Here is a 56719-nt window from a genome sequence, read left to right as displayed (position 1 = left end):
GAGGAGGCCCTCCAGGCCCACCGGGCCCCGGGCGTGGATCCGCCCGGTGCTGATGCCCACCTCGGCGCCGAAGCCGTACCGGAACCCGTCGGCGAAGCGCGTGGAGGCGTTGTGGAACACGCCCGCCGCGTCCACCTCCGCCAGGAACCGCGACGCGGCGGCGTGATCCTCGGTGACGATCGCCTCCGTGTGGCCGCTGCCGTGGGCGCGGATGTGGGCCAGGGCCCCGTCGAGATCCTCCACGATCTTCAGGGCCAGGATGGGGGCGCCGTACTCGGTGTCCCAGTCCGCGTCCGTGGCCTCCGCCAGGGCGGGCTCGAGCGCCCGGCAGGCGGCGCAGCCGCGCAGCTCCACGCCGCGGGGCGCCAGGTCCGCCACCAGGGCCGGGAGCAGGCGGGCCGCGGCCCGGCGGTGGATGAGGACGGTCTCCACGGCGTTGCAGGCGGCGGGGTACTGCAGCTTGGCGTCGCGCACCAGGGCCACGGCCATGGCGGTGTCGGCGGCCGCGTCGAGGTACATGTGGCAGATGCCGTCCGCGTGGCCCAGCACAGGGATGCGGGTGGCGGCCTGGAGGCTCAGCACCAGCTCCCGGGAGCCCCGGGGGATCACGAGGTCCACCAGGTCCGGCCGCTGCAGCAGGGCCGCCACGGCCTCGCGATCCGGCAGGCCCTGGACCGCGTCCTCCGGCAGCCCCTCTTCCGCCAGCGCCTGCCGCACCGCGGCCAGCAGCGCGGCATTGGAGCGCGCGGCCTCGCGGCCGCCCTTGAGCAGCACGGCGTTGCCGCTCTTGAGGGCCAGGGCGCTGATCTGGATCAGCGCATCCGGGCGCGCCTCGAACACCACGCAGAGCACGCCCAGGGGGCAGGCCACGCGGGTGAGCTCCAGGCCCTCGTCCAGCTCGCGGTGAAGCTGCACCCGGTGGAGGGGATCCGGCAGGTCCGCCACGGCCCCGACGCCCTGGGCCATGGCCGCCAGCTTGGCGTCGTCCAGCTTGAGCCGCTGGAGGGTGGCGGGGGGCAGGGCACCTCCGGCGGCCACATCTTCCGCATTGGCCGCGAGGAGGGCGGGCGCCTGGGCTTCCAGCAGGCCCGCCAGCCGCCGCAGCACCGCCGAGCGGAGCGCGCCGGACGTGGTGGCCAGGCGCCGGGAGGCCTCCCGGGCCGCCTGGGCCATGGCCTGGATCTGGAGGGGGCTGAGGCTCGCGTCGGTCATGGCCGGGCTCCTCTAGGGCCGGCGAGGAAGAGGGTGCCCACGGGGTCGCCCGCGAGGATCTGGTCGAGGATGCCGATGGCGAGGCCTGAGGCCAGCACCACGGGCACCCCGGCCCGTGCCGCGGCCCGCGCGGCCTCCACTTTGCTGACCATGCCCCCCCGCCCGCGGCCCGAGGTGCCCTCGAACCTGGCCTGAGGATCGGCTCCGAAGGAGACCTCCGCCAGGGGCTCGGCGTCGGCGTGCAGGCCCGGGTTGCGGGTGTGGAGGGCGCTCACGTCCGAGAGGAGCACCAGGAGATCGGCGTCCAGGTGCGTGGCCACCAGAGCGGAGAGGTGGTCGTTGTCGCTGAAGATGGGCCGGCGACCAGGGGACGGCCGCTCCAGCTCCAGGGTGGAGACCGTGTCGTTCTCGTTGAGCACGGGGATGGCCCCCAGCTCCAGCAGGGTGTCCAGGGTGCGCCGGAGGTTGGCGTGGCGGAGGGGATCCGCGAAGTCATCCTCCGTCAGCAGCACCTGGGCGGCGCAGAGCCCCATGCGGGCGAAGCCCTCCTGGTAGATGGACATGAGCTGGCCCTGCCCCGCGGCCGCGCAGGCCTGCTTCTGGGGCAATTCCTTCGGCTTGTGGATGCCGAGCTGGCGGGCTCCCAGCCCGATGGCGCCGGAGGAGACCAGTACGGGCTGGCCGCCCCGGCGGCGGAGACTGGCCACGGTCTCCATCAATCCGTACAGCCGGCTGAGCGCAGGCCTTCCCTCCTCATCCAGCACGACCTGCGTGCCGAGCTTGATGACGATCCTCTTGGCCGTGCCAAGGCTGGCCCGCTGGGCGGTGCTGGCGAGGGAGTGGGTGCTGCGGGTCATGGATAGCTGCCCATAAAGAAAAACCCCCGGGTCGGTGTGCGGCCCGGGGGTGGATGTGAGCGGATCGTCGTGGTGACTAGCTCAAAGCCCTCCAACCGGTCGGCCGGTGATCGGGTGGCTAGGGCGCGGGTTGATGGTCACGACAGGAATCATGCTGTGCCAAGTGTGGCCAGGGGGGCTGGCGAACGCAACGGAAAACGGGAAAAGAAGAACGCGAAGGGCGGATTCGCGCTCCAGTCTTTTCTTCTAGGAGTTGGCCGCGGCCTTCAAGGCCTCCCACAGGGCCTCGACATGGCGGCGCTCGGTGGTCTCGGCGCCGATGCTCACGCGGAGGATCTGCTTGCCCTTGAGCATGGAAGGGGTCAGGTAGGCGGCGCCGCCTTCGTTGATGCGGCGGGCGAGGTCCAGGTTGTGCTGGGCGAGGGCGGCCTCGTCCAGGCCGGGCTTGAGGTGCCGGAGGCAGATGGTCTGGAGGGGCACGGGGGCCAGGCGCTCCCAGTCCAGGGTGGCGTCCACCTGCTCCCTGAACCATTGGGCGTTCGCCAGGTCGCGGCGGATGCGGGCCTGGAGGCCCTCCACGCCCACGTCCATGAGGTAGAACCACAGCTTCAGCGCCCGGAAGCGGCGGCCCAGCTGGATGTGCCAGTCGCGGAAGTTGCTCACCTGGCCGTCCTGGGCCGTGCGCAGGTAGCTGGGGTTGGTGCTCATGACGCGGATGAGGTGCTGGGGGTCGCGCACGTAGTAGGCACTGAGGTCGAAGCCCACGCCCATCCACTTGTGGGGGTTGAACACCAGGCTGTCGGCCCGCTCGATGCCCTCCCACAGGCCGCGGCACTCGGGCAGCACCATGGCCGTGCCCGCCATGGCGGCGTCCACGTGGAGCCACATGCCGTGCTTTTCGGCGAGGTTCGCCAGGGCGGGCAGGGGATCCAGGGCCGTGGTGGCGGTGGTGCCCACGGCGCCGACGAGGGCGCAGGGGCGGAGGCCGATCTCGACATCCTTCTCGATGGCCGCCTGCAGCAGGTCAAGCCGGATGGCGTGGTTCTCATCCGTGGGGATGAGGCGCAGGAAGCTGCGGCCGAAGCCCGCGAGAAGGGCCGCCTTCTCGATGGAGCTGTGGGCCTGGTCCGAAGCGTAGACCACCAGCGGCGCCTCGCCGCTCTGGAGGCCCTCCTCGTTCTGGGCGTAGCCCGAGACCTTCTCCCGGGCGCAGAGCAGGGCGGTGAAGGTGGCGGTGCTGGCGGTGTCGTGGATGACGCCGGTGAAGGCCGTGCTCAGGCCCACCATCTGGCGCAGCCAGTCCATGACCACTTCCTCGACTTCCGTGGCCGCGGGGCTGGTCTGCCAGCTCATGCCCTGGGCGCCCAGGCCCGAGGCGGCAAGGTCGCCGAGGATCGAGCTGTAGCTGGTGTTGCTGGGGAAGTAGGCGAAAAAGGATGGATGGTTCCAGTGGGTGATGCCCGGCAGCACGTCCCGGTCCAGGGCCGCCAGGGCCTGGGCCACGCGGCCCCCGTGCTGGGGCGGATGGTCCGGGAAGGCGGCGCGGATGTCGCCGGGCTGCACCCGGCTCATGACCGGCAGTCGCTCGAGGTTCTCGCGGTAGTCCGCGATCCAATCCACGAGCTGGTAACCGAGGCGGCGGAATTCGTTGGCGTCCATGCCCGATAGTGTGCCGGAACCGGATCGCTGCGCGATCCGGTTATGTGAAGAGCAGGAAGGCGGGGCTCAGGGATCCGGGTCTGGCGCGAACCGGAGGAGGTCTCCCGGCTGGCAATCCAGCTCGCGGCAGAGGGCCTCCAGGGTGGAGAACCGAATGGCCTTGGCCTTGCCAGTCTTGAGGATGGACAGGTTGGGGGGAGTCAGATCCACGCGCTCCGCCAGGTCGCCCAGCTTCATCTTGCGCTGGGCGAGCACCACGTCGAGGGTCACGATGATGGGCATGAGAACGGCTCAGATGACCAGGTCTTGTTCGGTTTTCAAACGGAAGCCTTCTTCCAGCACATAGGCGATCAACAGTACGACGCCGCCGAAGAACAGGTAGTTCAGCGAGGAACTGCTCGCATACCTCCATGGGTGGATCGCCTGGGCGGTGAGGGCTTTGGTGGCGGCCGCCAGACCCCAGAACAACAGAAATCCGATGGGGGCCATGGCGACCTGGACCCAACCCAGGAAGCGCACCAGATGGATGCTCTCCAGAGAGAAGGCCGTACCCTGCTCAAACTGGTGCAGCAGCCGGATCAGGGCGCCCAGAGATAAGACGGCCATCGTGAAGTTGGTGGCAGTCACGGCCCCAACCAGAGTCCTGAGCATCCATCCCGAATGGCTTGCGTTAAAGCGGAATCCATCCACATCCAGCACGCGCAGAAGGTGATTGGCGATATCCAGGGTGAAACCGCGGATGAAGACCATCCCCGGGGAGAGGATCAAGATGATGAGACACAGCCAGAAGACCACCGAGGCATAACGGCGCAAAATCCGGCTGAGGCGTTGCATGCGGTCCATGGCGATTCTCCTTGAAGGAGAAGCTAGGGCAATAAGATCGAAAGTCAATATTTTTTTATTGATAAACAATAAATATTAATCGATGAACGATACCTTATGAATCCGGGAACCAGCGTGATACAGGCTTGCCATTTTCGGGCGAAATCATAAAATGATAGTAAAGGATGAGATCATGTTCAGCACTACGCTTCGCCTCGACGACGACCTCGGGCGCTTCCTTCGGGAGGCGGCGGAGGCCCATGCCATGAGCGTGAACGGCTGGCTGGCGGAGCTGCTGCGGCGCGAGCAGGCGGCGGCCGCCCGGCGCAAGCTGGCAGCAGACTGGGCGGCCTACGGGAAGGATGCGGAGGCCCAGGATGTGGCCTATGCCTTCGAAGCGCAGGCCGAGGTGGCGGCCGAACCGCGGCGGCGCAGCTACCGGGCGAGGAAACCGAAATGACGATGGACCTGCCGCGGTGCAGCCGGGGCGAGATCTGGCTGCTGGACTGGAACCCCCGGCGGGGATCCGGTCAGGGCGGCTTCCGGCCCGGCCTCGTCATCCAGTCCGACCTCGGCAACCATGCGATGGGGGCCCGCACCACGATCGTCGTGCCCCTCACCGCCCAGGGCCGCGCCTACGCCTTCTACGTTCCCATCCCCCGCGGGAAGGAGAATGGGCTGCCCGCTGATTCCTGGGTCAACGCCACCCAGGTGTTCACCGTGGACAAGTCACGTCTCGCGAAGCGCCTGGGGAAGGCCACGCCGGCCCAGATGAGGGCCCTAGCCGCGGCCCTCGCGGGCGTTCTCGATCTCCAGCCGTAGGCGCCCGTGCCCCTTCAGCCCCGCGCCTCCCGCTTCCGCCAGTAGCGCGCCAGGCCGTAGACGCTCATGAAGGCGGGATCGGCGATCTCGTAGTCCTGGATGGCCTGGTCGTCCAGCCCGTACCCGGCCAGCAGGCCGTTCAGGAAGGCCTGGAAGCGGGGGACCATGGCCGCTTCCGTGGTCCCCGCCGCGAGCTGCAGGCGCACCCACTCGGCGATGCGGTGGAGGTTCTCCTCCAGCGAGTCGAAGTGGGCCACACCATCGCGCTTGATGCCGAAGTGGGTCGGATAGATGAAGGCGGGACGGGTGGCGCGCATGCGCTCGATGGAGTCCCGCCAGGCCTCCAGGTCGATGTCCGGCGGCGGGAAGGGCGGGATGGTGGGCCCGTGCCCGATGCGGATGCCGCCCACGTCGCCGGTGAAGAGGCCGTCATCCAGCCGGTAGGTGATGTGGTGGAAGGCGTGGCCCGGTGTGTGGATGGCCTGAATGGCCACGTCGCCGAGGCGCGCCGTCGCGCCATCCTCCATGGGAACGATCCGGTCCGCGTCGATGGGCTCGAGCCGCCCCCACAGGCGGTCCATGGCGTCGCCGTAGATGCGCCGGGCCGAATCCAGCAGCTTGGCCGGATCCTGGAGGTGGCGCGCCCCCTTGGGATGGACGTGGATCTTCGTGCCGTGCCGCGCCAGCCGCCAGGCGGCACCCCCATGGTCCAGGTGGATGTGGGTGATGAAGGCGTGCCGGATGTCCTCCAGCGCGAAGCCCTCCGCCGCCACGGCCTCACGGAGATGGTCGTAGAGGGACTCCGGCCCCGTCTCCACGAGGACGGGCCCTTCGGAGGTGCGGATGAGGAAGGCCCCCACGGTGCCTTCCGCCTGGAACTTCAGGTCCAGCAGCGTCACGGGGCCTTGCACCTCAGCCTGGGTCATGTCGTGCTCCGGGGATCTTCCCCCATGGTCGTGCGTCGCGGAGCCCCTGTCATCCTGCGGTGCGGTGTGTTTCTTCCAGGGGGCTACCAAATAGTCCTATTTGATTATGATAGAATATTGTGGGACCATGGGGTTCTGCGATGAGGAGCCGGGCATGGACATGGTCATCGATTTTCCGGGCGGTGCGCGGGTGGACGCGCACTTCGGGCCCTACACCGTGAAGACGGACCAGCCCGTCCAGGGCGGCGGGGAAGGCTCCGCGCCCAGTCCCTTCGCCCTCTTCCAGGCCTCCCTCGCCACCTGCGCCGGCATCTACGTGCTGAACTTCTGCCGTCAGCGGGAGCTTCCGACCGAGGGCATCCGGCTGGTCCAGCGGACCGTCCCCGATCCCGCCACGGGCATGGTGGGGCGCGTGGAGCTGGAGATCCTGGTGCCGCCCACCTTTCCCGAGAAGTACCACGACGCCCTCGTGCGCACCGCCAGCCAGTGCACCGTGAAGAAGCACATCGAGCACCCCCCGGCGTTCAACGTGAAGACGGTCGTGGAGGGCTGAGGGGAAAGCTGCTTCTAGCCACCGATTTCGCCGATTGCGGTGATTGCGACTCGGAGGATCGTCGCATGGGCCGGCCGGAGGCCGCTTCCGGCTTCGCCGGAAGTCATGGGGGGCGTCAGGGCCGCGGCCTTCCAAGGGGTCGCGACCCTGGCGCCTCCCATGGAGCCCATGCTGGCCTGAAGCGGGGTCCAACGGTTTTCAATCACCGGAATCACTGAAATCGGTGGCAAAAAAATTCGCCCGAGTTGGCAGCGACCTTCATGTCGTTCCGGCCCCCGCGGTGGCCTACTCGTAGCGCAACGCCTCGATGGGGTCCTGCTTCGCGGCCTTCAGGGCGGGCCACAGCCCGAAGATCAGCCCCACGGCCGTGCTGACGCCGAAGCCGAGGACGATGCTCCAGAGGGGCGCGGCGGCGGGGAACTCGAAGGCCAGGCGCACCAGCATGGCGATGCCCAGGCCCACGGCGATGCCGACTGCCCCGCCCACGCCCGTGAGGCTGATGGCCTCCACCAGGAACTGCATGGCGATGTCGCGACGGGTGGCGCCGAGGGCCTTGCGCACGCCGATCTCGCGGGTGCGCTCGGTGACGCTCACCAGCATGATGTTCATGACGCCCACGCCACCCACCAGCAGTGCGATGGCGGCGATGAGGATCATGGCGCCCGCGATGCCGCCGGTGATCTGCTGGAAGGTCTTGAGCTGGGCTTCGCTGGTGAAGATGGCGAAGTCGTTGGGCTGGTTGGCGCGAAGTCCGCGCCGGGCCCGGAGGATGGCCACCTCCTGGTCCATCATGTCGTACATCCGCTTCGGGTCCTTGGGCACGGTGGCGATGTGGATGGTGTCCCCGCCGCCGTTCTTCACCTGGGGGAACATCTCGTCGAAGGTGCTGATGGGGATGAGCAGGATGTTGTCCGCATCGCCGCCCAGGAAGCTTCCCTTCTTCTCCAGCAGCCCGATGACGCTGAAGGCCACGCCGTTCACGAGCACCGTGCGGCCGATGGGATCCCGCTTGCCGAAGAGGGCCTCGGCGGTCATGGGGCCCACCACGCAGGTGCGGGCGGTGTGGGTCACATCCGCGTCCACGAAGAACCGCCCGTCCTGGATGAAGGAGTTGTTGGACGGCGCGTAGTCGGGGTTCGTGCCCACGAATGTGGGGTTGTTCCCCTCCTGGCCTTCGGGGGTCTTGATGCTGAGGTTCGCGGCGTCGTTGCCGAAGAGGTAGCGCTCCTGGGACACGGCCGAGGCGAGCGTGGCCGTCTGCTTGAGGGCCTCGGCGTCCTCGATGGTGAGGTCGCGCCGGCGCTTCTGCTCTTCGGGAATGCGCCCGCCGCCGAAGCGGGGTTCGTACTTCTGGAACTGCACGAGGGTGGTGCCGAAGCTGGAGAAGCTGTCGGTCACCGCGTCGTTGAAGCCCGACACGAAGCTCACCATGGCGATGACCGTGGCCACGCCCGCCACGATGCCCAAGAGCGTGAGGAAGCTCCGCAGCTTCTGCGCCACCATGGCCCGGAAGGCGAACTTGACGTTCTCGCTGCCGATGCCCCTGAATCCGGCTTTGCGGCTGGCCATGGTCACTCCGCCCGGATCGCGTCGATGACGACGAGGTTGGAGGCGCGGTAGGCGGGCAGGAAGCCCGCGGCCAGGCCCACGAGGGTGCTGAGGAGGATGCCCACGAGGACGATGCCCGGCGTGATCTGGGCCGGGAAGTCCGCCACGGCCCGCACGGTGAAGGCCCCGAGGGAGCCCACCAGCACGCCGATGACGCCGCCGGCGGCGGAGAGCAGGGCGGCCTCCAGGAGGAACTGGTACCGGATGTCGCGCTTGCGGGCGCCCAGGGCCATGCGGACGCCGATCTCCTGGGTCCGCTCCACCACGCTCACCAGCATGATGTTCATGATCACGATGCCGCCCACGCCGAGGCTCACGCTGGAGATGAGCATCAGCAGGATGAAGGCGGCGCTGCTGATGGTCTTCCAGAGCTCCTGCAGGCTCTCCTGGGTGAGGAGGCCGAAGGGGTCGGGGCTGCGGAAGCTGGTGTGCCGCATGGCGCGGAACAGGGCCCGCACCTCGTCCATGGAGGCGTCCAGGCCCTCCACCCCGTTCCGGGCCTTGATCTGCAGCTCCAGGCTCTCGTTCGAGGCCATGAAGTTCTTCCGGTAGACCTGGAGGGGGATGTAGATGCGCCCGTCCTGGTTGAAGCCGATGCTCCGGCCCTGCTTGGGCATGAGCCCGATGACGCGGAAGGGGAGGCCGCGGATCAGGATCGTCCGGCCCACGGGATCCAGGTGGGGGAACAGCTCCTCCCGGGTGTTGGCCCCGATGACGGCGACGTTCAGGGCGCCCTGGTCCTCGTTGTCCGTGAAGAACCGCCCGGCCTCGAACTCCAGGTTGAACAGGTCTGCGAAGTTGGAGGTGATGCCGATGACGGCGATGCTGTCCAGGTGGCGGTCGCCGCTCTGCACCGGCATGGAGTTGCCGGCGGCGGCGGAGACCTGGGAGGACTCCTTGAGGATGCCGCTGGAGAGGCGCTGGTACTCCTGCCAGGTGATGGGCGGGCGCTTGAGGGCGTCGATGAACTCCCGTCGGCTCCGGATGATCCCGAACTTCTGGACGACGTAGACGTCCGGGGCCAGGACGATGATCTTCTCCTTCACGTAGGTGTTCAGGCCGGAGATCACGCCCACTACGGCCACGATGGTGGCCACGCCGATGATGACGCCCAGCAGCGTGAGGAAGCTGCGCAGGGTGTGGGCCCGGATCGCCCGGAAGGAGGCGCGGAGGAGTTCAGTGGGGTTCATGGGAGCCTCAGGACTTGGTCTCGTCCTTGTCCTTGTCCTTCTTCTTCGCCTTCTCCACCCGGACCGCCTCGCCGCCCTTGAGGTCGCGGAGCGCCCGGTTGGGGCCGGTGATGAGCGACTCACCGCCCTTGAGGCCGGAGAGCACCTCCACGGAGAGGTCGCCCATGAGGCCGGTCTTCACGGCCACGAACTTGGCCTTGCCCGATTCCATGACGAAGACGCCCTCCTCCTCGCGCGGCGCGCCGGGCTTGTGGGTCTCGCCGGGCTTCAGCTTGATCTCGCGCATGACGAGGGCCTGGAAGGGGATGGCCAGGGCCTGGTCGCGGCTGCCGGTGAAGATGTCCGCCTGGGCGGAGAGGCCGGGCTTGATGGTGATGGGCGGATCCTTGATCCACACCTTCACCTTGAACTTGGTGGCGTCGTTCACGCTGGTCTTCAGGATGGGACTGCCGCCCACTTCCGTGACCTGGCCCTGGAAGACCTGGTTGGGATAGGCGTCGATGCGGATCTGCGCCTCCTGGCCCAGCTTCACGGTGGGGATGGAGGCCTCGTCCACCTCCATCTCGGCCTCCACCTTGCTCATGTCGGAGACGGTGAGGAGCACGGTGCCGGCCTGGTTCTGGAGGCCGGGCACAGCGGTCTCGCCCAGCTCGATGCGGCGGGCGGTGACGACGCCGTCCATGGGCGCGGCGATGGTGGAGAAGCCGAGGCCCACATGGGACTGGCTCAGGTTGGCCTTGGCCTGGTCCGTGCGGCGGCGGGCCGTCTCCTGCGCGGCCTGGGCGGTCTCGAGGGCGGTCTTCGCCCGCTCGAAATCCGCCGCGGAGATGATGCCCGCGTCCCGGTTGGCCTTGGCCCGGTCGAAGTCGGACTTGGCCTGGGCGAGGTTGGCGGTGGCGGAGGTCAGGTCCGACTGGGCCGCGTGCAGGCTGGCCTGCATGGCCTCGGAGTTGGCCCGGGCGCTGCGGGGATCGATCTCCATGAGGAACTGGCCCTTGTGGACCCGGTCGCCCTCCTTGACCGCCAGGCGGGTGACCTGGCCCATGATGCTCGCGGAGATGTCCGCCTTCGTCACCGCCTGGATCTTGCCGTTGGCGCTCACCTTGGCCTGCAGGTTCTCCCGGGCCACGGTGGCCACCTGGATGGCGATGCCCTTGTCCCGCATGCCGGCGATGCTCAGGCCGGCGATCACGAAGATCGCCAGACCTCCGCCGAGGATCCACATCTGCTTCCGCTTCATGTCAAAGGCCTCCCCAACGGGCTGATCGCATCTCAATCTTCGCTCAGGCGGTCCAAGGGTTTAGTGGCCTTGGACGTCATAAATGGAATTGTTTTCTATTGATCATACGCTCCAGTTGGAAAATAATTTCATCTGGAGGACTCGCCTTGTCCCATGCTCCCTTCGGCCCCACCATCCTAGCCCTTCTTGCGGCTGGGCCTGCATTTGCCGCGGCTGCGGGCAGCGGAGCCCTCGCCGGACGGGTGCTGGACGACCAGGGAAGGCCGGTGGCCCAGGCCCAGGTCCGCCTGGAGAACCGGGTCTCCGGATTCCGCCAGACGGTCGTCACGGACGCCTCGGGCACCTACGCCGCCTACAACATCCCCTTCAGCGACTACCACCTGGAGGTGGTGGCGCCGGGGATGCAGGACCTCCACCAGAACATCTCGGTCCGCTCCAACCTGCCCACCCAGCTCGACCTGCGGCTGAAGGCAGCCCAGGCCTCCGCCATGGTGGCGGTGGAGGACACGGTGTCCCTGGTGGAGGCCCATCCCTCGGCCCACATCGACATCGACCGCTCCACCATCGAGAAGATCCCCACTGCCGTGCAGAGCCGGGCCATGGAGAGCATCCTGCTCGCCACGCCGGGCTTCATCCAGGACGAGAACGGCCGCTTCCACTTCCGCGGCAGCCACGGGCAGGTGACCTACGTGGTGGATGGGGTGCCCGTCACCGACCAGGTGCAGTCCACCTTCTCGAACTCCCTGGACCCCTCCCAGGTGGAGAGCATGGAGGTCATCACCGGCGGGGTGAGCGCTGAGTACGGCGGGAAGCCGGCGGCCGTGGTGAACCTCACCAGCAAATCCGGCCTGGGTTCGCCCCGGCCCTTCCAGGGTGAGCTGTCCCTGGGCGCCTCGCGGTTCAGCACCCGCGAGCTGGGCTTCGGGGCCCGCGGCGGGACGGCTTCCTTCGGCTACTTCGTGACCGGCGCCGCCTCCGAGAGCGACCGGTTCCTCGACCCCGTGAACTTCGAGAACCTGCACAACCACGGCACCACGAGCAGGCTCTTCACCCGCTTCGACTGGCTGCTGGGCGCCAGCGACATTCTCCGGTTCTCCGCCAGCGGGGGCAGCACGGACCGGGACGTGGTGAACCTGGCCTCCCAGCAGGCGGCCGGGCAGGACCAGCGGGTCCACACCACGGACGTGAACCTGAACCTGGGCTGGACCCACCTGCTGGGCGCGGACCGCAGCCTGGATGTGGCGGTCTACTACCGCGGCGCCACCGCGCGCCTGGACCCCACCCGCGACCTCCAGCCGGGCTTCGGCGGCGGCGGGCCGGACACGCCCGTGTGGATCCGCTCGGACCGGCGCCTGGACAACCAGGGCGCCCAGGCGGGCTACACCCAGCGGAACGGCGACAACACCTTCAAGGTGGGCCTCCAGGTCGTGCGCTACCCCCTGCACGAGCGCTTCGACATGGCCATCACCGACCAGGCCCAGGCGTCTGGGCCCTCGGATCCACTGTATCCCTACACCCCCGCCGGGGGCGGGAACATCCTCCGCTTCGCGGACGGCTTCGCGCCCTCCCTGGCCTCGGCCTACGTCCAGGACGACCTGAAGGCCGGGCGCTGGACCTTCGCCATGGGCCTCCGCTTCGACAGCTACCAGGGGCGGGACTTCACCCAGAACGAGCTCCAGCCGAGGCTGGGCGTCACCTACGCGCTGCCCGGGATCGGCACCCTGGTGCGGGTGGTCTACGACCGGCTGCTCATCACGCCGGAGAACGAGAACCTGGCCTTCTCCACCTCCCAGACCGCCTGGAACCTGGTCACCCAGTCCGCCACGCCCGTGCCCCGGCTCCGGGCCGAGACCCAGGACAGCTACCTGGTGGGCCTGGAGCAGCAGCTGGGGCAGGTGGCCCGCGTCAGCCTCGACTACTGGTGGAAGGACAGCCGGAACTCCGCCGACAACAGCCAGTTCATGAACACGGGCATCCTCTTCCCCATCAGCGCGTGGAAGGGGCGCTTCCACGGCCTGGACCTGCGCGTGGACACGGTCCCCATCCGGGGCTGGTCCGCCTACCTGAGCGCGGGCACCGTCCGGACGCTCTACTACAGCCCGACCCTCGGGGGCCTGGACTCCGCCGATCCCACGGTGAACGGGCCCGCCGGAACGCCGTACCTCATCGACCACGACCAGAAGCTCACCGCCCAGCTGGGCGTGCGGTACGAGCAGGGCGGCTTCTTCGCCCAGGCCTCGGGCCGGTACGACTCGGGCCTGGAGGCGGGCGACCCCGCCACCGTCGCCGGGAATCCGGACTACGCCTTCGGCATCCCCTACGTCCGGACGGAGACCGACAGCCTGGTGGGCCTCAACCACCGCATCAAGTCCCGCACCATCCTGAACCTCAACGCCGGGCAGGCGTGGACGCTCAAGAACGGGCAGAAGCTGTCGGTGGGCCTGGACCTGCTGAACGCCACGGACGAGAAGGGCCTCTACAACTTCCTCAGCGCCTTCGGCGGCACCCACGTCATCCCGCCACGAACCTTGGCGGCGCGGGTGAAGTGGACGTTCTAGCCCTACTCGCTTCTCAGAACGGGTGCTCGAAGCTCAGGTAGAGGAAGATGGCCTTCTCGCCCCGGCTTGCGCCCACGCCGATGGGCACGGCGATGCCGGGGACGATCTGGAGCCCGCTGGGGAAGTTGTAGGCCCAGCGGATGCCGGGGGAGATGTAGGACGTGCTCTGCCGATCGGTCTGGCCGGGGCCCGTCACGGTCTCGCCGCTGGTGTAGACGTATTCCAGCATCACGTTGAAGCGCGGGGCCGCCAGCCAGATGAAGCTCTGGCCCAGGTTGTAGTCCTGGGTGAAGCCCCGGTCGCCGTCCGGGCTGAGGGCACGGGGCGTATGGGTGGCGCCGGCGTTGAAGTGGCCCACGAAGGCGCGGCCCAGGGTGAAGCTCACGGGCAGGTTCACCTGGAAGCCCGTGCCGCCCTTGCCGTAGCCGGTCTTCTCGTCGCCCGTGGGCAGCAGCACGCTGAACCGCGGGGCGATGGCCACCGGGGCATCGCCGTCGCCCAGCAGCTGGTAGCGGTAGTTCAGGGCCACGTCCCCGAAGGCCTGCCTGCCGTCCAGCGAGGCGCCCAGCCGCTGCCAGGGCAGGGTGAAGCTGAACTGGTGCTTCAGCCCGCCCACGGGCCACTCCTGGGTGAAGGTATAGATCCAGTCCCGGCTCTCCCGGTAGCGGGTGAAGGTGCTGATGTGCTGCACCACGCCCGGTTCCTGGTTGTAGGCCTCCTCCACGAGGAAGGAGTTGTCCTGGATGGGGCCTTCCTTCGTCTCCTGGGCCGCCAGGGACGTGGCGAGCAGGAGGCCAGGGAGGAGGCGCGGGAGGAGGCGGATGGGCGTCGTCATAATTGTGATATTGAGTCTCAAAAAATTATAATTCAAGACCTCGGGGTTAAGAAGTGATGGCTGTCACCAGGCTGAAGATCCGCTGCGGGTCCCAGTCTAGCCAGGCTGGCCAGATCCCGGGTCCCGAGCCGGATGGCAGGCGGATCCAAGGATACGTAGTGATACGATGGTTATCCCCCCTAAGTGGAGCCTCCATGTCGTTCCGAGCCCGACGCCTGACCTTCCCCCTGCTCGTCCTCGCCCTGGCCTCCGGGTCGGCGAAGGCCGAGGAGGGCATGTGGACCTTCGACAACCTGCCGACGAAGAAGATCCAGGCGGCCTACGGCTGGGCGCCGGACCAGGCCTGGCTGGACCATGTGCGCCTGTCGGCCCTGCGCTTCCCGGGCGGCTCCGGCTCCTTCGTGAGCGCGGACGGCCTGGTGCTCACCAACCATCATGTGGGCCGGGGCTGGATCCAGCGGGTCAGCGACAAGGACCACGACTACGTGAAGAACGGCTTCGCCGCCCAGGACCGCGAGCATGAGATCAAGGTCCCGGGGCTCGAGCTGCTGACGCTCATGGCCATGGACAACATCACCGATCGGCTGGCCAAGGCCGTGAAGGCCGGCACGCCGGAGTCCGAGGCCCACAAGCTCCGCGGGGCGGAGATCGAGCGGATCAAGAAGGAGATGCAGGAGAAGAGCGGCCTCACCTGCGAGCACGTGACCCTCTACCAGGGCGGCGAGCACTGGATCTACAGCTACAAGAAGCACACCGACGTCCGCCTGGTCTTCGCGCCCGAGATGCAGATCGCCTTCTTCGGCGGAGACCACGACAACTTCACCTACCCCCGGCACAACCTCGACTTCTCCATCTTCCGGGTCTACGAGAACGGGAAGCCCTACCACCCGAAGGAGTTCCTGCACTGGACGCGGACGGGCCTGAAGGCGGGCGACCTGACCTTCGTGACCGGCCATCCCGGCCGCACCAGCCGCCAGGACACCCTGGCCCAGATGATCTACTCCCGGGACGTGGCCATTCCCATGCGCCTCAAGGGCCTGGAGCGGCGGAAGGAAGCCCTGGTCGAGTACGGGAAGTCCTCCCCGGAGGCCGCCCGCCAGGTCAACACCCAGATCTTCGGCGTCGAGAACGGCCTGAAGGCCGTCAACGGCTACTGGTCCGGCCTCAAGAACCCCGAGGCCATGGCCCGGATCGCCGCGGCCGAGAAGGACCTTCGCGCCAAGGTGGCCGCGGATCCCCGGCTCGCGGCGGAGGTCGGGGACGCCTGGGGACGCATCGAGGCGGCGCTCAAGGTCTCCGAGCAGCTGGCCCGGGAGAACCAGATCGTCGGCACCGCGGATTCCAGCCTCCTGGGCTACGCCCTCGCCCTGGTGCGCATCACCGATGAGGAACACCTCCCCAGCGACAAGCGCCTGCCCGAATACAGCGACGCGAACCTGAAGGCCGCCAAGGCCCGCCTCTGCGTCCACGCGCCCTTCTACGCCGAGCAGGAGATCTTCCTGTTCACTCAGGGGCTGGAGCACGCCGCGAAGGAGCTCGGCGGCTCCCATCCCTACGTCCAGGCCATGCTGGGCGGCAAGCCGGCGGCCGAGGTCGCCCGGGCGGCCGTGTCCGGCTCCAAGCTCGCGGATCCCGAGTTCCGCAAGGCGCTCCTGGCCGGCGGCAAGAAGGCCGTGGCCGAGTGCCAGGACCCCATGATCCTCCTGGCCCGGAAGCTGGATCCCCTGTCCCGCGAGATGCGCCGGAAGCAGGTGGATCAGGTGCAGAGCGTGCTCACCGAGTGCGGCATGCGCATCGCCAAGGCCCGCTTCGCGGCCTACGGCAAGGGCACCTACCCGGACGCCACCTTCACCCTGCGCCTGACCTACGGGCCCGTCGCCGAGTACCCGGCCAACGGCACGCTCATCCAGCCCTTCACCACCTTCGGCGGCCTCTTCGACCGCTACGACGGGTGGGGCGGCAACGCCGCCGCGGCCCACGACGGGGCCTGGACCCTGCCCCAGCGCTGGATCGACAAGCGCGGCGCCCTCGATCCCGCCATGCCCTTCAACTTCGTCCACAAGGTCGACATCATCGGCGGCAACTCCGGCTCGCCCGTGGTGGACCGCAAGGGCGAGCTGGTGGGCCTCATCTTCGATGGCGACATCGACATGCTGCCCGGCAACTACTTCTACGACGACAAGGCCAACCGCGGCGTCTCCGTGGATGCCCGCGGCCTCCTGCATGCCCTGGACAAGGTCTACGGCGCCTCCGCGCTCGTGGCCGAGCTGACCGGCAAGTAGACCCACTCAGGAGCCCCCATGCGACACCTTTCCGTTCTCGCCCTCGCCCTCGTCTCCACGCTCGCCCTGCCGGCCCTCCGGGCCGAGGAGGGCATGTGGACCTTCGACAACCTGCCCCTGAAGCAGCTCAAGGAGAAGTACGCCTTCGAGCCCGGCCAGGCCTGGATCGACCACGTGCGCCTCTCCACGCTCACCCTGGGCGGCTGCACGGGCTCCTTCGTGAGCGCGGACGGCCTGGTGGTCACCAACCACCACTGCACCCGGGGCTCGCTGTCCCGCCTGTCCACCAAGGACCGCGACCTGGTGAAGGACGGCTTCGTGGCCATGAGCCGCGACCAGGAGCTCAAGCTCCCCGGCCTGACCTACCGCACCCTCATGGCCATGGAGAACGTGACCGGGCGCGTGGCCAAGGCCGTGAAGCCCGGGCTCACCGAGAAGCAGGCCGGCGAGGCCCGCGCCAAGGAGCTGGACGCCATCAAGGCCGAGCTGGAGAAGCAGACCGGCCTCACCTACGACGTGGTGAACCTCTACCAGGGCGGCGAGACCTGGATGTACGGCTTCAAGGTCTTCAAGGACATCCGCCTCGTGGCCGCCCCCGAGATCGCCGTGGCGGCCTTCGGCGGCGACTACGACAACTTCACCTACCCCCGCCACGACCTGGACTTCTCCATGGTCCGCGTCTACGAGAACGACAAGCCCTACCATCCGGCCCACCACCTCACCTGGAGCACCGAGGGCCTGAAGGCCGGCGACCTCACCTTCGTGGTGGGCCACCCGGGCCGCACCAGCCGCCTCCAGACCTTCGCCCAGATGAAGTACGACCGCGACTTCGGCATCCCCACCTACCTGAAGAACGCGGACCGCACCCGCGCCCTCCTCGAGGAGTACGGCAAGCAGGACGCCGAGCACGCCCGCCAGGTCCAGACGATGATCCTGGGCGTGAACAACGGCGCCAAGGCCAACGAGGGCTCCCTGGCCGGACTGAAGGACGCCGAGGCCATGAAGCGCATCGAGGCCACCGAGAAGGCCCTGAAGGCCGCCGTGGCCAAGGATCCCAAGCTGGCCGCCACCACCGGCAAGAGCTGGGCCCGCGTCGAGCAGGCCATGCAGCTCCAGAAGGCCAACCTCAAGGAATCGCTCTATGTGGGTGCGGCCCGCTCCGCCACCCTGGGCCAGGCCCTCGGCCTGGTGCGCCTCGCCGCCCAGCAGGAGCTCCCCGTGGAGAAGCGCCTCACGGAGTACCGCTCCGAGGCCGGCCTGAAGGTCCTGAAGACCCGCCTCTCCGGCCCCGCCATGGGCATGATGGGGCAGGGCGCCAACCCCGAGCTGGAGACCCTCCTCTTCACCCGAAGCCTGGAGGACGCCCGGCGCGAGCTGGGCCCGCAGCACCCCTACATCGTCGCCGTCCTGGGCGGCAAGACGCCCGCCGAGGTGGCCAAGGCCGCCGTGGAGGGCACGAAGCTGAACGACCAGGCCGTGCGCAAGGATCTGATCGACGGCGGCCAGAAGGCCGTGGCCGGGAGCGCCGATCCCATGATCGTGCTGGCCCGCAAGCTCGAGCCCATCCTCCTGGCCCAGCGGAAGAAGCAGGACGACGTGAAGGCCATCCTGGAGGAGCACGGCGCCCGCATCGCCAAGGCCCGCTTCGCGGTCTACGGCAAGACCCTGCCGCCGGACGCCACGGGCACGCTGCGCATCACCTACGGCGCCGTGGCCACCTATCCCGCCAACGGCACCCTCCAGCAGCCCTTCACCACCTGGGCCGGCCTCTACGACCGCCACTTCGGCTGGGGCGGCAACGAGGCGAAGGACTACACCGACTGGCACCTGCCCCAGCGCTGGCTGGACCGCATGGGCAAGCTGGACCTGAAGACGCATCTCAACTTCTCCCACGCCGTGGACACCACCGGCGGCAACTCCGGCAGCCCCGTGGTGAACCGCAAGGGCGAGCTGGTGGGCCTGCTCTTCGATGGCAACATCGAGGGCAACGCCGGCCGCTACTTCTACGACGAGAAGGTGAACCGCAGCGTCTCCGTGGACGCCCAGGCCATCCTGGAGGCGCTCGTGAAGGTCTACGACGCGCCCCACTTGGCAGCCGAGCTCACCGGCAAGTGAACCTGAACGACTGAACGCCAGGGGCCCTCCGGGGCCCCTTTTCGGAGCTTCCATGCGCCTTACCGCCCTCGCCCTCCTGCTCGCCGTCCTGCCCGCCCTGCGCGCGGACGAGGGCATGTGGACCTTCGACAACATCCCCGTGAAGCAGATCAAGGCCAAGTACGGTGTGGACCTCGATGCCACCTGGCTGAGGAACCTGCAGCTCGCCACGGTGCGCTTCCCCGGCGGCACGGGGGCCTTCGTGAGCCGGGACGGTCTGGTGGTGACCAACCACCACGTGGGCCGGGGCGCCATCGCCCAGGTGTCCACGGCCCAGGCCGACCTGGTGAAGAACGGCTTCACGGCGGCCCGGCGGAGCCAAGAGATCAAGGTGCCGGGCCTGGAGCTGATGATGCTCGTCTCCATGAAGGACGTGACGGCGCGGGTGAACGATGCCGTGAAGCCCGGCATGACGGACCAGGAGGCCCTGGCGGCGCGGCTCAACGCCTTGGCGGATCTCCGCCGGACGGAGGAGGCCAGGACCGGCCTCACCTGCGAGCCCGTCACCCTCTACCAGGGCGGCGAGTACTGGCTCTACCGCTACAAGAAGTTCAGTGACGTGCGGCTGGTGGCGGCCCCGGAGCTCCAGGTGGCGGCCTTCGGCGGCGACCCGGACAACTACACCTACCCGCGCCACAACCTGGATTTCTCCCTGTTCCGCGTCTACGAGGACGGGAAGCCCTACCGGCCCGAGGCCCTCCTGCCCTTCAGCGCCAAGGGCGTGGCCATGGGCGAGCTGACCTTCATCTCGGGGCATCCGGGCGTCACCTACCGCCAGCAGACCCACGCGCAGATGGCCTATGCCCGCGACATCGGCATCCCCTTCCAGCTCCACACCCTGGAGCGCCAGAAGCAGGCCCTCCTGGCGTATTCGGCCACCTCGCCCGAGGCGCACCGCCTCGCCGCCGAGCCCATCTACGGCATCGAGAACGGCCACAAGCGGCTCAGTGGCCAGCTCCTGGGCCTCGCCAAGCCGGAGAACCTGAAGAAGGTGGCCGAGGCCGAGGCCGCCCTGAAGGCCGCCGTGGCCAAGGATCCCGCCCTGCAGGCCCGCGTGGGCGGGAGCTGGGACCGGGTGGCCCAGGCCGTGGAGCGGCAGAAGGCGCTGCTGAAGGAAGCCACCTACCTCGATGCCGGCCGCGGAACTCTGGTGGGCCGGGTGGCCAGCCTGCGCCACGCCCTCACGCTGGTGCGGCTCGCGGACGAGCTGGCCAAGCCCTCGGCCGAGCGGCTCAGCGAGTTCAGCGACGGCAACCTCAAGGCCACCAAGGCGCAGATTCTCTCGCCCCGGCCCGTGCAGAAGCCCATCGACGCCACGCTGCTGGCGGCGGGGCTGCAGGAGGCGAAGGACGAGCTGGGCGCGGAGCATCCCTTCGTGAAGGCCCTGCTGGGCGGCCAGACGCCCGAGGCCGTGGCTCAGGCCGCGGTGGCGGGTACGAAGCTGGACGATCCCGCCGTGCGGAAGGCGCTGGCCGAAGGCGGCAAGGCCGCCATCGACGCCAGCACGGATCCCATGATCCTCTTGGCGCGGAAGGTCGATCCCTTCGGCCGTGCCATCCACACGCGGATGGAGGCCGAGGTCACGGGCGTCTTCAACGAGCACGGCGGGCGCATCGCCGAGGCCCGCTTCAAGGCCTTCGGTCGGGCCGTCTATCCGGACGCCACCTTCACCCTGCGGCTGGGCTACGGCCCCGTCGCCACCTACGCCAACGGCACGGGCACCCTGGCCCAGCCCTTCACGACGTTCATGGGGATGTACGACCGCCACCTGGGCTGGGGCGGCAATGCCGCCGCCGCGGAGCACGGGGCCTGGACCCTGCCGGAGCGCTGGCTCAAACGGCAGTCGAAGCTGGACCTGGCCACGCCCTTCAACTTCATCTACGCGTGCGACACCGTGGGCGGCAACAGCGGCAGCCCCGTGGTGAACGTGAAGGGCGAGTTCGTGGGCATCAACTTCGACAGCGTGTTCGAAGGGCAGGGCGGCTACTACGTCTACGACCCCGACACCAAGCGCGCCGTGGCCACCGACGCCCGCGCCATCCTCGAGGCCCTGCGGAAGGTGATGGACGGCGGCTACCTCGCGGACGAGCTCCTGGGCCGCTGAGGCCCGGGGAATCCAAACAGCAAAAGACGGAACGCGAAGGGTGCGAAGGAAGGACGGAAGCACACGAAGGGATGACCTGGGGTCCGGGCAGCCTCCGCCTGGAAGGCCTGAACCGCGAATGACGCGAATCGCCCTTCGGGCGCGCGAATGGTGAACGATCTTGCTTCCGCCTCCACGCGCGGGGCGGGCCTGGCGGCCTTCAAGAGCCGACATGCCCGCCCCGCGCGTGGCCAGCCGCGCATCACGCGGCTGGGGGCCGGAGGCCCAGGCGGCCCATCTCCGCCGCGATTCGCGCCCATTCGCGTCATTCGCGGTTGTTCGCTTTTCCAGCTTCCTTCGCGCCCTTCGCTCCTTGCTTGGCGTCCTTCGCGTTCGTCCTTTCCTCTCAGACATTCCCCCGGTGCCCGGGGCTGTGTGACTCTGGGGATCACTTTTCTTTCATGAGGCATCAGGTGGATCTGTATCTTTCGTGTTCCCTCACCGGCGGACGCCAGGACCAGCCCGTGGTGGCGGCGCTGGTGGCCCGCATGGAGGCCCTGGGCCACCGCGTGCTGACGGCGCACCTGGCCGCCGAATCGGCCGTGGCGGCGGACGGCGGCCTGGCGCCCGAAGAGGTCTACCAGCGGGACACGGCCTGGCTCCGCGCCAGCGAGGCGGTCATTGCCGAGGTCAGCACGCCCTCCCACGGCGTGGGCTTCGAGATCGCCTACGCGCTGGAGCGCGGCAAGCCCGTGCTCTGCCTGGCCCGCGAAGGCGTCCGCGTCAGCAAGATGCTCACAGGCATCCGGCAGGACGGCGTGGCCTTCCAGACCTACGGGGCCGTTGATGAAGCCCTGGCGCACCTGGAGACCTTCCTGGGGCGATAATGATGACCAGATCCTGAATCCCACGGAGGACGCCATGTCCGAGGCCGGCACCACCCGACGCGACCTGTTCAAGCTGGGAGCCGCCGCGGCGGCGGGCCTTGTGGCCACGCGCCTCGCGGCAGTGGAACCGGTGCTGGGCTTGGAGCCCGTGGCCCTCCATCCCGCGCCCCATCCGCCCTTCAACCCCGCCACCGCCGCGGCCATGCCCACGCGCAACCTGGGGCGCACGGGGCACAAGGTGGGGATCTTCAGCCTGGGCGGCCAAGCCTCCATCGAGAAGCCCCACAACGAGAAGGTGGCCATCCCCCTCATCGAGCGGGCCCTGGACCTGGGCGTGAACTACTGCGACACCTCCGCCCGCTACGGCGGCGAGGCCCGCTGGAGCGAGCAGTACTTCGGGCAGGTGATGAAGCGGCGGCGGGCCGAGGCCTTCCTCGCCACCAAGACCCACGACCGCACGGCGGACGGCTCGCTGCGGCTGCTGGAGACCTCCCTCAAGCTGCTCCAGACCGACCACGTGGACCTCTGGCAGCTCCACGCCATGAGCACCATGGACGATGTGGAACGCATTTGTGCCAAGGGCGGCGCCCTGGAGGCCTTCCAGAAGGCGCGGGACCAGAAGCTGGTGCGCTTCCTGGGCCTCAGCGGCCATACCGATCCCGATGTGCTGGCCGAGGCCATCCGCCGCTTCCCCTTCGACACGGTGCTCATGGCCTTCAACGCCGCCGACACCTGGCACCTGCCCTTCAAGAAGACCCTGCTGCCCCTGGCCGTGGAGAAGGAGATGGGCATCATCGGCATGAAGATCCCCGCCCGAGGCCGTCTTCTGGCCGGCGTCCAGCCGCCACCGCCCGAGAAGCAGCGCGGCACCGCCAAGCATGACCGCCCCGGCACCCTCACCATCAAGGAGGCCATGCGCTACGCCCTGAGCCACCCCGTGAGCACCGTCATCATCGGCGTGGACAACATCGCCCAGCTCGAAGAGAACGTCCGCATCGCGGGCGAGTTCCTGCCACTGAATGCCTCACAGCTGGAAGCGTTGGAGCAGAAGGTGAAGCCCGTCTATGGGCAGGCGCAGTGGTACAAACGGGATGCGCCGGCGAATCCTGGGAAATGAAAAAAGAAGGATTTAGCCACTGATGAACACAGATGAACACCGATAAAAGCGAATGAATATTGGTGAAGGATGAAGGGTGGACAGCCCGTCTGTTCGGATTGAAGATGCTTGTCAAGAAACCCCTGACGGACCGTTGACCACCTTTGCATTACAGCGATTCGTCTAATTCAAAGTTAGGCATTTCCTCTATGACTCTACCAAGCCATGTTTTTTTAGACACGAGTGTGCTGGCTGGTCAGCAGTACAACTTTGGTTCGGCAACCCTCACGTCATTTTCAGATGTCGCCAAGGAAAAGGGGCTCCGGCTAGTTCTACCTGCCCCAACCTCAAGCGAGATAGAACGACAAATCAAATTCCGTTCTGATGAAGCATTGAAGGCCCTCGATGAGGCGCGAAGGAAGGCTCCGTTCTTGAAAAAGTGGAAACACTGGCCTGAAAAGCCCACCAACATATTTCAAGAATGGGAAGTCAAGCGCATAGCGATTCAAGAATGGAAGGATTTTCTCGCTCAGTTCAAGGTCGTAAAGCTAAATTATGACGATGTCAAAATTGATAAAATTATGAGTTGGTATGACTCTGTTAGAGCTCCATTTCGTGAAGGAAAAAAACGGAAAGAGTTCCCAGATGCATTTGCCGTTGAATCTCTTGCTCAATACGCATTAAAGCAGCAAATCTATATCGCAGTTGTTTCAGAAGACCAGGATTTCAAGGCGGCCTGTGAGCACTTCACATCCCTGCTCTATTTCCCATCGTTGCCAAAATTGGTTGAAAAATTGTTATCCCAAGAAATCGATTTGGCGCCGATTAGAAATTCAATGCTCAACAAGTCTGACCTTTTGAACGAAGCTGTCACAGACAGCGCTCAAGAGATGAGTTTCTACACGAACGACTCAGATGTTGATCTAGATGAATCTGAAATAGAAGATGTTGAACTGAGAGATGTTCAAATTGTTGGCGTTGGGGATTCCGAATGCACAATCGTCTTCGAGGCGAGCCTCAAAGTTAGGCATAAATTTAGCTGGAGAGAATGGGGCGGCCCAGATGGTGATGAGTACTATATAGAGCATGATTCAACTAGAGAGGAGTCTGATATTTCTGGTACGGCCAAAATTCAAATCGATAAAGATGGTCGGCAGGCCCTTGCTGTCTCTTTTATTGAGCTAGACCAAGATGAGTTGCCTGCAGATGCTCCCTATATTCAAAGATATCGACATTATTAATTTTAAGCTGCTCCAACTCCCGCTCCAGAAATGCCTAACCCTCCGCTCAACTCGGACCCCGCATGCCTTGCCTCTCGCTCTCTTTCAACCTCACGCTTCCTCGGCTCCGCTCAGCGCCTCGGTGCAGACGGGGCTGGTTCGCTTCCATCGTTAGGCCGTGACCAGATCCACTCACACCCGTACGGAGATTTCCAGGAATGGACATTCCAAGGATCTTCAACATCACCGAAAGTGCTCATCGCATCCATAACCCGTTCACACCGGAAAAACTGGCCGCGCTCGGCGTGGCGCTGCGTCTGGAACCGGGGACCCGAGTGCTCGACCTCGGGAGCGGTTCGGGGGAGATGCTGTGCACCTGGGCACGCGATCACGGCATCACCGGCTTCGGCATCGATATGAGCCAGCTGTTCACCGAGCAGGCGAAACGCCGTGCTGAAGAACTTGGCGTCGCCGATCGAGTCACGTTCATCCATGGCGATGCTTCCGGTTTCGCCTCGGATGAGAAGGTCGGCGTGGCCGCCTGTGTTGGTGCCACTTGGATCGGCGGGGGCGTCGCCGGCACGATCGAGCTTCTGGCCAGGAGCCTGCGCACCGGAGGGATCATCCTCATCGGTGAGCCCTACTGGCGGCAGCTACCCCCGACGGAGGATGTGGCCAGGGGGTGTCTTGCCAACGCGATCTCGGATTTTCTCCTGCTCCCGGAGCTTCTCGCGTCGTTCGGTCGCCTCGGCTACGACGTCGTTGAAATGGTTCTCACGGATCAGGACGGCTGGGACAGATACGAGGCGGCTCAATGGCTCACCATGCGCCGATGGCTTGAAGCCAATCCCAATGACGAGTTCGCGAGAGATGTTCGAGCCACACTGACCTCGGCACCCGAGCGCTACGCTGCTTACACGCGTGAATACCTGGGCTGGGGCGTATTCGCGCTGATGCCGCGGTGAGCCTGACCTCTCGCTGGCTTCGCTCAGCGCCTCAGCGCAGGCGGGGCCGGTTCGCTTCATGTGAGGTGTATGTTCCTGGTCCGCGACTTTGACCGGCTGGAGGCCTGAATGAGAGAAAACCCGCCCATCATGGTGCTGGCGGAAGAAACGCCTGAGGAGGTCACGTTCCGCTTCCGGGGCCACCGGTGGGCGGTGGCAACCCTGATTCCGGGGGTGGCCCTGCTTTGGCTGGTTCGGCACCTGTACCTCTTGGGCCGCTCCCAGACCTGGATGTTGGTGGTTGTGGGGGTGTTCGGCCTGCTGCTGGTGTATTCCAGCGTCTACAGCGCCACGGCGGATCAGTGGCTGACCGTGTCGGGCCGCCGGAAGACGGTCCGGTTCCACAAGAAGAACCTGTACGGCCGGGTGGAATGGGAGAAGGCCCCGCAGGAATTCCAAAGCATCAAGGTCGGACGATACATCCGCTCTTCCAACTGGCACATCACCCTGGTGGACCGCGATGGATTCGAGCTCTACCTGGGCGAACACGCCTTCGGCGCCTTCACACTGGAACGGGCCATCCAGGTGGCAGCCAAGGTGAGCCAACGGACGGGCATCCCGGTCGAGGCCCCGAATCCCATCTAGGGGCCCCATCCTTTTCTTCTGCTTTCGAGGTGCCCATGGATCACGCGATCTCTCCCCTCCAGGCCGCGCAGTCGCTCACGGAGCTGTGGTCTCCGCGGGTCATCGGCGAGGTCGATGAGGCCTATGTCAAGGTGGCGCGGCTTCACGGTCGCCTGGCCTGGCACGCCCACGTCGGCGAAGACGAACTGTTCTATGTGCTCGAGGGCGTGCTGACCCTGGAGATGGAAGACAAGACGGTCCGCGTGGGCCCGGGGGAGTTCTACGTGGTGCCCAAGGGCGTCCGGCACAATCCCATCGCGGACGAGGAGTGTCTCGTCATGCTGCTGGAACGCAAGACGACCCGGCACACGGGGGACGAGGTCACCGACCAGACACGGTCCCTGGAGGATCAGCTGCGGCCCCTCTAGGGGGGCCTATGATGAGGGTTCTTTCGGGGGCCTGATGGGCGGGGAATCGATGGCTTCACCGGACAGCACGGCGGTTCGGGTGGCCTTGTGGCGGGCGCTGCATTTGGAGGTGGACGATCCGCCGCCGGTGTTCCGGGATGAGGTGGGGCTGCGGCTGGCGGGGCCGGAGGATGGGTGGCGGGAGCGGCCGGACATGGCGCCGTTCACGCGGCCCTTCCGGGCGTCCATCCTGGCGCGGGCGCGGTTCATCGAGGACTGCGTGGAGGAGCAGGCGGGACGGGGGGTGGCGCAGTACGTGCTCCTGGGCGCGGGGCTGGACACCTTCGCCCAGCGGAGGGTCGACCTCGCCGCCCGCATGACGGTCTTCGAGGTGGACCAGCCCGGGCCCCAGGCCTGGAAGCGCCAGCGGCTGGTGGACCTGGGCTACGGCCTCCCGGCTTGGCTGCGGCTCGTGCCCGTGGACTTCGAGGCCGGCGACGGCGAGTGGGATCGGCTGGAGGCGGCGGGTTTCGACCCTGCGCGGCCGGCGGTGGTGGCCTCCACGGGCGTGAGCATGTACCTCACCCGGGAGGCGGTGGCGGCCACGCTGGGCCGGGTCGCGGCGCTGGCGCCGGGGTCCACGCTGGTGATGTCCTTCCTGGTGCCCCTGGATATGGCCGATCCCGAGGTGCGCCCCGGCATGGCGCGGGCCATGGAGGGCGCGCGGGCCAGCGGCACGCCCTTCCTCAGCTTCTTCGACCCGCCGGAGATCGTGGCCCTCGCCCGCGAGGCCGGCTTCCGCGAGGCGCGGCACGTCTCCTCCGGCACCCTGGCCCAGCGATACTTCGCGAACCGCACCGACGGACTCCGCCCCCCCGATCCCGCCGAAGAGCTCCTGGTGGCCACCACCTGAGGGCCCGAGGAACCGCAGGGGAAACAGCAACCGCGAATGACGCGAATCGCCCTTCGGGCGCGCGAATGGAGATCGACCCTGCATCCGCCTCCACGCGCAGGGCGGGGTTGGCGGCCTTCAGGAGCCGACATTCCCGCCCCGCGCGTGGCCAGTCGCGCCAAGCGCGGCTGGGGGCCGAAGGCCCAGGCGGCCTACCTCCTCCGCGTTTCGCGCCCATTCGCGTCATTCGCGGTTGCTGCTTTTCTGGTCGATGCCGGCCCGTACGAATGATCCGACGGCCGAATGAAGGGTGGACACCCCATTGATTCCGTTCGAAGATGCTTTCCCATCACCCCTGGCGAACCGGGTGTGAGCCTGCATCCCAGCGGGGCGCCTGATCCAAAGTCCGGCCTTGTCCTAGTTCCCCCACGGAGTCCACGTGTCGAATCTTTCCAAGATCCAGGATTTCTTCACCGCCTACGCAAGCAGGAATGTCCCGGCCGTGAAGGACGCCATGTCCGAAGACATCATCTGGCGCATTCCCGGCCACCACCCCCTCGCAGGCGACAAGCGCGGAATTCCTGAAGTGCTTGCGTTCTTCGACCAGCTTGGCAAAGCCGCCTTCCAAGCCCAGCCCATCGTCGTGGTGGAACAGGGCGATTTCGTCGTGGATCACCACCGCGGATGGAGCACGGCCGGGTCGGGCCTTGACCTGATGTGGTGCCTCGTCTTCCGGTTTGAAGACGGAAAGATCAAAGAGGTCACCAACTTTTGCGAAGATCAGCACAAAGCGGATCTCTTTTTCCATGAGATCTACAAGCTCAAGCCGATTCCAGAGCGCCTGGCCTGACGTGATCGACGACCACTCCCGCCTTCATTCCCACTCGGCCCAACCTCACGCCCAGCTCGCACCCCACCGGCATGGCCTTCCGTTCTCTCTCGCCTTCCCGCTTCATGGCTCCGCTCGCCATCCCGGCGCAGGCGGGGCCGGTTGGCTTCATTCGTTCGGCAGCAGGACAACCTGAGGGGTGATCCATGGTGACCAAGGGTGGCAAGTCCAAGCCTCCGTCGGGCCCGTCTTCCCGGGTCGATGAGGCCATCCGGTCCATCGGCGGCTGGCGCGCCGACATGCTGGCGGAGGTTCGCCGCCTCATCCATGAGGCCGTCCCCGCCATCGAAGAGGATTGCAAGTGGGTCAAGCCCACCAACCCCCTGGGCGTACCCACCTGGTCCTGCGGCGGGATCATCTGCACGGGTGAGGCCTACAAGCAGGTCGTCAAACTGACCTTTGCTCGGGGTGCGTCCCTGAATGACCCCGACGGTCTTTTCAACGCCAGCCTGGGGGGAGGCACCCGCAGGGCCATCGACCTCCGGGAGGGGGAGACCCTTGATGCCAGGGCCTTCAAGGCCCTGCTCCAGGCCGCCGTGTTGGCCAATCAACGGTTGGGTGCCGAATAGGCGCTGCCATGGATCACCCCCACCCGATGCCGCTCAAGGAGTCCATCCCACCCCCGCGTCGGCGGCTCGTGCTCGTCTCCGGCGCACCGGGCGCCGGCAAGACGACCCTCGCCGTGCCGCTCGCGGCAGCCTTGGTCTGGCCGCTCTTCTCGAAGGACTTCCTCAAGGAGACGCTGGTGGAGGCGCTGGAAGGTCCCAACCAGGAGCTCGCCTTCTCCCGACAGCTGGGCGGGGCCGCGATGGAGCTGCTCTGGAAGCTCGCCGCGTTCGCGCCGGCCGCGGTGCTCGAGGCCAACTTCCGGCCGCACAGCTCCCATGAGAGGGAGCGGCTCCGTGCCCTCACGGCAGAGGTCGTCGAGGTGTTCTGCGACTGCGGAGCCGCGGAGGCGGCGCGCCGATTCGCCCTTCGCGCGGCCGCCGGAGCGCACGCGGCGCACCCGCTCCGCGAGCTGCCGCCGGACCTGCTCAAGGAATACGACGGCCCGGTTGGAGCGGGCGTGGTGATCCGCGTCGACACCTCGATGCCGGTGGACATCGCCTCGCTGGCGAGCCAGGTGAAGGCGGCCTTCGCCTCAGCCGGCGGCCCTCCCTCCAGCGACGCCCACTGACCGCTCGCTCGACTCGGACTCCGCCTGCACGGCCTCTCGTTCTCTCTCATCCTCCCGCTTCCTCGGTTCTGCTCAGCGCCTTAGTGCGGGCGGGGCCGGTCAGCCGCTCTCACGAAGCCTTCGAAATGGATTTTCTTCACTCATCCGGGGGAAGCGCATGCCTCTGAACGCAAGCAACATCCTGCTTTTCATCGCAGGGCTATTGGCGCTCGCCAAGGTGCTGTCCACCCTCTGGCTGGTCCGCCAGGAGGAGGCCGAACGCGTGCTTGGTTCTCCCTCGGGGCGGTGGATCTACTACACCGGCAAGGTCACGCCGGCCTTGTTCCTTGTGACGCTGGCCGTTCGTTCCTGGCTTGGAGGGGACCCCTCCGGAGCCAAGAACTACCTCTTTCTCCTCGTTGGTGTCGGGTTTATTGCGATCTACGTGACACGGCTGCGAAAAGCGGGAAAGTGGTTCGGATTCGCCCATCAGCTCAAGCGCAAGGCCAAGACCCCCGGTCAATCCTGATCACCTGTCCCCGAGGGCCATCCGGGCCCTTCAGCGCTGAGACCGCTTCGACCCCGAACCTACTCCGCCCGCAGGGCCTCGATGGGATCCAGGGAGGCGGCCTTCCGCGCGGGGAGGACCCCCGCGGCGGCGCCCACGGCGAGGGTCATGAGAAGGGCGGCGCCCACGGCTTCGGGCGGCGTGGCCAGAGGCAGGCCGGGCACGATCATCCGGAGGACCGCCTGCACCAGCACGCCGAAGGCCAGTCCGCCCACGCCTCCGCCCACTGCCAGCAGCACCGCCTCGAGGAAGAAGAGGGCTTGGACGGTCGGGCCATCCACGCCCAGGGCCCGGAGGAGGCCGATCTCCGCCGTGCGCTCGTGCACGGAGATCCACAGCACCGTGAGGATCCCCATGGCGCCCACCACGAGGGAGATGGCGGCGATGGCGGTGACGGCCAGGGTCACGATGCCGATCACGCGGCCGAAGACCTCGAGCATTTCGGTCTGCGTGGTGAGGGTGAAGTCCTCCTCGCCGCGGTGCCGCGCCATGAGGGTGGCCTTGATCTGGTCCGCCAGGGCGGGGATGCCCTCGCTGGTGGAGGCCAGCAGGTCGATCTCCTGCAGCTCTGCCAGGTTGAACAGGCCCATGGCCGTGCCCACGGGGATGTAGGCGGTGTCGTCCAGGTCGAAGCCCAGGAGCTGGCCCTTGGGCTCCATGACGCCGATGACGACGAGGCTCTCGGAGCCGATGCGGATGCGCTGGCCCAGGGGCGAATCAGTCCCGAAGATCTCGCGGGCCAGCTTGGGGCCTAGGACGGCGAGGGAAGCGCGCCGCCCCGCGTCCAGGGGCGGGAGGAAGCTGCCCTGGGCCGTGCCGACGCCCCAGGCGCGGGGCAGCTCGTGGTTGACGCCGTAGATGTAGACGCTGCGGCCCCGCCCGCCGAACTCCACCCGCCCCTGGCCCATGGCCACGGGGATCACCGCCTCCACGCCCGGCAGGCGGCGGAGGGCCTCGGCGTCCTGCGGCGTGAGCAGGTGCGTGGTGCCGCCGAACACGCCGGGCACGCCCATGGTCTTCACCTTGCCGGGATTGATGGCCAGCAGGTTGGTGCCGAACTGGCTGAACTGGGCCACGATGTACTGGCGCGTGCCCTCCCCCAGCGAGGTGAGCAGCACCACGGCGGCCACGCCGATGCCCACGCCCAGCACCGAGAGGGCGGAGCGCAGCCGGTGACCGGTGACGGCCCCCAGGGCGAAGCGCAGCAGCTCGGCGGGCGGCAGCAGCAGCATGCTCACCTCCGCGCCAGGGCCGCGATGGGGTCGAGCCGCGTGGCCCGCCGAGCCGGCCACACGCCGAAGCCCACGCCCACGAGGAACGAGAGGGTCACGGCCGCGCCCACGGCCCAGAGGGGGATGGCCACGGGGAAGTCCGGGTAGACCAGCGCCAGGAGGCCCACGCCGGCGGCGCCGGCCGCCAGCCCCGCCGCGCCGCCCAGGGCCGCCAGGATCACCGCCTCGGCCAGGAAGGCCAGGAGGATGCGCGGGGCCGGGGCGCCCAGGGCCTTGAGCAGGCCGATCTCCGCCCGGCGCTCGGTGACGGAGACGAGCATGACGTTCATGATCCCCACGCCGGCCACCACCAGGGACACCGACGCGATGCCCGCCAGCGAGAGCGTGAGAACCCGGAGGATGGCGGAGAAGGAGGCGAGCAGGGCGTCCTGGGTGAAGACGGTGACGTCCTCGGCACGGTGACGGTCCTTCAGTAGGGCCAGGACATCGGCCTTGGCCAGGTCCATCTCCGCGAAGATCCGCACCTCGGCCACGACGCGGAAGAGGCTGGTGCGGTTGAACAGCCGCATGGCCGTGCGCACCGGGATGAAGGCCGCCTCGTCCAGGTCGAAGCCGAGCATGGAGAGGCCCCGGGGCGCGAGGACGCCCACCACGCGGAAGCGGTCTGGGCCCACGCGGACCACCTGCCCCAGGGGGCTCTCCCCGCGGAACAGTTCCTGGGCCACCTTGGTGCCGAGGACGATCTCCGTGCCCGAGCGGTCGGGATCGCCGGAGGGCAGGAAGGTCCCGGCGGCCAGGCGCAGGCGGCGGATCTCCTGGTAGTCGGCGGTGGTGCCCAGGATGGGGGCCGAGCGGCCCAGGTCCCCGTGGCGCAGCGTCTCGGTGGCCACGGCGATGGGCGCGGCGCGGGCCAGGCGGCCCAGGCGCGCGAGGGCGGCATGGTCCTCCAGGGTGAGGTCGTGGGTGACGCCGCCGAAGGGCACGCCGCCGGTGGTCTCCACCTTTCCCGGCAGGATGATGACGAGGTTGGAGCCGAGGGTGGCGAACTCGTCCACGATGTAGCGCCGTGCGCCTTCCCCCAGGGCCGTGAGCGCGAGGACCGCCGTGATGCCGATGGCCACGCCCGTCACCGAGAGCGCCGTGCGGAGCCGGTGGCCCCGGAGGGCGCCCAGGGCGAAGCCGAGCAGGTCCAGGAAGGCCACCTAGCCCTCCCCGGCGGGCGCGTCCGCCAGCATGCCGTCCGACAGGTGCACCACCCGCTTCGCCCGGGCGGCGAGAATCGGATCGTGGGTCACCACCACCAGGGTCAGGCCCTGGCGGTTCATGGCCTCCAGCACGCCCATCACCTCCTGGGCCGAGGCGCGGTCCAGGTTGCCCGTGGGCTCGTCCGCCAGCACCATGGCGGGGTTCATCACCACGGCCCGGGCGATGGCCACCCGCTGGCGCTCCCCGCCGGAGAGCTGGTCGGGCCGGTGCGCGGCGCGCGGGAGGAGGCCCACGGAGGCCAGCACTTCCGCCGCCCGCGTCCGCCGCGCCTCGCGGGGGACGCCGGCGAACAGCATGGGCAGCTCCACGTTGCCCTGGGCGGTGAGCCGGGGCAGCAGGTGGAAGAACTGGAAGACGAAGCCGATGCGCGTCCGGCGCAGCAGGGACCGCTCGGCCTCCGAGAGCGTGCCCACGTCCCGGCCCTCGAGGCAGTAGCGGCCCTGGCTGGGGCGGTCCAGGCAGCCCAGGATGTGCAGGAGGGTGGACTTGCCCGAGCCCGAGGGGCCGATGAGCGCCACGTGCTCGCCCGGTGCGATGGCGAGGCTGACGTCCCGCAGGGCATGGACCACGCCCTCCCCCACGGGGTAGGTGCGCCACACGCCCTGCAGTTCGATCATGGACCCTCCCGCCCTTGATCGTGGGCGCGGGCACGGACCCCGGCGCGGATGGCCGGGGAGTCCCGCACCGTGACCACCCGGTCCCCCGCCGCGAGGCCCGAGAGGACCTCGGTGAACTGCCAGTTGCGCAGGCCGGTCTGGACGGTGCGCTCCACCAGCCGACCGCCGGCCAGCACCAGCACCTTCCCGCCCTCGGCGAGGGCTGCGGTGGGGACGCGGAGCACGCCGTCCCGCCGCGCCACGATCACCTCCACGTCGCTGGAGGTGCCGGGCAGGAAGCCCTGGGCCGACCAGGGATCCAGGGGCGACACCTCGATCTCCACCGTGCGGTTCTGCTCCTGGACATCGAGGACATACGGGGCCACGCGGTCGAGGCGGCCCGCCAGCTTCTGGCCGGGGTGGGAGTCCACGGCGATCCGCACCGGCATGCCGGCCTTCACCCGCTGGGAGTCCACCTCGTCGATGGGCGCGCTGACGTAGAGCGTGGCCGGGTCGAAGAGGTCCAGCACCGCCGGAATGGGGATGCCCGTGGGCGCGGGCGTGATCCACTCGCCCACCTCGCCGGAGCACTCCGCCACGATCCCCGCGAAGGGCGCCCGCAGCTGGGTGAGGGCGAGCTGGGCCCGGGCGAGCCGCACTTGGCTGCGGGCCTCCTCCAGGGCGGCGCGCAGGGCCTGGCAGGTGGCGGCGGCGCGGTCCCGGGCGCTCTGGAGGGCGTCCAGGGCCTGGGGGCTGAGGACGCCGTCCCGGCTCAGGGCCAGGCCCCGGGCCAGCTCCTTCTCCGCCAGGTCCGCGGCGAGGCAGGCCTCCCGCGTGCGGGCCTCCGCGGTGCGCACCTGGTCCTCCGCCAGGGCCAGCGCGGCCCGCTGGACCGAATCCTCGATCTGGAGGAGCAGGTCCCCGGCGGCCACTCGGCTGCCCTTGCGGTGGGGCAGGGCGGTCACCACACCGGGAATCTGCGGCGAGAGCTTGGCCCGCCGGTGGGCCTTCACGGTGCCCGCCCGGGTATTGGCGACGATCTCCTCCACCGGCCCCACCTCGACGCGGGCGACCTTGACCTCCAGGCCCGGCTTCCGGAGGAGCCACGCCATGAGAAGGACCGCCCCGGCCCCGATCGCGAGGAGGACGGCGGCCCAGCGCGGCACCTTTCGCATACATACCAATCTAGGTCCGGAGCGGGGCCCAGGTAGAGGAGATCAGACCACGCGCAGGGGGGTGGACCCAGAGGCAGGCCGGAGGCGGCCGGGGCGGGGTAGGATCGGGGAGCCCCTCGTCATCCGGAGATCCCATGCGGTTCCGCGCGCCCCTCCTCCTCGCCTGCCTCGCGCTCGCCGGCGCCCCTGCGCGGGCGGCCGCTCCCGAGCGTGGGGGCGAGGACCTGATCGCCCGGGTGCTGGTGGCCGCGGCGGCTCCGGGCGGAACCACCGTGCTGCGGCCGGAGACGCGCCTGGGGATGGTCCGGATGGATTCGCCGGGGGACCGGGCGCGCAGCCTGGAGTACTGCAAGAAGAACCTCCAGGTGCCCGGCTACGACGCCTCGGCCCTCATCGACGCCTTGTTCGAGCACAATGCGGCGCCGGTGAGGCTGCGCCTCCCCTCGGCGCCCCAGGACGGCTACGTGGTGGACCATGACGGTACCTACGCGGCCTATTTCAAGACCGGGGGCGGCGGGTGGGAGAAGCTCCGCCGGGACCACCCCGGCGCCGGGGGCATGGCCACGGTCTCGATCCCCGTGGTGGACCGCGAGCAGCGCCTGCTCCTGATCTACCTCGGCACCCAGTACGACTGGCTGGCCGGCTCGGGGCACCTGGTGGTGTTCCGGATGGAAGGCGCGAAGCTGCGCGAGGTCGCCAGCCTCATGTTGTGGATCTCCTGAGGGCCCGACGGGCCGCTTAGGGCGCCCCCAGGCGCCGGTAGACCTCCGGCCGGCGGTCCTTGAGGGCGGGGAAGCGCTTCCGCCAGGCCCGCAAAGCATCGAGGTCGAGGTCGCCCACCACCAGGCCCTCGGCGGCGTCGCCCTTTGTCACTGTCTCGCCGAAGGCGTCGTGGATCGCGGAGGCGCCAGGGTAGTCGAGGCCCGCCCCGTCGCGGCCCACGCGGTTGGCGCCGCAGACGGCCATCTGGTTCTCGATGGCGCGGGCGGCCAGCAGGGTGGACCAGGCGGCGATGCGGCGCACGGGCCAGTTGGCCGGCACGAAGACCACCTCCGCGCCTCGCGCAGCCAGGGACCGGAAGGGCTCGGGGAAGCGCAGGTCGTAGCAGATCTGCAGGCCGCAGGGGATGCCGTCCACCTCGAAGAGGGGACAGTCCTCACCGCCGCTGTAGTGCTGGTGTTCCTCGCCGTAGGAAAAGGGGTGGATCTTCCGGTAGGCCGCCACCAGCGAGCCGTCCGGCGCCGTGACGAAGGCCGCGTTGCGGGGATGGGGCGCATGGGCCTCCACCACGGAACCCACGAGGTAAAGGTCGAACTCGCGCGACAGCGCCGCCACGGCCTCGGTGGTGGGCCCGGGCAGGGCCTCCGCGAAGGGCTCCGGCGCCATGGTGAAGCCCAGGGTGAAGAGCTCCGGGAACACCGCCACCCGCGCGCCTGCTTGGGCCGCCTGCTCCACGAAGCCCCGGGCCCGGGCCAGGTTCGCGGCCGGGTCCTGCCAGACCGTGTCCTGCTGGACGAGGGCGACGCGGAGGGTAGTCATGGAAGGATTCTAAAAGATGGAACCGCGAATGGCGCGAATGGGCGCGAATAAAGAACTGATCACCGCCAAGACGCCCACAACGGGGTACGACAGGGCTCCAGTCTTTCTTGGATCCTCACCTTCGTGGTGATGGCCCCTGCTGCCTTTTCAATCGCGCCCATTCGCCATTCGCGGTTTCGATCAGTTCTTGAACCTTCGCGGATCCAGCGGCCCGGCGGTGGTCTTGCGCAAGTAGCAGTCGGCGGCGAGCTGGCCGACGGCGAGGCCGCTGGTCATGCCGTGGCCGCCCAGGCCGGCAGACCAGAAGAGGCGCGGGTTCCAGGGGTCCCAGCCGACGACGAAGCGGCGGTCCGGGGCGAAGGTGCGCAGGCCAGTCCAGTAGCGGGTGATGGGGCGCTCCGCCAGGTCCGGCGCCAGCTCGCGCAGGCTGGCGAAGAGGCCTTCGAGCACCGCGGGGTCCGTGTCCGGCTGGCGCCCGCGCGGGGGCAGGGGCACGGCCACCTCCTCGCAGGGACACATGAGGACGCCGCCGCTCTCAGGCCGCAGGTAGAAGGGGCGATCCACCCACCAGGCCCAGGGATCCCGCTGGGGATGGGCCGCGCCGCTCCACACCAGGGAGCGCCGAAGGGGCGTGTAGGCGATCTGCGAACCCGCCTGGCGGCCCAGCTCGCCGGCCCAGGCGCCGGCCGCGATGGCCAGGGCCTTCACGCGGAGCGGCCCGCGATCCGTGTCCAGGTCGAAGCCGTCCTGCGTCGGGCGGATTTCGCTCACGCCGCAGCCGAAGCGCAGGTCCGCGCCGCCGGCCCGGGCACCCTCGGCGCAGGCCTGCAGCAGGCCCGCGGCGTCGATGACGCCATCGCCCGGGATGGCCAAGTGCTCCGCGGCCCGGAGGCCGGGCAGGGGGATGCCCGCGCCGCGGTGGACCTCCACACCGTGGCGCCTGGCCTCGGCCTCGAAGGCGTCCAGGGGGCCGCGCTCCACGCTCACAAGATAGCCGCCGCCGGCCGCCATCAGCCCCGCTTCGGCCAGGCGCCGGCGGCCCTCCACCGTCAGGGCCGTATGCTCGTCGCGGCCCGTCAGGGACCGGGCCACGGCGGCGTTGTGGCCGCTGGCGTAGGTGCCGGGCTGGTCTTCGCGCTCCAGGAGGACGATGCTCCGCTGACCGGCCCGGGCCAGGTGGAAGGCGAGGCTGAGGCCGGCGATGCCGCCGCCGATGATCGCCAGGTCCGCTCTTTCAACCGTGCCCATGCTTCCATCCTAGCGCCGATGCGCGCCGGGTCTCGGTTTGGCGGTGGCCCGGGGGTGCTCCCGTGTGACCGGCGTCAACCTTTTCGTGTTGCCACATGGGTGGAAGGCCTATCATGGATTCCATTCGGAGGTTTCTCCGTGCGGACGATCCTGCGCGCCATCCTGGCCGTCGCGCTGCTCCTGGGCGGCGTGGGCGGGGACTGGGCGCTGGCGGGGGACCGGACGGCGGCCCAGCCTCACGAGTGCTGCTGCGGAATGGTGCCTGGCGGCATGGACGATCCCTGTCCCTGCCCGAAGCCGGACAGCAACCGCGCCCCCCAGCGGGGTGCCTGCACTGAGCGCCAGGCTCCCGCCGCCCAGGCCGTCCGTGAAGCGGAGCAGGGCGAGCGGCGGACCGAGCCCCGACCCGAGCCCGCCGGCTGGGACCGCGCGGCCTCGGGCGAAGCGGAATCTCTGCCCCTCCGCGCCGAGGGTGGGCGCGACCCGGACCTGGGTCGGCATCTGGCGCACCTGAGCACCTTCCGGATCTGATCCGGGACTGAGCGAAGCCTTGCCTGCTCTTGGGAGTGGGCCGACCCTCTTTCCCGTTTCCGGAGATCCCCATGCGCACGCTGCTGCGCCTGGCCCCGGCCTTGGTGCTCGCCGCGCCGGCCCTGGCCCAGGCCCCCCACCACCCAACCACATCCATGCCGACCCCAGCGGCCGATCCGGTGCTGGCGGACCTCCTGGCCGAAGCCCTCGGCAAGCATCCCGACATCCAGAAGGCCGACGCCACGGTGCGCATGGACCAGGAGCGCATTCCCCAGGCGGGCGTGCTGCCGGATCCCACCCTGTCCCTGGGCCTCCAGAACGACGGTTTCAACGGCCTCCAGATCGGCAAGATGGAGACCAGCTTCTACAGCGTGGCCTTCACCCAGCCCTTCCCCTGGCCGGGCAAGCGCGGCCTGCGGAAGGAAGTGGCCGCCGCGGGCGTCGGCGTGTCCGAGGCCACCCGCAGCCGCGTGCAGATGAGCCTGGAGGCCGATGTGCGCCGGGGCTATGCGGCCCTCCTGCTGGTGCGGGGCCAGAAGGAGCTGCTGGCCCAGCAGGCGGTCTTCCTGGAGCAGGCCGAGCGCCTGGCCCGAACCCGCTACGAGGTGGGGCAGGGCAGCCAGGGCGACCTGCTGCGCGCCCAGCTGGAGCTCACGCGCCTCAAGCAGGCCACGTGGTCCCTGGAGGCCGAGGAGCGGACCGCCCTCGCCGGCCTGAACCGGCTGCGCCAGCACGATCCCGCGGATCCCATCCCCACCACGGTGGCGCTGGCGGACCTGCCGGAGCCTGCGGCCCTCACGCCGGACCAGGTCGAGGCCCGCAGCCCCGAGCTGGCGGGCGCGCGGGCGAACGTCCGGCAGACCGAGAAGCTGGTGGAGCTGGCGAAGCTGGATCGCCGCCCGGATTTCGCCGTCACCGCCGGCATCATGCCCCGGGGCAGCCTGGATCCCATGTGGCAGGTGGGCGTGAGCATCTCCTTGCCCATCTACGGCCGCTCCAAGCAGCAGCGGGCCATCGCCGAGCATGAGCACCACCGCCTCGGCCAGGGCGCTGAGGTGGAATCCGTGCGAACGCTCCTGCGCCAGCGGACCGAGGAGCGGGCCATCCAGATCGAGACCCTGCGCCGCACCCGGGACCTCTACCGCGAGGGCCTCCTGGTGCAGAGCGAGGCCACGTTCAAGGCCGCTCTGGCCCAGTACGAGGCCGGCCGCGCGCCCTTCCTGGGCGCCCTCGAAGCCCTCAACGGCTGGGTGGGCGACCAGGGGGCCTACCTGCAGACCCTGGCCCAGCTCCAGGCCCAGCACATCGCTCTGGGCGAAGCGACCCTCGGCGCCACGCCGTCCATCACCGGAGGCTCCCTGGCTTCAGCGAGCCTGTCCGCCGGCGCGGCCGCCTCCCCGGCCACGTCCGCCTCCTCCGCCAAAGCCCCGGGCCAGGCCCAGGACAGCGGCCCCGCCATGTCGAAGATGTAGGAGATCCCCATGACCACCGAACGACCCGATTTCGATTCCCCGGCGCCGACCCGGGCCCCGCGCCTCCGCACCCTCGGCCTGGTGGCCCTGGGGCTGGTGGCCGGCATCGGCGGAACGCTGATGCTGCGGCCCGCCCCGAAACACGACCACGAGCACGAGGCCGCCAGCGCCGCGGCGCCCAAGAAGCAGATGTACCAGTGCCCCATGCACCCGCAGATCATCCAGGACCACGCGGGCACCTGCCCCATCTGCGGCATGGACCTGGTGCCCATGGAGGGCGAGGCCCCCAAGGACAAGGGCAAGGTTGTCTACTACCGCTCCCCCATGAACCCGAGCCAGACCTCCCCGGTCCCCATGAAGGACGAGATGGGGATGGACTATGTCCCCGTCTATGAAGGCGACCTGAAGGGCGAAGGCGCGGGGATCGAATCCCACGCCACGGTGAAGATCGACCACGAGCGCCAGCAGCTCATCGGGCTGCGCACGGAGAAGGTGGTGGAGGGGACCGTCAGCGGTGAGCTGCGGGCCCTGGGTCGCGTGGCCATCGACGAGACCCGCGTTCGCAAGGTGAACGTGAAGGTGGAGGGCTTCGTGGAGAAGCTCTTCGTGGACTACGTGGGCAAGTCCGTGGTCAAGGGTCAGCCCCTGTTCAGCCTCTACGCCCCCGAGTTCGTCAGCGCCCAGCGGGAGTACCTGCTGGCCCTGAAGACCCAGAAAGCCCTGAGCAGCGGCTCGCTCCAGCAGTCCGGCGGCGAGCTGCTGGAAGCCGCGAAACGGCGCCTGCTGCTCTGGGACGTGCCCGCGGAAGCCGTGGACCGCCTGGAGAAGACGGGCGAAGTCCAGCGGGCCCTCACGCTACGCAGCCCCATCTCCGGCATCGTGACGGTGAAGAACGTGGTGGAGGGGGCCCGGCTCACGCCGGCGGACATCCCCTTCGAGATCACAGACCTGAGCCGCGTCTGGGTGCAGGTGGATGTCTACGAGGCGGAGCTGAGCCGCGTGAAGGTGGGCCTTCCCGCCGAGCTGACCGTCCAGGCCGCCCCGGGCAGGACCTTCAAGGGGCGCATCGCCTTCGTGGATCCGGTCATGGATCCCAAGACCCGCACCGCCAAGGCCCGCCTGGAGTTCCCGAACCCTGGCGGCCTCCTCAAGCCCGAGATGTTCGGCGACGTGGTGATCCACGGTCCGGGCCGCAAGGGCCTCCTCGTCCCCCTGGACGCGGTGCTGGACGCCGGCACCACCAAGGTGGCGTTCGTCTCCCTGGGCGAAGGCAAGTTCGAGCCCCGGGCAGTCACCACCGGCGCCACCGTGGGCGAGCAGGTGGAGGTCCGCTCGGGCCTGAAGGCCGGCGACGAGGTGGTCGTCCGCGCCAACTTCCTGGTGGACTCCGAATCCCGCCTGAAGGCCGCTCTGGCCCACATGAGCCAGAAGAACGCGCAGACCGGGGCCCCCGCAGGCGCCTCCCAGCCGGCTCCGTCCGGCCACCAGCACTGAGGCGGCCATGAGCGGAACCACGGCCTACGATCCCCAGAACCCGACCTTCCTCCAGCGGATCATCCGCTTCTCGGCGGAGAACCGCTGGCTGGTCATCGCCGCCTCGGCGGTGCTGCTGGCCATGTCCTTCTGGACCATGCGGAACATCCCCCTGGACGCGCTGCCGGACCTCAGCGACACCCAGGTCATCGTCTACAGCAAGTGGGACCGGAGCCCCGACATCGTCGAGGACCAGGTCACCTACCCCATCGTCACCAGCCTGCTGGGGGCGCCGAAGGTGAAGGCCGTGCGCGGCCTCTCGGACTTCGGATTCTCCTACGTCTACGTGATCTTCGAAGACGGCACGGACATCTACTGGGCCCGCAGCCGGGTGATGGAATACCTCTCCAAGATCACCGCCAACCTGCCGCCGGGCGTGCAGACCTCCCTCGGCCCCGATGCCACCTCCGTGGGCTGGGTCTACCAGTACGCCCTGGTGGATAAGAGCGGCAAGCACAGCTCGGATGAGCTGCGCTCCCTCCAGGACTGGTTCCTCCGCTACGGCCTCCAGAGCACGCCCGGTGTGGCCGAGGTGGCCACCGTGGGTGGCCAGGCCCGGCAGTTCCAGGTGCAGGTGGATCCCAACAAGCTGGCGGCCTACCGCATCCCCATCGAGTCGGTCATCGGGGCGGTGAAGGGGGCGAACGCCGAAGTGGGCGGCCGCCTCGTTGAATACAGCGGCCGCGAGTACATGGTCCGGGGCCGGGGCTACGTGAAGGCCACGAAGGACCTGGAGTCGGCCGTGCTCAAGGCCGAGAACGGCACCCCCGTGCGGCTGGGCGACGTGGCTACCGTGACCCTGGGGCCCGAGATGCGCCGGGGCCTCGCGGACCTGGACGGCCAGGGCGACGTGGTGGGCGGCATCGTGGTCATGCGCCAAGGCGAGAACGCCCTGAACGTCATCGAGCGCGTGAAGGCCCGGATCGGCGAGCTGAAGCAGGGCCTGCCCGAAGGCGTGGACGTCATCACGGTCTACGACCGCTCCGAGCTGATCCACAACGCCATCAGCACCGTGAAGCACAAGCTCATCGAGGAGATGATCGTCGTCTCCATCATCATCCTCATCTTCCTGTGGCACGTGCCCTCGGCCATCGTGCCCATCATCACCATCCCGGTGAGCGTGGCCCTGGCGTTCATCCCGATGTACGGCATCGGCCAGAACGCCAACCTCATGAGCCTGGCGGGCATCGCCATCTCCATCGGCGTGCTGGTGGACGGCGCCATCGTGGAGGTGGAGAACGCCTACAAGAAGATCGAGAAGTGGATCGAGGCGGGGAAACCCGGAGACTTCCACCACGTGCGCCTGGAAGCCCTCATGGAAGTGGGGCCATCGGTGTTCTTCTCCCTGCTGGTGGTGGCGGTGAGCTTCATGCCCATCTTCACCCTGCTGGATCAGGAGGGACGCCTCTTCAAGCCCCTGGCCTACTCCAAGAACCTGGCCATGGCCATCGCTGCCATCCTGGCGCTGACGCTGGACCCCGCCATGCGCATGCTCTTCGCGCGGGTGGAGCCCTTCATGTTCAAGCCCAAGTGGCTGGCCTGGACCTTCACCCAGCTCGCCGTGGGCAAGTACTACGCCGAGGAGAAGCACCCCATCAGCGTCTTCCTCCACCGCATCTACGAAGGGCCCTGCCGCTTCGTGGTGAAGCACGCCAAGGCGACCATCGCCGTGGCCGTGCTGATGGTGGCCGCCACCATTCCCGCGTTCGTGAGCCTGGGCAGCGAGTTCATGCCGCCCCTCAACGAGGGCACGCTCCTCTACATGCCCTCGACCCTGCCGGGCCTCAGCCAGACCGAGGCCCAGCGCATCCTCCAGGTGCAGGACCGCCTCATCCGCACCGTGCCCGAGGTGGAGCGCGTGTTCGGCAAGGCCGGCCGTGCCGACACGGCCACGGACCCGGCGCCCTTCTCCATGATGGAGACAGTGATCGTCCTCAAGCCCGAGGACCAGTGGCGCGAGAAGCCCCGCTGGTTCAGCTCCTGGGCGCCGGACTTCCTCAAGGCCGCCCTGCGCCCCATCTGGCGGGACCGGATCACCGAGGAGGAGATCGTGGCGGACCTGGACCGGGTGGTGCGGCTCCCGGCCATTCCCAACGCCTGGACCATGCCCATCAAGGCCCGCCAGGACATGCTCTCCACGGGCATCCGCACGCCCGTGGGCCTGAAGATCAACGGCGCGGACCTGGCCACCATCGAGAAGGTGGCCGTGGACGCCGAGCGCATCCTCGCCGGCGTGCCGGGCACCCGCAGCGCCTTCGCGGAACGCACCGCCCAGGGCTACTTCCTGGACTTCGTCCTCAAGCGTGATCAGCTCGCCCGGTACGGACTCAGCGTGGAGCAGGCCAACATGCTGGTGATGACCGCCATCGGCGGCGACAACCAGAGCACGGTCTTCGACGGCCGGGCCCGCTATCCCGTGAACGTCCGCTACGCCCGCGACTTCCGCGAGAGCCCGGATGCCCTCAGGCGGGTGCTCGTTCCCACGCCCAGCGGCGCCATGATCCCCATGGAGGAGATCGCGGAGCTCACGTGGGCCAACGGCCCCGCCATGATCCGCGACGAGAACGGCCAGATGAACGGCTACGTGCTGGTGGACTTCGACACCTCGAAGTTCGACGTGGGCACCTACGTCCAGCATGCCAAGGCCGCCGTGGAGAAGGACCTCAAGCTGCCGCCGGGCTACAGCCTCACCTGGTCGGGCCAGTACGAGAACATGATCCGCGTGAAGGAGCGGCTGAAGGTCATCCTGCCCATCACGCTGGTGCTGATCTTCGGCCTGCTCTACGCCAACACCAAGAGCGCCTTCAAGGCATCCGTGGTGATGCTGGCCGTGCCCTTCAGCGCCATCGGCGCCTTCTGGCTGCTGTGGGCCCTGGGCTACAACATGAGCATCGCCGTGTGGGTGGGCCTCATCGCCCTCATGGGCCTGGACGCCGAGACCGGCGTGTTCATGCTGCTCTTCCTGGACCTCAGCCACGACGAGGCGAAGCGGGAGGGCCGCCTGCACACCACGGGCGACCTGGTGGAGGCCATCATCCACGGGGCCGTGAAGCGCGTGCGACCCAAGGCCATGACCGTCTTCGCGGCCTTCATGGGCCTGCTCCCCATCATGTGGAGCACGGGCACCGGCGCCGACGTCATGAAGCGCATCGCCGCGCCCATGGTGGGTGGCCTGGCCACCAGCTTCGTGCTGGAGCTGCTGGTCTACCCCTCCATCTACTACCTCTGGAAGCGCCGGGAGGTGGTGGAAGGCCCGGTCACCCCGCTGCCGGCCTGATCCCAGGCTGACGCTCATCCGCACCCCGGCGGTCCCGTCCACGGCCCAGGGACCGCCGGCCAACCCAGGGCCGTGATACCGATAGGATTCCCCATGCTCAACCTCCTGCTCACGCTGGCCGTCGCGGCCACGCCGCACGCCAAGCCCGCCACCAACACCAAGTGCCCCGTCCTCGGCGGCAAGGTCAGCGAAAAGTCCAAGACCGTGGTGGTCCGCGGTCAGGAATACCGCCTCTGCTGCGGCGGCTGCGACGCCACGCTGCTCAAGGACCCCGACAAGTACCTCGAGAAGGACGGCACGCCGAAGAACGCCAAGAAGTAGCGGATAAACTGAAGTCCCGAAGGAGGACCCCATGCTGCACACCGCCCTGCTCAGCCTCGCCGTCCTGGCCGCCCCGGCGCCCCAGAAGGCCAAGCCCGCCGTCAACACCAAGGATCCCGTCTGCAAGATGACGGTGGACGCGAAGTCCGCCGCCGTCGCCGTCCGGGGCCGCGAGTACCGCGTGTGCAGCAAGTACTGCGGCGAGGCCCTCCTGAAGGATCCCGACAAGTACCTGGACAAGGACGGCTCGGTGAAGGCCGAGAAGAAGTAGTCCCAATCTCGATCCGGAGGGCCCGGACGCGCAAGTGCGCGTCCGGGCCTTTTCGTGGTTGCACAAGTCCAGTATCGGGAATAATTGGTCATGCAAAACAAAGATGGTCGAAAAATTAACACAACTTAACCGCCGGGAGTAGCATCGTGGCCCCAGGTCGGGTGGACACCCCGACCCCCCTTTCGCCTGGAGGTCCCATGCGCCATGTGGTCCCCTTCCTCCTCCCAGCCTGCCTCCTGGCCGCGCCGCCGGACCAGGCCCGCACCGATGCCCTGGTCCGCGAAGCCCGGGGCCACCTGGTCGCCCGGGCCTTCCAGATGGGCCTTGGGCCGCAGGCCGACTTCACCTTCCGGAACCTCGTCTCCGATGCCCTTGGCGAGGACCACGTCCGGCTGGAACAGACCTACAAGGGCGTGCCCGTGTTCGAGGGCGAGGCCATCGTCCACTTCCGGAACGGCCGGGTGCGGGCGGTGACCGATGACCTGGCGCGCGGCCTGGCCCTCAACGTGGAGCCCACCATGGGCCGGGCCGAGGTCCTGGCGGTGGCCCATGCGGCCCTGACCCCCCGCGGCGCCTACGCCTACGAACCGACCGCCACCCTGGTCGTGGCGGGCCTCGAGCCGGAGGGTCCCGGCCGGGCCACGCGATACGTCCTGGCCTACCACGTCCACACGGAGCTCGAGAACGGGGCCCAGGAGACGAAGCACACGGACTTCCTGGTGGACGCCCACACGGGCCGGATCCTCGAATCCTGGGATACCCTCCGCACCGCCGGCGCCACCGGTACCGGCCAGTCCCAGTGGTACGGGACCGTGAGCCTCAGCACCAACAGCACCGCCACCGGCTACGAGCTGCGGGATATGACGCGGGGCACCGGCGGCACCTTCGGCAACAACGTCACCACCAACCTGCTCAATGGCACCTCCGGCACGGGCTCGATCTTCACGGACGCCGACAACGTCTGGGGCGACGGCCTGCAGTACAACGGCACGGCGGGCATGAGCGCGAACGCCCAGACTGCCGGGGTGGACGGCCACCGGGGCATGCAGGCCACCTGGGACTTCTACCTGAACGCCTTGAGCCGGGACGGCATCGACGATGCCGGCAGCGCCACCTTCAGCCGCATGCACTACAGCAGCCAGTACGACAACGCCTTCTGGTCGGATAGTTGCTTCTGCATGACCTACGGGGACGGCCAGGTGGGCGGCTCCGTGGGCGAGGCGGACCTTGATACGGCCGGCCACGAGATGAGCCACGGCGTGTGTTCCGCCACCGCCAACCTCCAGTACCGGCGCGAGTCCGGGGGCCTCAACGAGGCCAACTCGGACATCTTCGGCACCCTGGTGGAGTTCTACACCCTGAACAACAGCACCGGCAGCTTCATCCCCAGTACGGCGGGATCCGGCCCCATCACCGCCAACTACAAGCTGTTCGAGAACAGCTGGGGCCATGGCGGCACGCCCCTACGGTGGATGTACAAGCCCAGCCTCGACGGCCGCAGCCCGGACTTCTACAGCAAGACGCTGGGCCGCCTGGATGTCCACTACAGCTCCGGCGTGGCCAACCACTTCTTCTTCCTCCTGGCCCATGGCAGCCAGGTGGATGATCTCTCCGGCAACATCGCCTCGCCCATGACCAACGGCGTCACCAGCATCACCGGCATCGGCAACGACAAGGCGGGCCGCATCTGGTACCGGGCCCTCACCACCTACATGACCAAGCGCACAGACTATGCCGGGGCGCGCGTGGCGACCCTGAACGCGGCCGCGGATCTCTACGGTGCCACCTCCACCGAATACGACACCGTGAACACCGCCTGGCTGGCGGTGAATGTGAAGTAGCTGCTTAGAGTGCCTAACAAAACCCCGACGAGGCCGCGAGAAAGCCAGGTGGGATGCACCGCAAGGATGGGCCCGCGGGGCGATGCGGGACATCGTTCAAGGGCCCTGACGCCGCGGGGCGCCCACCTGGCTTTCTCCCTCCGGGCGAGGGCCGGCGGGCATCGCGATGCCGCGTCACGCTCGTCGCGCGTAGTACCCGCTACGCTTTGACTCGCGTTCCTCGCCTCGCTCGCCCGGCGGCCCTCGCGCGACCCCGTGGGGGTTTTGTTAGGCACTCTCAGGCCTGCGTCGGCTTCACCGGGTCGGCGCAGGCCTTCAGCACATCCAGCCAGGCCTTCAACACGAAGGCCGTCGCCCCCCAGAGCGGCGCCTGGGGCAGCTCGAGCCTGGGCACGTCGAGGGCCAGGCCGTGCCGTTCGAGGCGCTCGATGGTCCAGGGAGCTTCCATCAGCGGCGCCAGGGGGAGCAGGAGGACCTGCTCGAGCTCGTGGTCCAGGTGGAAGCTGGGCTTCGGCTCCTCCCAGCGGAAGAACACCGGGGTGAACCGCACCCGGGCCTTGGCCACGCCGTCGGGGAAGCACCCCAGCTCCCATAGGCCCGTGGACACGCCGATCTCCTCGGCCACCTCCCGCCGGGCGGTGGCGGGCAGGTCCCGGTCCCGCAGCTCCACCATGCCCCCCGGGAAGGCGATCTCGCCGGGGTGGTGCGGCGCGCCGTAGCCCCGCTGGACCAGGATGATCTTGCGCGCGCCCGCGAGATCGCCCCAGAGGATGACCCCGACCGCCGCGCGGCGCGGATCCTCGGGGATGCGGGCGCTGATCTTGTGCGGATCGGGCCCGAGCTGGGGCCGCCGCAGGCTCTCGGCGATGCGGGCCCAGGGGACCGGCGGGGCTTCGTCGGGGGGGCGCCAGGCGCTCATGCTTTGTTCTTCTTTGAAAAGGCCTCCAGGAAGGACACGAAGGCGTCCAAAGGGCACGAAGAAATGCCCGTTCCCGAAGGGGAAGACCCCTTCCTCCCAGTGCTTTCTTCGTGTCCTGCGATCTTCATTCGTGTCCTTCGTGGAGATCCTTGACGCCTGGCATGGGAGAGGCCTATTTCACTTTCCCGAACACGGAGCCCTTCACCCGCTCCACCGTGTAGACACCGCGGATGCGCCGCAGACCGGCCATGAGCTCCACCAAGTGCGTGCGGTCGCGCACCCGCAGGGCGATGTGGAAGAGGCCGGCGCCCTCCTCCGTGGCCGAGCCGTGGAAGCGCTGCACGTTGATGCCCACGCGCTGGATGCCCTCGGAGATGGCGGCTACCATGCCGGGACGGTCCTCGGTGGTGAGGGCGATCTCCGTGTCGTAGAGCTCCGTCCCGTGCTTGCCCCAGGCCACGTTCACGCGGCGCTCGGGGTGCATGGTCCCCTTCGTGAGTTGGGGGCAGTCGGCCCGGTGGATGGCGGTGCCGCGGGTGCGGGTGATGTAGCCCACCACTTCGTCGCCCCAGATGGGCTTGCAGCAGGCGGCCAGGGCGTAGAGGATGCCGGCGGTGTCGCCCACCACCACCGAATCCATGAGGTTGGAGACGTTCTCCTTGGGCTTGGCGCGCTCGGGCTCGGGGATCAGGGGTTCGAGGAGCTTGTGGACCGTGATGCGGCCGAACCCCAGGGCGGCATGGGCCGCGTCCCAGTTCGCCAGCTTCAGCTCCACCAGCCGCGCCTCGAGCTTGGCCTGGGACTCGGGGTCGTCCAGGCGCACGCCCAGGACGCGGGCCTCCCGCTCGAGCCGTTCCCGGCCGAGGGTGACGGCGTGGGCGCGCTCCTCCTCGCGGATGAAGGCCTGGATGCGGCTCTTGGCGCCGGCGGATTTGACGAAGCCCAGCCAGTCGCGGCTGGGCTTGTGGTCGGGCCGGGTGAGGATCTCCACGCGGTCGCCGTTCTGGAGCGTGTGCTTCAGCGGCACCATGCGCCCGTTCACCTTGGCGCCCACGCAGCGGTGGCCCACCTGGGTGTGGATGGCGTAGGCGAAATCCACGGGCGTGCTGCCCTCCACCAGGCTGCGGAGGTCGCCCTTGGGCGTGAAGACCTGGATGCGGTTGAAGGTCAGCTCGCCGCGCAGGTTGGCCACCAGGTCGCGGCTGTCCTGGGCGTCCTGGTGCAGCTCCACCATGCGGCGGAGGAAGGCCACCTGGTTGATCTCCAGGCGGTTGGCGATGCGACCGTCCTTGTAGGTCCAGTGGCTGGCGATGCCGGCCTCGGCATGAAGGTGCATCTCCTCCGTGCGGATCTGCACCTCGAAGATGTCGCCGGAGCTCATCAGCACCGTGGTGTGGATGCTCTGGTAGCCGTTCTCCTTGGGCAGGCTGATGTAGTCCTTGAACTTGCCGGGCACGGGCCGGTAGAGGCCGTGCACGAGGCCCAGGGCCGTGTAGCAGCTGGCGCGGTCCGGGCAGATGATGCGGTAGGCCAGCCAGTCGTGGATGTCCTCGAAGCCCTTGGCCTGGGCGCCCATCTTCTTCCAGATGCCGTAGAGGTGCTTGACCCTGCCGGTGACGTGGGCGTTGATGCCCTGCTGGCGGAGGATGGCCTGGAGCGAGCCGTGGATCTCCTGGATGGTGCCGGAGAGCTTGGCGCGCTTGGCTTCCACCGCGTTCTTCAGGTAGTCGTACTGCTCGGGCTCCAGCTGGCGGAAGGCCAGGTCCTCCAGTTCCAGGCGCACCACGCCCATGCCCAGGCGGTTGGCCAGGGGCGCGTAGAGCTCCAGCGTCTCGCGCGAGATGCGGCGGCGCTTCTCCTCTTCCATGACGCCCAGGGTCTTCATGTTGTGCAGGCGGTCCGCCAGCTTCACCAGCAGCACGCGCACATCCTTGCCCATGGCCACCAGCAGCTTGCGGACGTTCTCGGCGTTGAGCAGGTGCTTGTCCGTGAAGGCCAGCTTGCTCATCTTGGTGAGGCCGTCCACGATCTCGCCGATCTCGTCCCCGAACTGCGCCTTCACCTGGGGCAGGGTCATGAGGGTGTCTTCCACCACGTCGTGGAGGAGGCCGCAGGCCACGCTCACGGCGTCCAGCCGCCAGTCCGCCAGGCTCTGGGCCACGGCCAGGGGGTGGAAGAAGTACGGCTCGCCGCTTTTCCGGAGCTGGGTGGCGTGCATGTCGCGGCCCACGGTGAAGGCCCGGCGGAGCAGGGCCACGTCCCCCTTGGGGTGGTGCTGGAGGAAGGCCGCCTTCACCCGATCGAAGGCTCCATCCAGGGTGAGGCAACTGTCCCCTTCGCAGGCCGAGCCTTCCCCCTCGCGGAGGACGGGCTCCAGGGTTTTCCCAGGCACGGCCATGGTTGAGTGTCGCGCAGGGGCGCTTCTGAATCCAGGCGGTTTATCGGACACTCATGGGATGCCGCGCCGCTCCGCCCCCGACGAAGCCTCCGCCTACAAGGGCTGGACCCGGCCCGGGCCTGTGCCTCCGGGCGGAGTGGAGGCGGAGCCTGGCGAGACCCTGGACGGCCTCTGCGGGCGCTGGCGCATCTTCCAGCTGGAGAAGGGCAACCGCTTCAGCGTGGACGACCTGGTGACGGCCTGGTACGGCACCACCTGGTGCCCCCGGGCGGGCCGCATCGCGGACCTGGGCTCGGGGATCGGCAGCGTGGCTCTCCTGGCCGCCTGGCGCTGCCCCGGCGCCGTGGTGCGCACGGTCGAGGCCCAGGAGGCGAGCCTGCGCCTGGCCCGGAAGAGCATCCGCTACAACGGGCAGGAGGCCCGCATCACGCCGCGCCTGGGCGACCTCCGCGACCCCGCCCTGTTCGAAGGCGAAGCCCCCTTCGATCTGGTGACGGGCACGCCGCCCTACTGGCCCGAAGGCCACCGCCTGCCCGCGGCCCATCCCCAGTCCGTGCCCGCCCGCCTGGAGGTGCGCGGCAGCATCGCGGACTACGCCAGGACCGCGGCCCGGATCCTGGCCCCGGGCGGAATCTTCGCCTGCGTCTTCCCCAACGACCAGCGCGACCGCGCCCTGGCCGCCCTGAGCGCGGCCGGCCTGCTGTGCCTCCACCGCCGGGAGATCGTCTTCAAGGCAGGCGAGCCCTACGGCCTGGACGTCTTCGCCGCCGGCCGCCGCCAGGACTACCCCGAGGATTTCGAAGCCCGCGCCCGGTGCCCCGAGGTCGAGCCACCCATCCTCATCCGCCGCGCCGACGGCAGCGTGGACCCCGCCATCGCCGGCGTGAGGCTGGCCGTGGGGTTTCCGCCGGGCGTGTGACGCGGCCCGCCCCCGTATCCTGGATCAGGCCCATCCGGGCCCTCCTTGGAACGTCACCATGACCCTGCGCCCCATCCCTGTCCTGCTTCCCGCGCTCTGCCTCCACGCCGCGCCACCGGACCTGGCGGTCCCGCCGGCGGATGCCCTCCGCACGCCCAGCGGGGTGGCCTACCGGGTGATCCAGGCCGGGAAGGGGGATGCCCGCCCCGCGCCCGGTGGATTCGTCCGGGTGCATTTCACGGGGTGGGGCGCGGACGGAGCGGTCTTCGCCAACACCCGGACGCTGGATGAGGCGCCGTACCTGGGTCTGGACCGGCTGATGCCGGGCATGCGGGAGATGCTGCTGGCCATGGTGGTGGGCGAACAGCGGCGGGTGTGGCTTCCGGAGGCACAGGCCTTCGGGGGCGCCAAGGGCCGGCCGGCCGGGACGGTGGTGATGGACCTGGAGCTCCTGGATGCGGTGCCACCTCCCGCGCAGGCCCCGGCGGAGGTGGCGGCCCCGCCCGCGGACGCGACGGTGCTGCGCTCCGGCCTGGCCTTCAAGGTCCTCAGGCCCGGAACGGGGAAGGCGCACCCCGTTCCGGCCAATTGGGTCTCCGTCCACTACACGGGCTGGACCACGGACGGGAAGATGTTCGACAGCTCGCTGACAAAAGGCGTTTCGGTGCCGCTGCAGTTGAAAGGCACCATCCCGGGCTGGGTCGAGGGGCTCCAGCTCATGGTGGAAGGCGAGCGCAGGCGATTCTGGATTCCCGAAAAGCTCGCCTACCAGGGTGCCCGGGGGATGCCGCCGGGCATGCTGGTCTTCGATGTGGAGCTGGTGCGGATCAGCCAATGATCGGCAGGTGATCCTGGCCAGTTGGGCTGGCTGGCCTAGTTGAACCGCACGTCCGACTGGGCCAGGGCGTAGGCGAAGCTGGCGAGGGCGGCGGCGTTCCAGGCCAGGTCGTCCTGGTCGACCTTGTCCACGGTGTCGGCCTGGGTGTGGTGGATGTCGAAGTAGTGTGTGGCAGCGTGGCCGACGCCGAGGCCGGGGACGCCTTCGGCCACCATGGGGCCCACGTCCGCGCCGGAGCCGCCCAGGCGGAGGTCGATGGTGCCGAAGGGCTCCAGCGCGTCCTTCCCGATCTTTTTCAGTGAGGCCAAAGCGCCCGCTTTGGCCTCCGGCGTGGCCTTCCGGAGATCCAGGCTGAAGCCCTTGATGCGCTCGCTGCCGGAGTCGGTCTCGAAGGCGGCCACGATGTTCCGCAATTCGGGGCGATGGGCGTCGCGGTAGCCCAGGCCGCCGCGCAGGCCGTTCTCCTCGTTGGTCCAGAGCACCACGCGGAGGGTCCGGCGGGGCTTCAGGCCCAGGGACTGGATGAGCCGCGCGGCCTCCATGGCGGTGACGGTGCCCGCGCCGTCGTCCTGGGCGCCCTGGCCCACATCCCAGCTGTCCAGGTGGCCGCTGAGGATCACCACCTCGTCGGGCTTCTCGGTGCCGCGGATCTCGGCCACCACGTTGGCGGAAGGGGCGTCGGGGAGCATCTTCGCGCCCATCTCGAGCTTCAGGCGGATGCGCTCGCCCCGCTCCTGCATGCGCCGCATCTGGGTGGACGCCTCGATGGTGACGGCGGCGGTGGGGATCTTGGGGAAGGCGGGGTCGTAGCCCATGACGCCAGTGTGCGGGGTGTCCAGGCTGACGGGGCCCACGGACCGCACCAGGGCGGCCACTGCGCCGAACTTGGCGGCCCGGGAGGCGCCGTCGTGGCGGTAGGCCACCGTGCGGCCGTAGCCCTGGAAGGGCACGTCGTAGAGGACGATCTTCCCCTTCACGGCTTCGCCGAGCTTGTCCAGCTCGTCGAAGGAGCCCACCACGACGACATCCGCCGTGAGGCCGCCCTCGGGGGTGCCCACGCTGTCGCCGAGGCCCAGCAGGTTCACCCGCTGGTGGGTGGGCAGCAGCAGCTCGGCGGACTCCCGGCCCCGGACCCAGTGGGGCACCATGACCTTTTCCGCATGGACATTGACGAGCCCCGCCGCCTTCAGCCGACCCTGGGCCCAATCGATGGCCTGGTCCAGCTGGGGCGAGCCACTCAGGCGGTTCCCGATGCGGTCACAGAGCCAGGCGAGGTCCGCGTAGGCACCGTGGGTGCGGAAGGCTTCGGCGCGGAGGCGTTCCGCCGTGGCCTGCGGGGCGTCCTGGGCGCCCAGGCACGCAGCGACGAGAAGGAGGAGGCAGCGGGTTCGGATCATGCCTCATCTTACTTGGCAGCTGTTTGGCGGCGGGATTTTTTTGCCAAGGGCCGGGCCAGGCTCACCCGGACCCGCATGCGGCCGCTGGCATCGGTCTCCAGGACCTCCCAGGACAGGGGCCCGCTGCGGCCCCTGGGGTTCTCGCCGGGGCCCACGTTGAAGGCCGCGTCATCCAGCTCCCAGCGGCCGCAGGGGAAGCGGGGCTTGGGCGGCTCGGGGCTGCCGGGGTGGGCGTCCACCACGCGCACGGGGCCCTTGGGTTCGTCGGTGCTGAGCAGGGAGGGATCGACGGTGGCCACCACCAGGCCTTCGTGGCCCGGCCCGAAGCGCCCGCCCACGCGGCCGCGCTCGAAGCCCCAGGGGCGGCGCACCTCCAGGCTGAAGAAGCGACCCTTCTTCCGGGGATCAGGCAGGGTCACCCACTGGGGATCGGCGCCGGGGGCGCGGGAGACCGGCGCGATCCAGCCCTCCCAGGACGGGCCTTTCACGGCGAGCCGGTTGACCAGGCCCCTGAACCATCCGCGGTACCAGAGCTCGGAGCGCACCCAGGCCGTGGGATGGGAGGGGCTGTAGCCCGTGTCCTCCACCCAGGGGCCCTCTTCGGGGTGGGAGCGGTCCCAGCCGCGATACTGGCCAGCGTCCATGAGATCCCAGATGCCGGCCGTGAGGGGATCGCCGCAATCCAGGTAGAGGTCGTCCACGCGGTGCTCGCCCATGGAGTGGAAGGCCTCGTGGACGATGTTCCCCAGGGGCACTTCCTCGGTCATGAAGATCAGGGGCCAGCGCCGCGTCTTGTCCCAGGGCAGGGGCAGGAGGAGGCTCACGGCCTTGAGGTCGGCCTCGTCGGCGGTCAGCGACTGGGGCTTGCCGGGCGTGATGATCCAGAGGTGGTCGGGCTTGCCGTCCGGTCGCACCGCGCCGGTGCGGTTGTCGAGGCGGTCGCAGTCGCCGAGGTCCTCGCCCTGGAGGCGCTCCAGCACCCAGCCGGCCATGGCCATCTTGCGGTCGTCGGTCCTCGGGGCGGGGAAGTCGGCGCTCCGGAGCTTGAGGAAGCGGCCCTCGACGAGGGACACGGCCCCCTTGCTGACCTCGTACAGGTAGTTGGCCGCGCTGGCCACCCCGGGGCGGCGCGAGAAGATCAGCTCCCGCAGGGCGCCGTCCGGCAGCTTGGAGGCTTCGTCCGTGAAATCGAGGCGGACGATGAAGATGGCCTCCTTGCGGAACCTGGGCTCCGGACTGAGGGTGATGTCGCCGCGCCACTCGGCGGCCGGCACCAGGTCGCGGCGCCAGCCATCCTTCTCCACCGCCAGCACCGCATCCTCGGGTTCCAGGTCCAGGTGGAAGCGGCCCTCCGCGTCCGTCAGCGCCAGGGGCGGATCCCCGGCGGGGGAAACCCTCGGCTGCCGGTCCGGGTAGACGCGGACGCCGGCCAGGCCCCGGTGGCCGTCCGTGACCCGGCCTTCCACGGAGGCGGCAGGAGCGGAGGCGGCGAGGGCGACCAGGAGCCCGAAGGCGGCCCCTCTCGTTCGGCGATTAGGTGACTTCATGCCTGACCGGCGCGTTTCTGCAGGTGGGCCAGCCGGGCCAGGAGGGCCACCCGGCGGCGGGTTTCAGGGGCCGTCAGGGGCTTCTCCAGGGCGTCGCACACGGGCTCGCGGAGGCGGGACCAGGCCTCGAGCTCGCCGGGATCGTGCAGGAGGAGGATGGGCAGATCCTTCAGATCCTGCGATTGGCCCAAGGTCGTCACCAGGTTCAGGGCGCTGCCATCAGCGAGGTCCGTGTCGAGCACCAGCACCTCGGGGGATTCGGCGAGAATCTGGGCCCGGGCCTGGCTTTCGCCCTGGGCCTCGAAGAAGATCGCCTGGTCCTTGCCGAAGTGGTTCTGGACCTGGGTGAGCACCATGGAATTGGCCGACGCCACCAGCACCCTGGGGCGGGCGGGCGGCAGCGGACCTGTGCGGAGTGACAGGGCCCGGACGCGAAGGTGGGTCTGGATGCGCATCTGGAGGAGCAGGTTGCTGGCGGGCTTGCGGATGAAGTCATCGGCCCCGGCGGTGTAGCTTCGGTCCTTGGCGTCCCGGCTCAGGGCCGTCAGCACCAGCACGGGGATGTCCGCCGTGGCGGGATCGGACTTGATGGCCTCGCAGGCCTTGAAGCCGTCCATGGACGGCATCACCACATCCATGATCACCATGTCTGGCTCGGGCCGGTCCGACCGGAGGCGCGCCACGGCCTCTTCGCCGTTCGCCGCCACGATCAGGCGGTGCCCCAGCGGCTGGATCTGCGCCTCCAGCAGCCGCCGCTGCAGGGCATTGTCCTCTACCATCAGGATGGTCATGGGAGACGCGAAGTGGGACAAGCGGACTCCTTGGCTCTCGGCCTTGAGGTTAAAGGTCCCATCGGCTTGGATCAACCACGGCTTGAGGCCCCAGTAGGTAAAACCCCGCAGACAGTGAGGGTTTCCAACAGTACAATGACCAGTTCGAGGTTCCTCAGTGGCTCATCCCAGTCTGATCCGCAATTTCTCCATTGTCGCGCACATCGACCACGGCAAGTCGACGCTGGCGGACCGTCTTCTTGAGCTCACCAAGACGGTGGCGCAGCGCGACATGCAGGCCCAGATCCTCGACGACATGGATCTGGAGCGGGAGCGGGGCATCACCATCAAGGCCCACGCGGTGACGCTGAAGTACCTCGCGCTCGACGGCCAGACCTACACGCTGAACCTCATCGATACGCCCGGCCACGTGGACTTCACCTACGAGGTGAGCCGCAGCCTGGCTGCCTGCGAGGGGGCCATCCTCGTGGTGGACGCCACCCAGGGCGTGGAGGCCCAGACGCTCGCCAACACCTACCTGGCCCTGGAGAACGGGCTGGAGGTGTTCCCCGTGCTCAACAAGACCGACCTGCCCAGCGCCGACCCCGAGCGCGTGCTGGAGCAGATCGACACGGTCATCGGCCTGGTGGACACGGCCCACGCCGTGAACGTCAGCGCCAAGACCGGCGAGAACTGCGACCAGGTGCTCGAGCAGATCGTGAAGTGCGTACCCGCGCCCCAGGGCGATCCGGACGCGCCGCTGCAGGCCCTCGTGTTCGACTGCTACTACGACGCCTACCGGGGCATCGTGAACCTCATCCGCGTGGTGAACGGCACCCTGAAGGCGGGCGACCAGATCCGCTTCATGTCCACCGGCAGCGAGCACCGGGTGGACGAGATCGGCATCTTCGATCCCAAGATGGACAAGCAGGGGACCCTGTCCGTGGGCGAGGTGGGCTACCTGGTGGCCAGCATCAAGTCGCTGGTGGACGTGAAGGTGGGCGACACCATCACCCACGCGGTGACCAACACCACCAAGCCGGCCAAGGAGATGCTGAAGGGCTTCAAGGAGATCCAGCCCGTGGTCTTCGCGGGCATCTTCCCCACCTCCAGCGACGACTTCGAGGACCTCCGCAACGCCATGGACAAGCTGCGCCTCAACGACAGCAGCTTCACCTACGAGCCCGAGACCTCCACCGCCCTGGGCTTCGGCTTCCGCTGCGGCTTCCTGGGCCTGCTGCACATGGAGATCGTGCAGGAGCGCCTGGAGCGCGAGTTCGACCTGGACCTCATCACCACCGCCCCCAGCGTGCGCTACCACGTGCACCTGACGGACGGGACCGAGACCCCCGTGGACAACCCCTCGAAGCTGCCGCCGCTGCAGAAGATCGCCAAGATCGAGGAACCCATCATCGAGGCCACGATCCTCACCCGAACCGACTTCGTCGGCGGCCTGCTGAAGCTCTGCGAGGAGCGCCGCGGCATCCAGCAGAAGCTGGAATACGTGAGCCAGGACCGCGTGATGCTCGTCTACGAGCTGCCCCTGAACGAGGTAGTGCTGGACTTCTACGACAAGCTGAAGTCCATCTCCAAGGGCTACGCCAGCTTCGACTACCACATGAAGCACTACATGGAATCCGACCTGGTGAAGATGGACATCCTGGTGAACAGCGAGGCCGTGGACGCGCTGTCCATCCTCGTCCACCGCAGCAAGAGCCAGACCCTGGGCCTGGCGCTCTGCCAGCGCATGAAGGAAGTGATCCCCCAGCAGCTCTTCGACGTGGCCGTGCAGGCCGCCATCGGCAGCAAGATCATCGCCCGCACCAACGTGAAGGCCCGCCGCAAGGACGTGCTCGCCAAGTGCTACGGCGGCGACATCAGCCGCAAGAAGAAGCTCCTCAACAAGCAGAAGGAAGGCAAGAAGCGGATGAAGGCCATCGGCAACGTGGAGATCCCCCAGGAGGCCTTCCTGGCGATCCTGAAGGTCGAGGGCTGAACCTCCTCGGCGGCCCCGATGGCCTGCCATCGGCAACGTGGAGATCCCGCAGGCCGAGCCTCAGCCGGGTGGCTCGAGGCAGGGCTGAATGCCCTGCCTCGAGCCGGCACCCGGCGAGGCGAGGTTTGCTGGCCATCCGGGAGGGGGAA

Annotated in this window: 50 protein-coding genes (1 of these 50 running past the window's edge); 29 read left to right on the top strand and 21 right to left on the bottom strand. The window is 68.6% G+C overall.

Annotation, left to right across the window (positions count from 1 at the left end; translation table 11 throughout):
• From MLE64_RS05475 to MLE64_RS05455, 5 genes are all read right to left on the bottom strand, one after another.
• Positions 1-1212: the 5' portion of a glutamate-5-semialdehyde dehydrogenase gene (locus MLE64_RS05475; protein ID WP_243316771.1), read on the bottom strand. It extends 138 nt beyond the left edge of the window; the window shows 1212 of its 1350 coding nt (coding positions 1-1212); it begins with the start codon at positions 1210-1212; the stop codon falls past the left edge of the window.
• Complete coding sequence (proB, locus tag MLE64_RS05470) at positions 1209-2069, bottom strand: glutamate 5-kinase (protein WP_243316770.1); 861 nt, start codon at positions 2067-2069, stop codon at positions 1209-1211. The genes MLE64_RS05475 and proB overlap by 4 nt, the downstream gene beginning before the upstream one ends.
• A gap of 246 nt (positions 2070-2315) precedes the next feature.
• Positions 2316-3728, bottom strand: coding sequence for a pyridoxal phosphate-dependent decarboxylase family protein (locus MLE64_RS05465; protein WP_243316769.1), 1413 nt, complete (start codon positions 3726-3728; stop codon positions 2316-2318).
• A 66-nt stretch (positions 3729-3794) separates the two neighbouring features.
• Positions 3795-4010 carry a helix-turn-helix domain-containing protein gene (locus MLE64_RS05460; protein WP_243316768.1) on the bottom strand — a complete coding sequence of 72 codons (216 nt, stop codon included), beginning with the start codon at positions 4008-4010 and terminating at the stop codon, positions 3795-3797.
• A gap of 9 nt (positions 4011-4019) precedes the next feature.
• Positions 4020-4571 carry a DUF2975 domain-containing protein gene (locus MLE64_RS05455; RefSeq protein ID WP_243316767.1) on the bottom strand — a complete coding sequence of 184 codons (552 nt, stop codon included), beginning with the start codon at positions 4569-4571 and terminating at the stop codon, positions 4020-4022.
• A gap of 172 nt (positions 4572-4743) precedes the next feature.
• On the opposite strand from MLE64_RS05455, the gene MLE64_RS05450 reads away from it, so the two are divergent.
• Complete coding sequence (locus MLE64_RS05450; RefSeq protein WP_243316766.1) at positions 4744-5010, top strand: hypothetical protein; 267 nt, start codon at positions 4744-4746, stop codon at positions 5008-5010.
• Entirely contained in the window at positions 5007-5372 is a 366-nt protein-coding gene (locus MLE64_RS05445) for a type II toxin-antitoxin system PemK/MazF family toxin (RefSeq protein ID WP_243316765.1), read from the top strand. Before MLE64_RS05450 ends, MLE64_RS05445 begins: the two co-directional genes overlap by 4 nt.
• A 14-nt stretch (positions 5373-5386) precedes the next feature.
• Here MLE64_RS05445 and MLE64_RS05440 read toward each other — a convergent pair whose 3' ends face one another.
• Positions 5387-6298 (bottom strand): MBL fold metallo-hydrolase, encoded by a 912-nt coding sequence (locus tag MLE64_RS05440; RefSeq protein WP_243316764.1) that lies wholly within the window; start codon positions 6296-6298, stop codon positions 5387-5389.
• Between the two features lie 154 nt (positions 6299-6452).
• Here MLE64_RS05440 and MLE64_RS05435 point away from each other — a divergent pair, with 154 nt between their 5' ends.
• Positions 6453-6851: an OsmC family protein gene (locus MLE64_RS05435; protein ID WP_243316763.1), complete on the top strand. Its 399-nt coding sequence runs from the start codon at positions 6453-6455 to the stop codon at positions 6849-6851.
• Positions 6852-7136: 285 nt separating this feature from the next.
• Here the strand turns inward: MLE64_RS05435 and MLE64_RS05430 are convergent, their stop codons facing one another.
• From MLE64_RS05430 to MLE64_RS05420, 3 genes are read right to left on the bottom strand one after another with little or no spacing between them, the layout of a single operon-like run.
• Complete coding sequence (locus MLE64_RS05430) at positions 7137-8420, bottom strand: ABC transporter permease (protein WP_243316762.1); 1284 nt, start codon at positions 8418-8420, stop codon at positions 7137-7139.
• Positions 8421-8422: 2 nt separating this feature from the next.
• A complete protein-coding gene (locus tag MLE64_RS05425) occupies positions 8423-9649 on the bottom strand; it encodes an ABC transporter permease (RefSeq protein WP_243294174.1) in 1227 nt (408 codons plus the stop codon).
• A gap of 7 nt (positions 9650-9656) precedes the next feature.
• Positions 9657-10889: an efflux RND transporter periplasmic adaptor subunit gene (locus MLE64_RS05420; RefSeq protein ID WP_243316761.1), complete on the bottom strand. Its 1233-nt coding sequence runs from the start codon at positions 10887-10889 to the stop codon at positions 9657-9659.
• A gap of 146 nt (positions 10890-11035) precedes the next feature.
• Between MLE64_RS05420 and MLE64_RS05415 the strand changes: the two genes are divergently transcribed.
• The gene (locus MLE64_RS05415) at positions 11036-13447 is read left to right on the top strand and encodes a TonB-dependent receptor (protein WP_243316760.1); all 2412 of its coding nucleotides are present in this window, start codon (positions 11036-11038) and stop codon (positions 13445-13447) included.
• A gap of 13 nt (positions 13448-13460) precedes the next feature.
• On the opposite strand, the gene MLE64_RS05410 is transcribed toward MLE64_RS05415, so the two are convergent.
• Positions 13461-14282, bottom strand: a complete 822-nt coding sequence (locus MLE64_RS05410; RefSeq protein WP_243316759.1) for a transporter — start codon at positions 14280-14282, stop codon at positions 13461-13463.
• 194 nt (positions 14283-14476) lie between these two features.
• Between MLE64_RS05410 and MLE64_RS05405 the strand changes: the two genes are divergently transcribed.
• From MLE64_RS05405 to MLE64_RS05340, 14 genes are all read left to right on the top strand, one after another.
• Entirely contained in the window at positions 14477-16564 is a 2088-nt protein-coding gene (locus MLE64_RS05405) for a S46 family peptidase (protein WP_243316758.1), read from the top strand.
• A gap of 18 nt (positions 16565-16582) precedes the next feature.
• Positions 16583-18679: a S46 family peptidase gene (locus MLE64_RS05400; protein ID WP_243316757.1), complete on the top strand. Its 2097-nt coding sequence runs from the start codon at positions 16583-16585 to the stop codon at positions 18677-18679.
• A 52-nt stretch (positions 18680-18731) separates the two neighbouring features.
• A complete protein-coding gene (locus MLE64_RS05395) occupies positions 18732-20822 on the top strand; it encodes a S46 family peptidase (protein WP_243316756.1) in 2091 nt (696 codons plus the stop codon).
• A 452-nt stretch (positions 20823-21274) separates the two neighbouring features.
• The gene (locus MLE64_RS05390; RefSeq protein WP_243316755.1) at positions 21275-21688 is read left to right on the top strand and encodes a nucleoside 2-deoxyribosyltransferase; all 414 of its coding nucleotides are present in this window, start codon (positions 21275-21277) and stop codon (positions 21686-21688) included.
• Complete coding sequence (locus MLE64_RS05385; RefSeq protein WP_243316754.1) at positions 21648-22805, top strand: aldo/keto reductase; 1158 nt, start codon at positions 21648-21650, stop codon at positions 22803-22805. The genes MLE64_RS05390 and MLE64_RS05385 overlap by 41 nt, the downstream gene beginning before the upstream one ends.
• A 188-nt stretch (positions 22806-22993) precedes the next feature.
• Positions 22994-24025, top strand: a complete 1032-nt coding sequence (locus MLE64_RS05380; RefSeq protein ID WP_279342879.1) for a PIN domain-containing protein — start codon at positions 22994-22996, stop codon at positions 24023-24025.
• 197 nt (positions 24026-24222) lie between these two features.
• Positions 24223-24969, top strand: a complete 747-nt coding sequence (locus tag MLE64_RS05375; RefSeq protein ID WP_243316752.1) for an SAM-dependent methyltransferase — start codon at positions 24223-24225, stop codon at positions 24967-24969.
• 108 nt (positions 24970-25077) lie between these two features.
• Positions 25078-25593, top strand: coding sequence for a hypothetical protein (locus MLE64_RS05370; RefSeq protein WP_243316751.1), 516 nt, complete (start codon positions 25078-25080; stop codon positions 25591-25593).
• A gap of 35 nt (positions 25594-25628) precedes the next feature.
• The gene (locus MLE64_RS05365; RefSeq protein ID WP_243316750.1) at positions 25629-26000 is read left to right on the top strand and encodes a cupin domain-containing protein; all 372 of its coding nucleotides are present in this window, start codon (positions 25629-25631) and stop codon (positions 25998-26000) included.
• A gap of 49 nt (positions 26001-26049) precedes the next feature.
• Complete coding sequence (locus MLE64_RS05360; protein WP_243316749.1) at positions 26050-26892, top strand: class I SAM-dependent methyltransferase; 843 nt, start codon at positions 26050-26052, stop codon at positions 26890-26892.
• A 418-nt stretch (positions 26893-27310) separates the two neighbouring features.
• Complete coding sequence (locus MLE64_RS05355; protein WP_243288049.1) at positions 27311-27721, top strand: nuclear transport factor 2 family protein; 411 nt, start codon at positions 27311-27313, stop codon at positions 27719-27721.
• Positions 27722-27906: 185 nt separating this feature from the next.
• The gene (locus tag MLE64_RS05350) at positions 27907-28329 is read left to right on the top strand and encodes a DUF1801 domain-containing protein (protein ID WP_243316748.1); all 423 of its coding nucleotides are present in this window, start codon (positions 27907-27909) and stop codon (positions 28327-28329) included.
• Positions 28330-28337: 8 nt separating this feature from the next.
• Positions 28338-28937 (top strand): P-loop nucleotide/nucleoside kinase family protein, encoded by a 600-nt coding sequence (locus tag MLE64_RS05345; RefSeq protein ID WP_243316747.1) that lies wholly within the window; start codon positions 28338-28340, stop codon positions 28935-28937.
• 157 nt (positions 28938-29094) lie between these two features.
• The gene (locus MLE64_RS05340) at positions 29095-29445 is read left to right on the top strand and encodes a hypothetical protein (RefSeq protein WP_243316746.1); all 351 of its coding nucleotides are present in this window, start codon (positions 29095-29097) and stop codon (positions 29443-29445) included.
• Between the two features lie 59 nt (positions 29446-29504).
• On the opposite strand, the gene MLE64_RS05335 is transcribed toward MLE64_RS05340, so the two are convergent.
• Genes MLE64_RS05335 through MLE64_RS05320 form a run of 4 tightly spaced genes read right to left on the bottom strand, consistent with a single transcriptional unit; the run spans position 29505 to position 33753 of the window.
• Positions 29505-30716, bottom strand: coding sequence for an ABC transporter permease (locus MLE64_RS05335; protein ID WP_243316745.1), 1212 nt, complete (start codon positions 30714-30716; stop codon positions 29505-29507).
• Positions 30717-30718: 2 nt separating this feature from the next.
• A complete protein-coding gene (locus MLE64_RS05330) occupies positions 30719-31918 on the bottom strand; it encodes an ABC transporter permease (RefSeq protein WP_243316744.1) in 1200 nt (399 codons plus the stop codon).
• Positions 31919-32599 (bottom strand): ABC transporter ATP-binding protein, encoded by a 681-nt coding sequence (locus tag MLE64_RS05325; RefSeq protein WP_243316743.1) that lies wholly within the window; start codon positions 32597-32599, stop codon positions 31919-31921.
• The gene (locus tag MLE64_RS05320) at positions 32596-33753 is read right to left on the bottom strand and encodes an efflux RND transporter periplasmic adaptor subunit (RefSeq protein ID WP_243316742.1); all 1158 of its coding nucleotides are present in this window, start codon (positions 33751-33753) and stop codon (positions 32596-32598) included. The genes MLE64_RS05325 and MLE64_RS05320 overlap by 4 nt, the downstream gene beginning before the upstream one ends.
• A 134-nt stretch (positions 33754-33887) precedes the next feature.
• On the opposite strand from MLE64_RS05320, the gene MLE64_RS05315 reads away from it, so the two are divergent.
• Positions 33888-34475 carry a hypothetical protein gene (locus tag MLE64_RS05315; protein ID WP_243316741.1) on the top strand — a complete coding sequence of 196 codons (588 nt, stop codon included), beginning with the start codon at positions 33888-33890 and terminating at the stop codon, positions 34473-34475.
• Between the two features lie 16 nt (positions 34476-34491).
• Here the strand turns inward: MLE64_RS05315 and MLE64_RS05310 are convergent, their stop codons facing one another.
• Both MLE64_RS05310 and MLE64_RS05305 read right to left on the bottom strand, forming a co-directional pair.
• Complete coding sequence (locus tag MLE64_RS05310; RefSeq protein ID WP_243316740.1) at positions 34492-35292, bottom strand: carbon-nitrogen family hydrolase; 801 nt, start codon at positions 35290-35292, stop codon at positions 34492-34494.
• Positions 35293-35472: 180 nt separating this feature from the next.
• Positions 35473-36540 (bottom strand): NAD(P)/FAD-dependent oxidoreductase, encoded by a 1068-nt coding sequence (locus MLE64_RS05305; protein ID WP_243316739.1) that lies wholly within the window; start codon positions 36538-36540, stop codon positions 35473-35475.
• Between the two features lie 138 nt (positions 36541-36678).
• On the opposite strand from MLE64_RS05305, the gene MLE64_RS05300 reads away from it, so the two are divergent.
• The 7 genes from MLE64_RS05300 to MLE64_RS05270 all read left to right on the top strand — a co-directional run bounded on the left by MLE64_RS05300 (position 36679) and on the right by MLE64_RS05270 (position 45786).
• The gene (locus MLE64_RS05300) at positions 36679-37071 is read left to right on the top strand and encodes a hypothetical protein (protein WP_243316738.1); all 393 of its coding nucleotides are present in this window, start codon (positions 36679-36681) and stop codon (positions 37069-37071) included.
• Between the two features lie 71 nt (positions 37072-37142).
• Positions 37143-38543: a TolC family protein gene (locus MLE64_RS05295; protein ID WP_243316737.1), complete on the top strand. Its 1401-nt coding sequence runs from the start codon at positions 37143-37145 to the stop codon at positions 38541-38543.
• Positions 38544-38552: 9 nt separating this feature from the next.
• Entirely contained in the window at positions 38553-40037 is a 1485-nt protein-coding gene (locus MLE64_RS05290; protein ID WP_243316736.1) for an efflux RND transporter periplasmic adaptor subunit, read from the top strand.
• Positions 40038-40044: 7 nt separating this feature from the next.
• Positions 40045-43353: an efflux RND transporter permease subunit gene (locus MLE64_RS05285; RefSeq protein WP_243316735.1), complete on the top strand. Its 3309-nt coding sequence runs from the start codon at positions 40045-40047 to the stop codon at positions 43351-43353.
• A 93-nt stretch (positions 43354-43446) separates the two neighbouring features.
• A complete protein-coding gene (locus MLE64_RS05280; RefSeq protein ID WP_243316734.1) occupies positions 43447-43674 on the top strand; it encodes a hypothetical protein in 228 nt (75 codons plus the stop codon).
• A 31-nt stretch (positions 43675-43705) separates the two neighbouring features.
• Positions 43706-43945 (top strand): hypothetical protein, encoded by a 240-nt coding sequence (locus tag MLE64_RS05275; protein ID WP_243316733.1) that lies wholly within the window; start codon positions 43706-43708, stop codon positions 43943-43945.
• Positions 43946-44142: 197 nt separating this feature from the next.
• Positions 44143-45786, top strand: coding sequence for a M4 family metallopeptidase (locus MLE64_RS05270; protein ID WP_243316732.1), 1644 nt, complete (start codon positions 44143-44145; stop codon positions 45784-45786).
• A gap of 277 nt (positions 45787-46063) precedes the next feature.
• On the opposite strand, the gene MLE64_RS05265 is transcribed toward MLE64_RS05270, so the two are convergent.
• Both MLE64_RS05265 and MLE64_RS05260 read right to left on the bottom strand, forming a co-directional pair.
• A complete protein-coding gene (locus tag MLE64_RS05265; RefSeq protein WP_243316731.1) occupies positions 46064-46705 on the bottom strand; it encodes an NUDIX hydrolase in 642 nt (213 codons plus the stop codon).
• 172 nt (positions 46706-46877) lie between these two features.
• Positions 46878-49103, bottom strand: a complete 2226-nt coding sequence (locus MLE64_RS05260; RefSeq protein WP_243316730.1) for a RelA/SpoT family protein — start codon at positions 49101-49103, stop codon at positions 46878-46880.
• Positions 49104-49161: 58 nt separating this feature from the next.
• On the opposite strand from MLE64_RS05260, the gene MLE64_RS05255 reads away from it, so the two are divergent.
• Positions 49162-50022 carry a tRNA1(Val) (adenine(37)-N6)-methyltransferase gene (locus MLE64_RS05255; RefSeq protein ID WP_243316729.1) on the top strand — a complete coding sequence of 287 codons (861 nt, stop codon included), beginning with the start codon at positions 49162-49164 and terminating at the stop codon, positions 50020-50022.
• Between the two features lie 58 nt (positions 50023-50080).
• Positions 50081-50860, top strand: coding sequence for an FKBP-type peptidyl-prolyl cis-trans isomerase (locus tag MLE64_RS05250; RefSeq protein ID WP_243316728.1), 780 nt, complete (start codon positions 50081-50083; stop codon positions 50858-50860).
• 35 nt (positions 50861-50895) lie between these two features.
• Here the strand turns inward: MLE64_RS05250 and MLE64_RS05245 are convergent, their stop codons facing one another.
• From MLE64_RS05245 to MLE64_RS05235, 3 genes are read right to left on the bottom strand one after another with little or no spacing between them, the layout of a single operon-like run.
• A complete protein-coding gene (locus MLE64_RS05245) occupies positions 50896-52257 on the bottom strand; it encodes a M20/M25/M40 family metallo-hydrolase (RefSeq protein WP_243316727.1) in 1362 nt (453 codons plus the stop codon).
• 8 nt (positions 52258-52265) lie between these two features.
• Entirely contained in the window at positions 52266-53804 is a 1539-nt protein-coding gene (locus MLE64_RS05240) for a metallopeptidase domain-containing protein (protein WP_243316726.1), read from the bottom strand.
• Complete coding sequence (locus MLE64_RS05235) at positions 53801-54616, bottom strand: response regulator (RefSeq protein WP_243316725.1); 816 nt, start codon at positions 54614-54616, stop codon at positions 53801-53803. The genes MLE64_RS05240 and MLE64_RS05235 overlap by 4 nt, the downstream gene beginning before the upstream one ends.
• 136 nt (positions 54617-54752) lie before the next feature.
• Here MLE64_RS05235 and lepA point away from each other — a divergent pair, with 136 nt between their 5' ends.
• Entirely contained in the window at positions 54753-56570 is a 1818-nt protein-coding gene (gene lepA, locus MLE64_RS05230; RefSeq protein WP_243316724.1) for a translation elongation factor 4, read from the top strand.
• The last annotated feature ends 149 nt before the right edge of the window (positions 56571-56719 follow it).

It is taken from the genome of Geothrix paludis, from assembly GCF_022808815.1.
Lineage (GTDB): Bacteria > Acidobacteriota > Holophagae > Holophagales > Holophagaceae > Geothrix > Geothrix paludis.
This window is presented reverse-complemented; position numbering and strand designations above follow the sequence as displayed.

Coding starts and splice junctions, on each gene's coding strand:
- MLE64_RS05350 (WP_243316748.1), top strand. CDS start 27,907: ATGGTGACCAAGGGTGGCAAGTCCAAGCCTCCGTCGGGCCCGTCTTCC.
- MLE64_RS05315 (WP_243316741.1), top strand. CDS start 33,888: ATGCGGTTCCGCGCGCCCCTCCTCCTCGCCTGCCTCGCGCTCGCCGGC.
- MLE64_RS05245 (WP_243316727.1), bottom strand. CDS start 52,257: ATGATCCGAACCCGCTGCCTCCTCCTTCTCGTCGCTGCGTGCCTGGGC.
- MLE64_RS05375 (WP_243316752.1), top strand. CDS start 24,223: ATGGACATTCCAAGGATCTTCAACATCACCGAAAGTGCTCATCGCATC.
- MLE64_RS05365 (WP_243316750.1), top strand. CDS start 25,629: ATGGATCACGCGATCTCTCCCCTCCAGGCCGCGCAGTCGCTCACGGAG.
- MLE64_RS05270 (WP_243316732.1), top strand. CDS start 44,143: ATGCGCCATGTGGTCCCCTTCCTCCTCCCAGCCTGCCTCCTGGCCGCG.
- MLE64_RS05400 (WP_243316757.1), top strand. CDS start 16,583: ATGCGACACCTTTCCGTTCTCGCCCTCGCCCTCGTCTCCACGCTCGCC.
- MLE64_RS05410 (WP_243316759.1), bottom strand. CDS start 14,282: ATGACGACGCCCATCCGCCTCCTCCCGCGCCTCCTCCCTGGCCTCCTG.
- MLE64_RS05285 (WP_243316735.1), top strand. CDS start 40,045: ATGAGCGGAACCACGGCCTACGATCCCCAGAACCCGACCTTCCTCCAG.
- MLE64_RS05425 (WP_243294174.1), bottom strand. CDS start 9,649: ATGAACCCCACTGAACTCCTCCGCGCCTCCTTCCGGGCGATCCGGGCC.
- MLE64_RS05465 (WP_243316769.1), bottom strand. CDS start 3,728: ATGGACGCCAACGAATTCCGCCGCCTCGGTTACCAGCTCGTGGATTGG.
- MLE64_RS05395 (WP_243316756.1), top strand. CDS start 18,732: ATGCGCCTTACCGCCCTCGCCCTCCTGCTCGCCGTCCTGCCCGCCCTG.
- MLE64_RS05320 (WP_243316742.1), bottom strand. CDS start 33,753: ATGCGAAAGGTGCCGCGCTGGGCCGCCGTCCTCCTCGCGATCGGGGCC.
- MLE64_RS05460 (WP_243316768.1), bottom strand. CDS start 4,010: ATGCCCATCATCGTGACCCTCGACGTGGTGCTCGCCCAGCGCAAGATG.
- MLE64_RS05325 (WP_243316743.1), bottom strand. CDS start 32,599: ATGATCGAACTGCAGGGCGTGTGGCGCACCTACCCCGTGGGGGAGGGC.
- MLE64_RS05360 (WP_243316749.1), top strand. CDS start 26,050: ATGGCTTCACCGGACAGCACGGCGGTTCGGGTGGCCTTGTGGCGGGCG.
- MLE64_RS05340 (WP_243316746.1), top strand. CDS start 29,095: ATGCCTCTGAACGCAAGCAACATCCTGCTTTTCATCGCAGGGCTATTG.
- MLE64_RS05280 (WP_243316734.1), top strand. CDS start 43,447: ATGCTCAACCTCCTGCTCACGCTGGCCGTCGCGGCCACGCCGCACGCC.
- MLE64_RS05250 (WP_243316728.1), top strand. CDS start 50,081: ATGACCCTGCGCCCCATCCCTGTCCTGCTTCCCGCGCTCTGCCTCCAC.
- MLE64_RS05450 (WP_243316766.1), top strand. CDS start 4,744: ATGTTCAGCACTACGCTTCGCCTCGACGACGACCTCGGGCGCTTCCTT.
- MLE64_RS05455 (WP_243316767.1), bottom strand. CDS start 4,571: ATGGACCGCATGCAACGCCTCAGCCGGATTTTGCGCCGTTATGCCTCG.
- MLE64_RS05255 (WP_243316729.1), top strand. CDS start 49,162: ATGCCGCGCCGCTCCGCCCCCGACGAAGCCTCCGCCTACAAGGGCTGG.
- MLE64_RS05335 (WP_243316745.1), bottom strand. CDS start 30,716: ATGCTGCTGCTGCCGCCCGCCGAGCTGCTGCGCTTCGCCCTGGGGGCC.
- MLE64_RS05420 (WP_243316761.1), bottom strand. CDS start 10,889: ATGAAGCGGAAGCAGATGTGGATCCTCGGCGGAGGTCTGGCGATCTTC.
- MLE64_RS05260 (WP_243316730.1), bottom strand. CDS start 49,103: ATGGCCGTGCCTGGGAAAACCCTGGAGCCCGTCCTCCGCGAGGGGGAA.
- MLE64_RS05440 (WP_243316764.1), bottom strand. CDS start 6,298: ATGACCCAGGCTGAGGTGCAAGGCCCCGTGACGCTGCTGGACCTGAAG.
- MLE64_RS05385 (WP_243316754.1), top strand. CDS start 21,648: ATGAAGCCCTGGCGCACCTGGAGACCTTCCTGGGGCGATAATGATGAC.
- MLE64_RS05265 (WP_243316731.1), bottom strand. CDS start 46,705: ATGAGCGCCTGGCGCCCCCCCGACGAAGCCCCGCCGGTCCCCTGGGCC.
- MLE64_RS05345 (WP_243316747.1), top strand. CDS start 28,338: ATGGATCACCCCCACCCGATGCCGCTCAAGGAGTCCATCCCACCCCCG.
- MLE64_RS05445 (WP_243316765.1), top strand. CDS start 5,007: ATGACGATGGACCTGCCGCGGTGCAGCCGGGGCGAGATCTGGCTGCTG.
- MLE64_RS05240 (WP_243316726.1), bottom strand. CDS start 53,804: ATGAAGTCACCTAATCGCCGAACGAGAGGGGCCGCCTTCGGGCTCCTG.
- MLE64_RS05295 (WP_243316737.1), top strand. CDS start 37,143: ATGCGCACGCTGCTGCGCCTGGCCCCGGCCTTGGTGCTCGCCGCGCCG.
- MLE64_RS05275 (WP_243316733.1), top strand. CDS start 43,706: ATGCTGCACACCGCCCTGCTCAGCCTCGCCGTCCTGGCCGCCCCGGCG.
- MLE64_RS05370 (WP_243316751.1), top strand. CDS start 25,078: ATGAGAGAAAACCCGCCCATCATGGTGCTGGCGGAAGAAACGCCTGAG.
- MLE64_RS05380 (WP_279342879.1), top strand. CDS start 22,994: ATGACTCTACCAAGCCATGTTTTTTTAGACACGAGTGTGCTGGCTGGT.
- MLE64_RS05430 (WP_243316762.1), bottom strand. CDS start 8,420: ATGGCCAGCCGCAAAGCCGGATTCAGGGGCATCGGCAGCGAGAACGTC.
- MLE64_RS05290 (WP_243316736.1), top strand. CDS start 38,553: ATGACCACCGAACGACCCGATTTCGATTCCCCGGCGCCGACCCGGGCC.
- MLE64_RS05305 (WP_243316739.1), bottom strand. CDS start 36,540: ATGGGCACGGTTGAAAGAGCGGACCTGGCGATCATCGGCGGCGGCATC.
- MLE64_RS05405 (WP_243316758.1), top strand. CDS start 14,477: ATGTCGTTCCGAGCCCGACGCCTGACCTTCCCCCTGCTCGTCCTCGCC.
- MLE64_RS05435 (WP_243316763.1), top strand. CDS start 6,453: ATGGACATGGTCATCGATTTTCCGGGCGGTGCGCGGGTGGACGCGCAC.
- proB (WP_243316770.1), bottom strand. CDS start 2,069: ATGACCCGCAGCACCCACTCCCTCGCCAGCACCGCCCAGCGGGCCAGC.
- MLE64_RS05310 (WP_243316740.1), bottom strand. CDS start 35,292: ATGACTACCCTCCGCGTCGCCCTCGTCCAGCAGGACACGGTCTGGCAG.